Origin of the sequence: Hydrogenophaga sp., assembly GCF_030656115.1 — a bacterium.
Classification (GTDB): Bacteria; Pseudomonadota; Gammaproteobacteria; order Burkholderiales; family Burkholderiaceae_C; genus Hydrogenophaga.
Window position 1 is genome coordinate 1 of record NZ_JAUSOO010000131.1, and the last position, 54,842, is coordinate 54,842.

General features: G+C 64.5%; 52 protein-coding genes and 1 pseudogene. 23 read left to right on the top strand and 30 right to left on the bottom strand.

The window, feature by feature from the left end:
- Nucleotides 1-199: 199 nt before the first annotated feature.
- The 5 genes from Q7J58_RS16785 to Q7J58_RS16805 all read right to left on the bottom strand — a co-directional run bounded on the left by Q7J58_RS16785 (nucleotide 200) and on the right by Q7J58_RS16805 (nucleotide 7,674).
- Nucleotides 200-1,213, bottom strand: coding sequence for a cytochrome-c peroxidase (locus Q7J58_RS16785; protein ID WP_304830511.1), 1,014 nt, complete (start codon nucleotides 1,211-1,213; stop codon nucleotides 200-202).
- A 223-nt stretch (nucleotides 1,214-1,436) separates the two neighbouring features.
- Nucleotides 1,437-1,928 carry a hypothetical protein gene (locus tag Q7J58_RS16790; RefSeq protein ID WP_304830513.1) on the bottom strand — a complete coding sequence of 164 codons (492 nt, stop codon included), beginning with the start codon at nucleotides 1,926-1,928 and terminating at the stop codon, nucleotides 1,437-1,439.
- Nucleotides 1,925-4,009 (bottom strand): UvrD-helicase domain-containing protein, encoded by a 2,085-nt coding sequence (locus tag Q7J58_RS16795; protein WP_304830514.1) that lies wholly within the window; start codon nucleotides 4,007-4,009, stop codon nucleotides 1,925-1,927. The genes Q7J58_RS16790 and Q7J58_RS16795 overlap by 4 nt, the downstream gene beginning before the upstream one ends.
- A gap of 302 nt (nucleotides 4,010-4,311) precedes the next feature.
- A complete protein-coding gene (locus Q7J58_RS16800) occupies nucleotides 4,312-6,234 on the bottom strand; it encodes a hypothetical protein (RefSeq protein ID WP_304830516.1) in 1,923 nt (640 codons plus the stop codon).
- A gap of 36 nt (nucleotides 6,235-6,270) precedes the next feature.
- Complete coding sequence (locus Q7J58_RS16805) at nucleotides 6,271-7,674, bottom strand: hypothetical protein (RefSeq protein ID WP_304830518.1); 1,404 nt, start codon at nucleotides 7,672-7,674, stop codon at nucleotides 6,271-6,273.
- A 150-nt stretch (nucleotides 7,675-7,824) separates the two neighbouring features.
- Between Q7J58_RS16805 and Q7J58_RS16810 the strand changes: the two genes are divergently transcribed.
- Both Q7J58_RS16810 and katG read left to right on the top strand, forming a co-directional pair.
- Nucleotides 7,825-8,787 (top strand): AEC family transporter, encoded by a 963-nt coding sequence (locus Q7J58_RS16810; protein ID WP_304830520.1) that lies wholly within the window; start codon nucleotides 7,825-7,827, stop codon nucleotides 8,785-8,787.
- A 208-nt stretch (nucleotides 8,788-8,995) separates the two neighbouring features.
- The gene (gene katG, locus Q7J58_RS16815; RefSeq protein WP_304830522.1) at nucleotides 8,996-11,209 is read left to right on the top strand and encodes a catalase/peroxidase HPI; all 2,214 of its coding nucleotides are present in this window, start codon (nucleotides 8,996-8,998) and stop codon (nucleotides 11,207-11,209) included.
- Nucleotides 11,210-11,436: 227 nt separating this feature from the next.
- Here katG and priA read toward each other — a convergent pair whose 3' ends face one another.
- The 4 genes from priA to Q7J58_RS16835 form a co-directional block, all read right to left on the bottom strand.
- Nucleotides 11,437-13,668, bottom strand: a complete 2,232-nt coding sequence (priA, locus tag Q7J58_RS16820; protein ID WP_304830524.1) for a primosomal protein N' — start codon at nucleotides 13,666-13,668, stop codon at nucleotides 11,437-11,439.
- 869 nt (nucleotides 13,669-14,537) lie between these two features.
- The gene (gene hemE / locus Q7J58_RS16825) at nucleotides 14,538-15,641 is read right to left on the bottom strand and encodes a uroporphyrinogen decarboxylase (protein ID WP_304830526.1); all 1,104 of its coding nucleotides are present in this window, start codon (nucleotides 15,639-15,641) and stop codon (nucleotides 14,538-14,540) included.
- Nucleotides 15,642-15,815: 174 nt separating this feature from the next.
- Nucleotides 15,816-17,099, bottom strand: coding sequence for a GGDEF domain-containing protein (locus Q7J58_RS16830; protein ID WP_304830528.1), 1,284 nt, complete (start codon nucleotides 17,097-17,099; stop codon nucleotides 15,816-15,818).
- 40 nt (nucleotides 17,100-17,139) lie between these two features.
- On the bottom strand, nucleotides 17,140-18,042 hold the full coding sequence (locus Q7J58_RS16835) for an ABC transporter substrate-binding protein (protein ID WP_304830529.1): 903 nt from the start codon (nucleotides 18,040-18,042) through the stop codon (nucleotides 17,140-17,142).
- A 422-nt stretch (nucleotides 18,043-18,464) separates the two neighbouring features.
- Between Q7J58_RS16835 and Q7J58_RS16840 the strand changes: the two genes are divergently transcribed.
- The 5 genes from Q7J58_RS16840 (at nucleotide 18,465) to Q7J58_RS16860 (ending at nucleotide 22,868) form a co-directional block, all read left to right on the top strand.
- Nucleotides 18,465-19,004 (top strand): hypothetical protein, encoded by a 540-nt coding sequence (locus Q7J58_RS16840; RefSeq protein ID WP_304830531.1) that lies wholly within the window; start codon nucleotides 18,465-18,467, stop codon nucleotides 19,002-19,004.
- A gap of 34 nt (nucleotides 19,005-19,038) precedes the next feature.
- Nucleotides 19,039-19,848 (top strand): DUF2145 domain-containing protein, encoded by an 810-nt coding sequence (locus tag Q7J58_RS16845; RefSeq protein ID WP_304830533.1) that lies wholly within the window; start codon nucleotides 19,039-19,041, stop codon nucleotides 19,846-19,848.
- Between the two features lie 47 nt (nucleotides 19,849-19,895).
- A complete protein-coding gene (locus Q7J58_RS16850) occupies nucleotides 19,896-20,957 on the top strand; it encodes a serine endopeptidase (RefSeq protein ID WP_304830535.1) in 1,062 nt (353 codons plus the stop codon).
- 184 nt (nucleotides 20,958-21,141) lie between these two features.
- Nucleotides 21,142-22,359 carry a toxic anion resistance protein gene (locus tag Q7J58_RS16855; RefSeq protein WP_304830537.1) on the top strand — a complete coding sequence of 406 codons (1,218 nt, stop codon included), beginning with the start codon at nucleotides 21,142-21,144 and terminating at the stop codon, nucleotides 22,357-22,359.
- A gap of 47 nt (nucleotides 22,360-22,406) precedes the next feature.
- Nucleotides 22,407-22,868, top strand: coding sequence for a YiaA/YiaB family inner membrane protein (locus Q7J58_RS16860; RefSeq protein ID WP_304830539.1), 462 nt, complete (start codon nucleotides 22,407-22,409; stop codon nucleotides 22,866-22,868).
- A 3-nt stretch (nucleotides 22,869-22,871) separates the two neighbouring features.
- On the opposite strand, the gene Q7J58_RS16865 is transcribed toward Q7J58_RS16860, so the two are convergent.
- The 6 genes from Q7J58_RS16865 to queA all read right to left on the bottom strand — a co-directional run bounded on the left by Q7J58_RS16865 (nucleotide 22,872) and on the right by queA (nucleotide 28,288).
- Nucleotides 22,872-23,660, bottom strand: a complete 789-nt coding sequence (locus Q7J58_RS16865; RefSeq protein WP_304830541.1) for a hypothetical protein — start codon at nucleotides 23,658-23,660, stop codon at nucleotides 22,872-22,874.
- A gap of 163 nt (nucleotides 23,661-23,823) precedes the next feature.
- Nucleotides 23,824-25,035: an MFS transporter gene (locus Q7J58_RS16870; protein ID WP_304830542.1), complete on the bottom strand. Its 1,212-nt coding sequence runs from the start codon at nucleotides 25,033-25,035 to the stop codon at nucleotides 23,824-23,826.
- 56 nt (nucleotides 25,036-25,091) lie between these two features.
- Nucleotides 25,092-26,306 (bottom strand): tRNA guanosine(34) transglycosylase Tgt, encoded by a 1,215-nt coding sequence (tgt, locus tag Q7J58_RS16875; protein WP_304830544.1) that lies wholly within the window; start codon nucleotides 26,304-26,306, stop codon nucleotides 25,092-25,094.
- Between the two features lie 112 nt (nucleotides 26,307-26,418).
- The gene (locus Q7J58_RS16880; protein ID WP_304830546.1) at nucleotides 26,419-26,829 is read right to left on the bottom strand and encodes a c-type cytochrome; all 411 of its coding nucleotides are present in this window, start codon (nucleotides 26,827-26,829) and stop codon (nucleotides 26,419-26,421) included.
- Between the two features lie 58 nt (nucleotides 26,830-26,887).
- Nucleotides 26,888-27,070, bottom strand: a complete 183-nt coding sequence (locus Q7J58_RS16885; protein WP_304830548.1) for a hypothetical protein — start codon at nucleotides 27,068-27,070, stop codon at nucleotides 26,888-26,890.
- Nucleotides 27,071-27,148: 78 nt separating this feature from the next.
- Complete coding sequence (gene queA / locus Q7J58_RS16890; RefSeq protein ID WP_304830550.1) at nucleotides 27,149-28,288, bottom strand: tRNA preQ1(34) S-adenosylmethionine ribosyltransferase-isomerase QueA; 1,140 nt, start codon at nucleotides 28,286-28,288, stop codon at nucleotides 27,149-27,151.
- Nucleotides 28,289-28,379: 91 nt separating this feature from the next.
- Here queA and recG point away from each other — a divergent pair, with 91 nt between their 5' ends.
- Nucleotides 28,380-30,671: an ATP-dependent DNA helicase RecG gene (recG, locus tag Q7J58_RS16895; RefSeq protein WP_304830552.1), complete on the top strand. Its 2,292-nt coding sequence runs from the start codon at nucleotides 28,380-28,382 to the stop codon at nucleotides 30,669-30,671.
- Here the strand turns inward: recG and Q7J58_RS16900 are convergent.
- On the bottom strand, nucleotides 30,661-31,596 hold the full coding sequence (locus Q7J58_RS16900; protein ID WP_304830553.1) for a LysR family transcriptional regulator: 936 nt from the start codon (nucleotides 31,594-31,596) through the stop codon (nucleotides 30,661-30,663). The two genes, recG and Q7J58_RS16900, sit on opposite strands and share 11 nt — an antisense overlap.
- Before the next feature lie 91 nt (nucleotides 31,597-31,687).
- Here Q7J58_RS16900 and Q7J58_RS16905 point away from each other — a divergent pair, with 91 nt between their 5' ends.
- From Q7J58_RS16905 to Q7J58_RS16920, 4 genes are all read left to right on the top strand, one after another.
- Nucleotides 31,688-32,446, top strand: a complete 759-nt coding sequence (locus Q7J58_RS16905; RefSeq protein WP_304830555.1) for a class I SAM-dependent methyltransferase — start codon at nucleotides 31,688-31,690, stop codon at nucleotides 32,444-32,446.
- A 49-nt stretch (nucleotides 32,447-32,495) separates the two neighbouring features.
- Nucleotides 32,496-33,050, top strand: coding sequence for a hypothetical protein (locus Q7J58_RS16910; protein ID WP_304830557.1), 555 nt, complete (start codon nucleotides 32,496-32,498; stop codon nucleotides 33,048-33,050).
- A complete protein-coding gene (locus Q7J58_RS16915) occupies nucleotides 33,047-33,499 on the top strand; it encodes a hypothetical protein (protein WP_304830559.1) in 453 nt (150 codons plus the stop codon). The genes Q7J58_RS16910 and Q7J58_RS16915 overlap by 4 nt, the downstream gene beginning before the upstream one ends.
- Nucleotides 33,500-33,611: 112 nt before the next feature.
- On the top strand, nucleotides 33,612-34,259 hold the full coding sequence (locus Q7J58_RS16920) for a DUF2306 domain-containing protein (protein WP_304830561.1): 648 nt from the start codon (nucleotides 33,612-33,614) through the stop codon (nucleotides 34,257-34,259).
- A gap of 37 nt (nucleotides 34,260-34,296) precedes the next feature.
- Here the strand turns inward: Q7J58_RS16920 and Q7J58_RS16925 are convergent, their stop codons facing one another.
- Complete coding sequence (locus Q7J58_RS16925; protein ID WP_304830563.1) at nucleotides 34,297-34,809, bottom strand: LysR family transcriptional regulator; 513 nt, start codon at nucleotides 34,807-34,809, stop codon at nucleotides 34,297-34,299.
- A 96-nt stretch (nucleotides 34,810-34,905) separates the two neighbouring features.
- Between Q7J58_RS16925 and Q7J58_RS16930 the strand changes: the two genes are divergently transcribed.
- Nucleotides 34,906-35,877, top strand: a complete 972-nt coding sequence (locus tag Q7J58_RS16930; protein WP_304830565.1) for a MipA/OmpV family protein — start codon at nucleotides 34,906-34,908, stop codon at nucleotides 35,875-35,877.
- 97 nt (nucleotides 35,878-35,974) lie between these two features.
- Nucleotides 35,975-36,658 carry a CPBP family intramembrane glutamic endopeptidase gene (locus Q7J58_RS16935; RefSeq protein WP_304830567.1) on the top strand — a complete coding sequence of 228 codons (684 nt, stop codon included), beginning with the start codon at nucleotides 35,975-35,977 and terminating at the stop codon, nucleotides 36,656-36,658.
- 316 nt (nucleotides 36,659-36,974) lie between these two features.
- On the opposite strand, the gene Q7J58_RS16940 is transcribed toward Q7J58_RS16935, so the two are convergent.
- The 11 genes from Q7J58_RS16940 to Q7J58_RS16990 all read right to left on the bottom strand — a co-directional run bounded on the left by Q7J58_RS16940 (nucleotide 36,975) and on the right by Q7J58_RS16990 (nucleotide 47,176).
- A complete protein-coding gene (locus Q7J58_RS16940; RefSeq protein WP_304830569.1) occupies nucleotides 36,975-37,877 on the bottom strand; it encodes an acyltransferase domain-containing protein in 903 nt (300 codons plus the stop codon).
- Nucleotides 37,878-37,889: 12 nt separating this feature from the next.
- Nucleotides 37,890-38,753 carry a triphosphoribosyl-dephospho-CoA synthase gene (locus Q7J58_RS16945; RefSeq protein WP_304830570.1) on the bottom strand — a complete coding sequence of 288 codons (864 nt, stop codon included), beginning with the start codon at nucleotides 38,751-38,753 and terminating at the stop codon, nucleotides 37,890-37,892.
- Nucleotides 38,750-39,436 carry a malonate decarboxylase holo-[acyl-carrier-protein] synthase gene (gene mdcG, locus Q7J58_RS16950; RefSeq protein ID WP_304830572.1) on the bottom strand — a complete coding sequence of 229 codons (687 nt, stop codon included), beginning with the start codon at nucleotides 39,434-39,436 and terminating at the stop codon, nucleotides 38,750-38,752. The genes Q7J58_RS16945 and mdcG overlap by 4 nt, the downstream gene beginning before the upstream one ends.
- An 11-nt stretch (nucleotides 39,437-39,447) precedes the next feature.
- Nucleotides 39,448-40,158: a biotin-independent malonate decarboxylase subunit gamma gene (locus Q7J58_RS16955; RefSeq protein ID WP_304830574.1), complete on the bottom strand. Its 711-nt coding sequence runs from the start codon at nucleotides 40,156-40,158 to the stop codon at nucleotides 39,448-39,450.
- Between the two features lie 16 nt (nucleotides 40,159-40,174).
- On the bottom strand, nucleotides 40,175-41,056 hold the full coding sequence (locus tag Q7J58_RS16960; protein WP_304830576.1) for a biotin-independent malonate decarboxylase subunit beta: 882 nt from the start codon (nucleotides 41,054-41,056) through the stop codon (nucleotides 40,175-40,177).
- Entirely contained in the window at nucleotides 41,053-41,385 is a 333-nt protein-coding gene (mdcC, locus tag Q7J58_RS16965; RefSeq protein WP_304830578.1) for a malonate decarboxylase acyl carrier protein, read from the bottom strand. Before mdcC ends, Q7J58_RS16960 begins: the two co-directional genes overlap by 4 nt.
- A 13-nt stretch (nucleotides 41,386-41,398) precedes the next feature.
- Nucleotides 41,399-43,051, bottom strand: a complete 1,653-nt coding sequence (gene mdcA / locus Q7J58_RS16970; RefSeq protein WP_304830579.1) for a malonate decarboxylase subunit alpha — start codon at nucleotides 43,049-43,051, stop codon at nucleotides 41,399-41,401.
- Between the two features lie 17 nt (nucleotides 43,052-43,068).
- Nucleotides 43,069-44,409: a TRAP transporter large permease gene (locus Q7J58_RS16975; protein ID WP_304830581.1), complete on the bottom strand. Its 1,341-nt coding sequence runs from the start codon at nucleotides 44,407-44,409 to the stop codon at nucleotides 43,069-43,071.
- Nucleotides 44,406-44,990, bottom strand: a complete 585-nt coding sequence (locus tag Q7J58_RS16980; protein ID WP_304830583.1) for a TRAP transporter small permease — start codon at nucleotides 44,988-44,990, stop codon at nucleotides 44,406-44,408. Before Q7J58_RS16980 ends, Q7J58_RS16975 begins: the two co-directional genes overlap by 4 nt.
- A gap of 51 nt (nucleotides 44,991-45,041) precedes the next feature.
- Nucleotides 45,042-46,067: a TRAP transporter substrate-binding protein DctP gene (gene dctP / locus Q7J58_RS16985; RefSeq protein ID WP_304830585.1), complete on the bottom strand. Its 1,026-nt coding sequence runs from the start codon at nucleotides 46,065-46,067 to the stop codon at nucleotides 45,042-45,044.
- A gap of 167 nt (nucleotides 46,068-46,234) precedes the next feature.
- Nucleotides 46,235-47,176: a LysR family transcriptional regulator gene (locus tag Q7J58_RS16990; RefSeq protein ID WP_304830587.1), complete on the bottom strand. Its 942-nt coding sequence runs from the start codon at nucleotides 47,174-47,176 to the stop codon at nucleotides 46,235-46,237.
- Nucleotides 47,177-47,491: 315 nt separating this feature from the next.
- Here Q7J58_RS16990 and Q7J58_RS16995 point away from each other — a divergent pair, with 315 nt between their 5' ends.
- From Q7J58_RS16995 to Q7J58_RS17005, 3 genes are read left to right on the top strand one after another with little or no spacing between them, the layout of a single operon-like run.
- Entirely contained in the window at nucleotides 47,492-47,659 is a 168-nt protein-coding gene (locus Q7J58_RS16995) for a hypothetical protein (RefSeq protein ID WP_304830589.1), read from the top strand.
- Nucleotides 47,656-48,615, top strand: a complete 960-nt coding sequence (locus Q7J58_RS17000; protein WP_304830590.1) for a LysR substrate-binding domain-containing protein — start codon at nucleotides 47,656-47,658, stop codon at nucleotides 48,613-48,615. The genes Q7J58_RS16995 and Q7J58_RS17000 overlap by 4 nt, the downstream gene beginning before the upstream one ends.
- Nucleotides 48,616-48,632: 17 nt before the next feature.
- Nucleotides 48,633-49,553 carry a 4-hydroxybenzoate octaprenyltransferase gene (locus Q7J58_RS17005; RefSeq protein WP_304830592.1) on the top strand — a complete coding sequence of 307 codons (921 nt, stop codon included), beginning with the start codon at nucleotides 48,633-48,635 and terminating at the stop codon, nucleotides 49,551-49,553.
- Nucleotides 49,554-49,559: 6 nt separating this feature from the next.
- On the opposite strand, the gene proC is transcribed toward Q7J58_RS17005, so the two are convergent.
- Nucleotides 49,560-50,393: a pyrroline-5-carboxylate reductase gene (gene proC, locus Q7J58_RS17010; protein WP_304830593.1), complete on the bottom strand. Its 834-nt coding sequence runs from the start codon at nucleotides 50,391-50,393 to the stop codon at nucleotides 49,560-49,562.
- Between the two features lie 120 nt (nucleotides 50,394-50,513).
- Nucleotides 50,514-52,007 carry a glycerol kinase GlpK gene (gene glpK, locus Q7J58_RS17015; RefSeq protein WP_304830595.1) on the bottom strand — a complete coding sequence of 498 codons (1,494 nt, stop codon included), beginning with the start codon at nucleotides 52,005-52,007 and terminating at the stop codon, nucleotides 50,514-50,516.
- Nucleotides 52,008-52,340: 333 nt separating this feature from the next.
- Here glpK and rplN point away from each other — a divergent pair.
- The 6 genes and pseudogenes from rplN to rplF form a co-directional block, all read left to right on the top strand.
- Nucleotides 52,341-52,709 (top strand): annotated as a pseudogene (rplN, locus tag Q7J58_RS17020) (50S ribosomal protein L14).
- A 9-nt stretch (nucleotides 52,710-52,718) separates the two neighbouring features.
- On the top strand, nucleotides 52,719-53,039 hold the full coding sequence (rplX, locus tag Q7J58_RS17025; RefSeq protein ID WP_304830597.1) for a 50S ribosomal protein L24: 321 nt from the start codon (nucleotides 52,719-52,721) through the stop codon (nucleotides 53,037-53,039).
- Between the two features lie 2 nt (nucleotides 53,040-53,041).
- Nucleotides 53,042-53,581 (top strand): 50S ribosomal protein L5, encoded by a 540-nt coding sequence (rplE, locus tag Q7J58_RS17030; RefSeq protein WP_304830599.1) that lies wholly within the window; start codon nucleotides 53,042-53,044, stop codon nucleotides 53,579-53,581.
- Nucleotides 53,582-53,589: 8 nt separating this feature from the next.
- Nucleotides 53,590-53,895, top strand: coding sequence for a 30S ribosomal protein S14 (rpsN, locus tag Q7J58_RS17035; RefSeq protein WP_304830601.1), 306 nt, complete (start codon nucleotides 53,590-53,592; stop codon nucleotides 53,893-53,895).
- Between the two features lie 18 nt (nucleotides 53,896-53,913).
- Nucleotides 53,914-54,309: a 30S ribosomal protein S8 gene (gene rpsH, locus Q7J58_RS17040; protein ID WP_068174940.1), complete on the top strand. Its 396-nt coding sequence runs from the start codon at nucleotides 53,914-53,916 to the stop codon at nucleotides 54,307-54,309.
- Between the two features lie 23 nt (nucleotides 54,310-54,332).
- A partial coding sequence (gene rplF, locus Q7J58_RS17045; protein ID WP_304830604.1) for a 50S ribosomal protein L6 occupies nucleotides 54,333-54,842 on the top strand: 510 nt, incomplete at its 3' end.

Consider the following 54,842-nt stretch of genomic DNA (forward strand, 5'->3'; position numbering starts at 1 on the left):
CGGCTCATGATTTGCGCTCCACGCTTCCTTCCCACACTCGGTCGCCCTCATGCGGTTGCGCTTCGCTTCGCTCGTCTTGGTCAACTTGCGGCGGGACTTGCACCCGCAGGAGTGCGCCCATGCTGGGCGCACATGAAAAAACCGGCCGAGTGGCCGGTTGGTTGATCCCGTTGGAGCGGGATGCCGAGGGAGCGAACGCTCAGTTGAACGGACGTGGGGGTGGCGTCTTGTCGGTGGACGGTGGCAACATCGGCAGGGCGAACTGGGGTTGCTGACCGGTCAAGGTTTTCAGGAAGGCGACGATCTTGGCGTTTTCGTCTTTCGTGTACTCACGGCCCAGTTGCAGTTTGCCCATGAGGTCCACCGCCACGGTCAGGGTGGGGGCTTCACCGTCGTGGAAGTAGGGGTAGGTCAGTTCCACGTTGCGCAAGGTGGGTACCTTGAAGTTCAGGCGGTCGGCGTCTTTGCCGGTCACTTCCTGGCGGCCTTGGGCGGTGCTGGCGGTTTTGTAGGGTTGCACCAGGCCCATTTTCTGGAACGAGGTACCGCCCAGGTTGGGGCCGTTGTGGCAGGCCACGCAGCCGCTTTCTTTGAACAGCTGGTAGCCGGCCAGTTCGTCCTTGTTCAGGGCTTTGTTGTCGCCGTCGAGCCAGCGGTCGAAGCGCGAATTGGGCGTTACCAGGGTTTCTTCAAACGCGGCGATGGCGGTGGTCACCTCGTCGATGCTCAGCTTGTCGGTCTTGAAGACGGCTTTGAACTCGTTCACGTAGCCGGGAATCGACTTCAGGGTGTCGATGGCCAGCTCGTGGGTGAAGGCCATTTCGCCCGGGTTGGCGATCGGGCCGCCGGCCTGGTCTTTCAGGGTGGCGGCGCGGCCGTCCCAGAACTGCGCCAGGTTCAGACTGGAGTTGAGCACGGTGGGCGAATTGATGGGGCCCTGTGACCAGTTGTGGCCGATGGAGGTCTTGAGGTTGTCAGAACCGCCCATGCTCAGGTTGTGGCACGAGTTGCAGGAGATGAAGCCCGACTTGGAGAGGCGGGGATCAAAGAACAGTTTTTTGCCCAACTCCACCATGGCCGGGTCCATGTTGCGCGGCGCGGGGATGGTCTGCACGGGTTCGTCGCGCTTCTGGGCCATGGCGGTGCCGGCCGACATGAAGGTGGCGGCGGCCAGTGCGCACAGAGTCCAGGTGAATATTCTTGAGGTTTTCATGATCGACTCGCTGTAAATGAATGACGCGTCAGCAAGGCAAGGGGGGCGGCATGTTTTTCCGCAAATCCATACAACTGACAGGGTCAATGTATGTGGGTCGACCCTGGTGGTTCTTGATCCGCGTCAAAGTGCTGGACGATCTGGATAGCTTTTGCCTATGGTTGAAATAGCCAATGTTCGGGCCCGGTTTGCGAAATATCAATGCGCAGACCATGCGCCGAAATCAATGCCAGCCGGGACTTTTGCGCAACAGAAACTGTAGCGGGACCATTGTCTGGGCCTGGCTTTCAGCAGGGCGTCGGGTGCCGCGTATGCTTTGGCCGCAGTCTTGCGGCACGCCTGCCCACACCGCGTCGATGGCCACGCCGTCGGCAGACTCGTCGAGGTTGAATTCACCGTCGATCACGTCGCCCGAGACCAGGGCCTGCAGGGCCACGCCCGCTGCCGTGCGCTGGATGTGGCCGCGCACGCTGCCGGGGAATTCGGGGTGGCGCTCAAACCGCACGGAGCCGGTGGACGTGGGCGCCGATGCGCTGCCCTCGGACGGCCACAGGGTGAGCTGCCACGTGCCATACAGGTGGGCAGGCGCCATGGCGGAGGCTTCGGTGCAGGCCAGGGCCGGTGCCGTGGCGGTGGGCTGCTGGGCCCAGGCGCCGGGCACCAGCAGCAGGCACAGCAACGCGCTCCATCGGGTGCCGATGTTCAGGCGTTTCATGGCGTTTCAGCCGCTTTGGCGGCGGCTGTTTCGGTGGCGCGCTGGGCAAACTCGGCGCGCAGCGCACGCAGTTTCTCGCGCGGGTCTTCTTTGACCGTGTTCTGGTCCAGCCCCATTTCTTGAATGAAACGGCTGGCCTGGCCCGGAATGCTTTCGCGGCCTTTTTTGCGGCGCTTGAGCCAGCTCACGGCCAGCGTGCGCTGCGCCCGCGTGATGCCCACGTACATCAGGCGCCGCTCTTCTTGCAGGCGCTGCGCCATGCTCTCGGTGGTGGCGTCGCTCTGGCCGGGCTCTTCTTCCATCTTGAAAGGCAGCAGCCCTTCGTTCACGCCCACCAGCATCACATGCGGCCATTCCAGGCCTTTGGACGCGTGCAGGGTGGACAGCGTCACCATATTTTGTTCTTGCTCCCGCTCGCTCAGGGTGGAAATCAGTGCGATGGTCTGCACCACTTCGAGCAGGGTTTTGCGCTCGGTTTCAGTTTTTACGCCGCCGTCGTCTTCGAGCTTGCCGCCGCAGCGCCCGGCCACCCAATCGCAGAAGTCCATCACGTTGGTCCAGCGCGCAGCCGCGACCTTTTCGTTGTCTTCGCTGTCGTACAGGTGCTTTTCGTAGTCAATGTCCTTGAGCCACTCGGTGAGAAACGCGCGCCCCGCTTCGTGGCCCACCGTGTGTTTGGCGCGGTATTCCAGGTCGTTCACGGCGCGGCCGAATTCGTGCAGCGTGGCCACGGCGCGCCCGGGCAGGGTGGCGGCCAGCGAATGCGAAAACAGCGCCTCAAACAGGCTCAGCTTGTACTGCGTGGCAAAGTTGCCCAGCTGCTGCAGGGTGGTGTGGCCAATGCCTCGCTTGGGCGTGGTGGCCGAGCGCAGAAACGCCGGGTCGTCGTTGTTGTTGACCAGCAGGCGCAGCCAGGCGCACAGGTCGCGGATCTCGGCCTTGTCAAAAAAGCTCTGCCCGCCCGACACCTTGTAGGGAATTTGTGCCCGCCGCAGCGACTGCTCAAACGGCCGCGCCATGTGGTTGGCGCGGTACAGGATGGCGAAGTCGCGCCACTCTTTGTGGGGCGACGAAGCCTGCAGGCTCTGAATGCGCGCCACCGCGCGCTCGGCCTCGTGTTCCTCGTTGTCGGCGTCCACCACCCGCACCGGCTCGCCCTCGCCCAGGTCGCTCCACAGCGTCTTGGGGAACAGCTTGGGGTTGGGGCCAATCACGTTGTTGGCCGCTCGCAAAATGGCGCTGGTGGAGCGGTAGTTTTGCTCCAGCTTGATGACCTTGAGCGCGGGGAAGTCTTGCGGCAGGCGCTTCAGGTTGTCCAGCGTGGCGCCGCGCCAGCCGTAAATGCTCTGGTCGTCGTCGCCCACGGCGGTGAAGCGGGCGCGCTCGCCCACCAGCAGCTTCAGCAGCTCGTACTGGGTGGCGTTGGTGTCCTGGTATTCGTCCACCAGCACATGGCCCATCTTCTGCTGCCAGCGTTCGCGCACGTCCAGGTGCTCGGTCAGCAGCTTCAGCGGCAGGCTGATCATGTCGTCGAAGTCCACGCTTTGGTAGGCGGTCAGGCGCTCTTCGTAGCGCGCCATGATGGTCGCGGTCACGCGCTCTTCGTCGTCTTTGGCCAGCGCCAGCGCCTGGGCCGAATTCAGGCCCGCGCTCTTCCAGGCGCTGATGGCCCACTGCCACTGGCGCGCGGCGGCCGTGTCGGTGCTGCCGCCGCAGTCTTTCAGCAGGCTGGTGATGTCGTCGCTGTCCAGAATGGAGAACTGCTTTTTCAGCCCCAGCGCTGCGCCGTCTTCGCGCAGCAGGCGCACGCCCAGCGCATGAAAGGTGCAAATGAGCACCTTGCGGGCTTCGCGCCCCACCAGCTGCTTGGCGCGCTCGCGCATTTCGCTGGCGGCCTTGTTGGTGAAGGTGATGGCGGCAATGCGGTCGGCCGCCAGGCCCGCCTGGATGAGGCGGCCGATCTTGTGCGTGATCACCCGCGTTTTCCCGGAACCGGCCCCGGCCAGCACCAGACACGGCCCGCCCAGGTGGTTCACGGCATCAAGCTGGGCAAGGTTCAGGCCGGAGGCGTTGGCAGACATGGAAATAAGAGGGCAGTGCGCAGAAACGGAGGGGTTGGGTGGTGCGCAATGACAGTGAAATACGCCCGAGGAGCGTGAATGATACCGGCGTGCCTCGCGCGGCGTGCGGGCTGCTGGGCGCGCGGTTGACCCACCGTTGGGGCTGTCGACGTGCCTTTGCCCTGAGCAACTTTTTGAAGCGCACAAGCGTCGTTGAACGCCTGGAGCCGGACTTGCAAGCGAAGCGCTGGGGCGGGGTTTTGGCGGCCTTGCACAGGCCCTTTTTTGCTGACGTGGGTCCAGGTACGGCACCTGGCCCAGCTTCAGGACGGGTTTTTGCGCGTCAGGGTGCCGTTGCGGGTCTGGGCATCGTTTTCGTAGACGCCTTCCCAGTGGTCGCCGTTGGCCCAGGTCATGCGGCCCTGGCCGTGCTTTTTGCCTTGCTGCCACTGGCCGGTGTAGTGGTCGCCGTTGGGCCAGCGAAAGCTGCCTTGGCCGTGGGGCTGCCCTTGCGACATGGAGCCTTCGTAGCGTTCGCCCGAGGCAAAGCGCAAGGTGCCTTGTCCCTCGGGGGTGCCGCGCACCAACTGGCCTTCGTAGACGTTGCCGTTGGCGAAGTGCAGTTTGCCCACGCCCTGGGGTTGCTCGTTCACCCACGGGCCTTCGTAGTGCTGGCCGTTGGCCCAATGGTAGTGGCCTTGGCCGTCGGGCTTGCCTTGGTTGAAGCGGCCTTCAAAGCGGTCGCCCGAGGCGTACAGCATGCGGCCCTGGCCGTGCGGCAGGCCGCGCGCGACCTCGCCCTCGTAGCGGTTGCCATTGGCAAACACCATCTGGCCTTTGCCTTGGGGCTCGTCGTCCACCCAACTGCCGCTGTAGCGCTGGCCGCTGGCCCACACAAATTCGCCCTGACCGTGGCGGCGGCTTTTGAGCAGATCGCCTTGGTAGTGATCGCCGTTGGCCCAACGCACCTGGCCGTTGCCGCTCAGGCCGTCGCCGTCGCGGGTGAAGTGGCCGGTGAAGCGGGTGTCGCCGGCCTGGATGTCCAGCGCTTTGGCGGGTTCGGTGGGCGCTGCGGGGGTGTCGCTGGTTGCCAGCGCACGGGGTGCCGCGGCCAGGGGGGCCGCCAGTGTGGGCGCCTTGGCCGCTGTGGCTGCGGCGCTTGCGGTTGCCGTGGTCGTCGCCACGGCTGCCACCACGGTTGTTGCGGCTTGGGTGCTCAGCGCGGGGCTGGGGGCTGCGGCCACGGGGGCACCCGGCAGCGCGGTGGCCACCCAGGGTGTGCCGCGGTCGCGGGCTTGGCTTTGGGCGTTGTTGCGCGCCACGTCCAGGGCCGGGCCTTTGCACAGCGTCTGGGCTTCGCGCCACAGGGTTTCGGCGATTTGAGATTGGGTTTGCCGCTCGGCCACGCTCAGGCTGGCGCTGGTGCTGCGCAGTTTTTGGCTCTGGTCACGGGCGCGCTCGAAGACGGGGGCGCAGAACTCGGCGTTGTGGGCGTCGGTGGCGGTTTGTTCGCGCCGCTGCAGGGCGGTGGTCTGGGCTTCGCCGGTGCAGCGTTCGGCCGCCACGTCCCACATGTTTTCGGCTTTGCGGTAGAGCACAGCAGCGTCCATCCAGCGCCGCTCGCGCACGGCTTGCTGGGCCAGATCTTGCAGGCTGGTGGCGTTTTTCTGGCCGTTGGTGCAGGCCGGGCTGGCACCGAGTGTTGCGTTCAGACTGGCGCGGCTGCGCTCGCTGTCGGCCAGGTTGCGCCGGGCACGTTCCTGCGCCCGACCTTCGCAGCGCTGGGCGGCCAGCGTCCACAGCGCAATGGCTTCGTCCACCAGCCTGGCCAGCTCGGCCGTGTCTTGTTTGTTGGATTGCGCGGTGGCCGCCTGGAGGTCCACCGCCATGGCTCGGTCGCTCAGGCTGTTGCAGGTTTCGGGTGGCGCCGTGTGGGCCACCGGGGTCGGTGGCAGGGCCTGGCCCGCGCCCAGGGTCGACAGCGGCGGCTCTGGGGTGTTCGCCGCTGCGGCCGGCGCCGGGCTGGCAGGGGCGGTGTTGCTGTCGGGCCCGGTGGGTGCTGCGGGGTTTGCTGCAGCGGCGTTACCCACCACCTGCGCGGGCGGTGTGGCGGCTGGTTGGAGCGCGTCGCTTGCGTTGCTGCTTTGTGCGCCCGCCGTGGCGCTGGCCAGCCAAAGCAGGACGCCCAAAGCCTGGTGGACGGCGGTGGGTGTGGTGCGGTGGTGTGGCAACTGGCTGGGGTGCATGGGCTTCTTTGTGGAACGGTGGGCGTGGGTACCGGCTCAGCGGCTGGAGGCCGCCGCTGGCAGGCCGGTATCGGGCATTTCCAGCATGGCTTCAATCAGGCCGCGCGCATACGGGTTGGTGCTGCGGGGTTCCAGGTCTTCGTAGCTGAAGGCCTGCTGGGCCGAGGCCAGCGGCATGTCGGCCAGGTCGAAGTTCAGCGTTTCGGGCCGAATGCCCTTCAGAATGGCCACCACCTCTTCGCCACGGCCGGCCTGGTTGGTCAGGGCTTGCATCGAGGCCATGCGCTCGGGGTCGAAGGCCAGGGCGTTGGTGAGCAGGTTGCGCTCCAGCAACTTCTGGTGCAGCGTGAAGCCGGCCAGCGGGTTGGCGCCCAACTGCTCCATGCGGGTGTAGGCCCAGGCGTCGGCGTCGTCGAACACCGTGGCCGCCACGCGGGAAATACCGCCCAGCAAACCCCGGTTGGCCGCCACCTGCTGCATGCTGGCCACCACCTGTGCCTGTGTCAGGGCTTGCACCGACTTGCCAATCTCGTCCTTGAGGCGGTTGGCGGCAAAGGTTTTGGCCTGGTCGATCAGTTGCTGTTTGAGGAGTTCGGTCGCCACGGAGGCGGCAGCTTGCTGCGCGGTTTTCACCGCCGCTTCGGCTGCCATGGCCGCGCCCTTGAGGCCCGAGGCCAGTGTGGCCACGGTGTAGAGTGTGCTCAGCAACGAGGTGCCGTAGTCGTACACCTTCATCCTTGCGCCACCTTCTTCCGACACGCCCTGTGTCCACAACACGGTCCACAGTGCTTCGTCTTCGGTCAGGTCGGCTTTGGCCAGTTCCAGCGGGTGGTAGCTCATGAGCCAGTGGTAATCCTGCAGCTCCGGGGTGTTGGGCGGGGCCAGTCGGGTGTAGCCGCGACAGACTTGAAACGGGTTGAGCTGCACGGTTTTTCCGGTGCTGGTGGTCACCGGAAAAGGCCTTCCGCGCTCGCGCATGGCACCCAGTTCCACCAGCAGTTTCTGGGCCTCGTTGCTGGTGCTGCCGTCGATGTTCGCCAGGCGTTCTCCGGGCTTCAGCGGTGCGTCGTGGGTGGCGGCTACCACGGTCAGCCGCTCGTCCACCCCCAGTGCACGGACCCAGGCCACGCGGTCGTTTTCAGACCAGCCTTGGCTGGTGGCCACCGAAATGGGCAGCTCCCACTGGCGGTCGCAGTCGTTGTCTTTGAGCCGGGCCGAGCGGGCAATGGCCGGACGCAAGGCTTGTTCGCCCTGGCCGTAGAGGCCGATGTTGGCCAGCAACGTCGGGTCCACGGCACGGCCATCGTCCACCGTGAATTTCGGGGCTGCGCAGCCGCCGAGCAGGGCTGCGCTGAGCAGCGTCAGGGCCAAGGAGCGGCGGGTGCTTGCCTGGCGTGGCGCGGTGCTGGAGCTGGGAGCGGTGGGGCGCATGGAGGACATGGCTGTGGAGTGTGTAGCGGGGTATCGCTTTGTAACAGGCAAGCTTAACGCCTGCCTTGCTGCGCGCGGGCCCAATCAGACATTCGGCGCAGGGCGTGTGCTCTGCGGCGGCGCGCCGCATGGCGCGTACACACCTGAGACAATGCCCCCGTGCTCAACATCCTGCTCGTCACCTTCCCCTTCTTTGCCCTTGTGCTGGCCGGTTTTCTCGCGGCACGTCGGCGCATGTTGCCGCTCGAAGCCATCCCGGGACTGAACGGCTTCGTGCTGTTTTTCGCCTTGCCGGCCATGCTCTACCGCTTTGGCTCCACCACGCCCATTGCGCAGCTGCTCGATGCGTCGGTGGCCGGGGTGTACCTGCTGTGCGCGCTGGTCATGGTGGGTTTTGCCATCGTCATGACGATGAACAGCCGCATCCGCTGGAACGATGCCGCCATGGGCGCGCTGGTGGCGGCGTTCCCCAACACAGGTTTCATGGGCGTGCCGCTGCTGGCCGCGCTGCTGGGGCCGCAGAGCGTGGGCCCGGTGATCGTATTGATCGTGGTGGACATGGTGATCACGAGCTCGCTGTGCGTGGCGCTCTCTCGGCTGGACGAAGGCGAGGGCCACGGCGCTGCGGCCATGCTGGACGCGGGCAAAAAGGCATTGCGCGGGGTGGTCACCAACCCCATGCCCTGGGCCATTTTGTTGGGCGCTGCGGCCTCGGCGGCCAGTTTCAGCCTGCCGGGCCCGGTCGAAAAAACCGTCTGGCTGCTGGCCGACGCAGCCTCCCCGGTGGCGCTGTTCACCATTGGGGCGGTGCTGGCGCGTTCGCAAATGCAGTCCAACCACCCCATGCCTCTGAGCGACTATGTGCCGGTGGCGCTCATGAAGCTGCTGCTGCACCCGCTGCTGGTGCTGGTGGTGGGGTTGGCGGCCATTCAGGTGGGCGTGCCGCTGGACCGCTTTGCGCTCACGGTGATGGTGCTGGTGTCGGCGCTGCCCAGCGCCAGCAACGTGTCGCTGCTGGCCGAGCGCCTGGGCGCGGACAACGGGCGCATCGCCCGCATCATCCTGGTGACCACCGTGGCCGCGTTCTTCACCTTTTCGGGCGCGGTCACGCTGATGACTTGATCTATAGATATTGGCTATTGATTGCCTAGTGACAATCAGTTTGTCAAATATTGGGGTGGGGGCTACAGTGGGACCTCGATCACTTGCTGGAGCCCTGCCATGAACCCCAACGACACCCTGGCCGCTTTGTTGGCCGACTGCGTGGAACGTTTGGCTGCTCTGGCCCTCGCAAACTGAACGAGCCCGTTCAATCCACCGGAGACCCGCCATGAGCCACCCCAACACCGAAGCCCAGTGCCCGTTCCACGCCGCCGCAGGCGCACGCGCCAAGCAAGGCGCCCAGTCCAACGCCGACTGGTGGCCCAACCAGCTGAACCTGGGCATCCTGCACCAGCACGCTCCTGCATCCAACCCGATGGACCCGGACTTTGACTACGCCGAAGCCTTCAAAACGCTGGACTACCCTGCGCTCAAGGCCGACCTGGTGGCGCTGATGACCGACAGCCAGGACTGGTGGCCCGCCGACTGGGGCCACTACGGTGGCCTGTTCATCCGCATGGCCTGGCACAGCGCTGGCACCTACCGCACGGCCGACGGCCGCGGCGGCGCGGGCACCGGCAACCAGCGCTTTGCCCCCATCAACAGCTGGCCCGACAACGGCAACCTGGACAAAGCGCGCCGCCTGCTCTGGCCCATCAAGCAGAAATACGGCAACGCCATTTCGTGGGCCGACCTGTACATCCTGGCCGGCAACGTGGCCATGGAGTCCATGGGCTTCAAAACCTTTGGCTTTGCCGGCGGCCGTGCCGACATCTGGCAGCCCGAAGAAGACATTTACTGGGGCGCCGAAGCCGAATGGCTGGCCACCAGCGACAAGGCCAACAGCCGTTATTCCGGCAACCGCGACCTGGAAAACCCGCTGGCCGCCGTGCAGATGGGCCTGATCTACGTGAACCCCGAAGGCCCGGACGGCAACCCCGACCCGCTGCTCTCGGGCCACGATGTGCGCGAAACCTTTCTGCGCATGGCCATGAACGACGTCGAGACCGTGGCGCTGGTGGCCGGCGGCCACACCTTCGGCAAGGCCCACGGCGCGGGCGACCCCAAGCTGGTCGGCCCCGAGCCCGAGGCCGCCCCCATGGAAGAAATGGGTTTTGGCTGGATCAACGCCCTGGGCAAAGGCCACAGCGAACACACCACCACCAGCGGCATTGAGGGCGCCTGGAAACCCAACCCCACCACCTGGGACATGGGTTACTTCAAGGTGCTGTTCCAGTACGACTGGGAACTGGTGAAGAGCCCATCGGGCGCGCACCAGTGGCTGGCCAAAGACGTGGCCGAGGAGGACATGATTCCCGACGCGCATGTGCCCGGCGTGAAGCACCGCCCCATGATGACCACGGCCGACCTGTCGCTCAAGTTCGACCCGGCCTACGAAAAGATCTCGCGCCACTTTGCGGCCCACCCCGACGAGTTCGCCGACGCCTACGCCCGCGCCTGGTTCAAGCTGACCCACCGCGACATGGGCCCGAAGAGCCTGTACCTGGGCCCCGAAGTGCCCGCCGAAGAGCTGATCTGGCAAGACCCGGTGCCTGCCGTGGCACACCCGCTGATCGACGCGCAGGACATCGCCACCCTCAAGGCGCAGGTGTTGGCCTCAGGCCTGTCGGTGGGGGAACTCGTGTCCACCGCCTGGGCTTCGGCTTCCAGCTTCCGGGGTAGCGACAAACGCGGTGGTGCCAACGGCGCACGCATCCGTCTGGCGCCGCAGAACAACTGGGAAGCCAACCAACCGGCCCAGTTGGCCAAGGTGTTGACCGCGCTGGAATCCATCCAGCAGGCGTTCAACGCCGCGCAAACCGGTGGCAAGCAGGTGTCGCTGGCCGATCTGATCGTGCTCGCCGGTGGCGCCGCCGTAGAAGCCGCGGCCCAGGCCGCAGGCCAGACCGTGGCCGTGCCGTTCACCCCGGGCCGCACCGATGCTTCGCAAGAGCAGACCGACGTGGAGTCCTTCAGCGTGATGGAGCCGATGGCCGATGGCTTCCGCAACTACCGCAAAAAAGCCTACAGCGTGACCCCCGAAGAGATGCTGCTCGACAAAGCGCAGCTGCTGACCCTGAGCGCGCCGGAGATGACGGTGTTGGTCGGTGGCCTGCGTGTGCTGGGTGCCAACCACGGTGGATCAGCGCACGGCGTGTTCACCCAGCGGCCTGGTCAGTTGAGCAATCACTTCTTTGTCAACCTGGTGGACATGTCCACCGCCTGGAAGCCGGTGGGCGACAACGCTTACGAGGGCCGCGACCGCAAAACCGGTGCCGTGAAGTGGAGCGCCACCCGCGTGGATTTGGTGTTTGGCTCGAACTCGCAGCTGCGCGCCCTGGCCGAGGTGTATGCCCAAAACGATGGCCAAGCCAAGTTCGTGCGCGACTTTGTGGCCGCCTGGACCAAGGTGATGAACCTGGACCGCTTTGACCTGAAGTGATGTGAAGCAAACGCCCCGCGCCGTGCGCGGGGCTGGTACGCAGGCCCCCGCAGCTTCGGCAACGGGGGCTTTTTTGCGCACTGGGCGGGAGTCGCATGCCACTGCCCGCCCCTCAAAATGGAACGACCACCCTGGGGTGGCCGTGGTGTGCCGCCTGTTATTTCGCAGGCGTTGGGCACGTGCGAATTTTGTGGGGTGCCTGTGACGGCGCCGTGACACCCGCCGCGTCAAATCGCCAGCGGGTCCACATCCACCGCAAACCGGATCAGCCCGCGCGCTTCGGGCAGGCTGCGGCACTGCAGCAGCACCGGTTGCCAGGCCGACAAAAAGCGTTGCAGCGCACCGCGCGACGCGGCTTCCACCAGCAGCTGGGCGCGCTCCACATTCGCCACGCGCTGAATGGTGAGCGGCACGGCGGGGTACAGCGTGATCTGGTCGCGGTAGGGCAGGCCCTGGCTGTGCTCGGCGGCGCGGTTCAAGAACGCCTGCGCGGCGGCTTGCGTGCGGGCGTCGGCGCGCAGCAGGGCCTGGTAGCCGTAGGGCGGCATGCCGGCCTGGGCGCGCTCGGTCAGCTGCTCGGCGGCAAAGGCCGGGTAGTCGTGCTTTTTCAGGGTGGCAAACAGGGGGTGCTGCGGGTACCAGGTTTGCACCCACATTTCGCTGGCCTCGCTGTGCGCGGCGTCGCGCCCGGCGCGGCCGGCCGCCTGCATGAGCAGGGCAAACAGGCGCTCGGGGGCGCGGTAGTCGCTGGCAAACAGGGCGCTGTCGGCGTTCACGCTGGCCACCAGGGTGATGCGTCGAAAGTCGTGCCCTTTGGCAATCATCTGGGTGCCCACCAGCACATCCACCGCACCGCTGTGCATGGTGGCCAGCTGCACTTCCAGGCTGCCTTTGAGCCGGGTGGAGTCGGCGTCCATGCGCGCCACGCGGGCGGGGCCACCGTCGGGGCGGCGCACATCGGCCAGCAGCGCGCTCAGGTGTTCTTCAATTTGTTCGGTGCCACGGCCCACGGGCGCAATGTCCAGGTTGCCGCAGTCGGGGCAGGCGCGCGGCACGCGTTCGGTAAAACCGCAGTGGTGGCAGCGCAGCGTGCGGTCGAGTTTGTGGAACACGCGGTAGGCGCTGCAGTGCGCGCAGGCGCTCTTCCAGCCGCAGTCGTGGCAGGCCAGCACCGGGGCGTAACCGCGCCGGTTCAGCAGCACCATGCACTGCTCGCCGCGCGCGATGCGCTCGGCCATGGCGGCCACCAGCGGCGGCGCCAGCACGGCGCCCTTGGGCTGGTGGTTCATGTCCACCAGACGCAAACGCGGCAACGCCCCACCGCCCACCCGCCCCGGCATGGCCAGGCGCAGATAGCGGCCCTGCTCGGCCGCGTGCCAGCTTTCCAGCGATGGCGTGGCCGAGCCCAGCACCACGTGGCAACGCACATCCGGCTCCGATCCCGTTCCCGCTTCGGCCCCCTCTCCCGCTGGCGGGAGCGGGTTGGGGTGAGGGTCCCCCGCCTGCCCAGCAGACCGCAGTGCCTCGGTTTCCACCTTCGCCCGGTACACCGCCAGGTCCCGCGCCGAATACCGCGCCCCTTCCTGGCTTTTGTAGCTGGGGTCGTGTTCCTCGTCCACCACCATCAGGCGCAGCCCTGGCAGGCTGGCCAACACGGCCATGCGGGTGCCCAGCACAATGCGCGCGGTGCCGGTGTGCGCCGCCAGCCAGCTGTTCAGGCGCTGCGGCGGCGTCATGCCGCTGTGCAGGCACACCACCGAATCGGCGCCGTACAGTGGCTCAAAGCGCTCGCGAAAGCGCGCCTCCAGCTGCGGAGTCAGGTTGATCTCGGGCACCATCACCAGCACCTGGGTGGGGCTGCTGCCTTCGGGGGTGGCGGTGTCCAGCACCTCGCGGGTGGCGCGCAGGTACACCTCGGTTTTTCCACTGCCGGTGGCGCCAAACAGCAGCACCGGCGCCTGCGCGCTGTGCAGCGCGGCCAGCGCCTGGCGCTGTTCGTCGCTCAGGTCGTGGCCGTCGCTGGCGGCAGGCGCGGGCGCGGGCGCGGCGTCGGTTGGGGTGGTGGTTTTGAGGGTGTGTGCGGCTTTGGCCTGGCGTTTCAGCCGCCGCGCCAGCTGCTCGTTGCTTAACTCGCGCAGCTGCGGCGGCAGCGCGGCCAGGGCCACCTCGCCCAGGCTGCGCTGGTAATACTGGGCGGCAAATTTCACCAGCTGGCGCCAGCGAGCGTTCAACGGCGGCAGGCCGTCCAGCACGCTCGCCACGGCTTTGGTTTGCGCTTCGGTCAGGCCCTCGGGCGGTTCGGTGGCGCATTCCCACACCACGCCCAGCACCTCGCGCTGGCCCAGCGGCACGCGCACCAAGGTGCCCGGCGCAAGCAACAACTCACTTCGGTAACTGAGGCTCGCACCCACACCGCTGTGGGCCGGGGTGGCCACCACCACATTGGGCCAAAAAGTCATGTTGAGTGGGTTTTCTTCGGTCGAACGCTCGAAAAGCGATGCAAGTGGTTGATTTGACAGGATATCCAGACATATCCAAAAAATCTGTGGATAACTTTGTTGATAGATTGTGTTGGAGCCTCTGAAGGCCTTACAAATCAAGGGCTTGCTTAAACTGCCTGATTAAAGAGCAAAAAATCAAAATCTATATAAATCAATAACTTAGCAGATTTTTATCGCCAGGGTAGGCGCACATAGGGCCAGCATGCCGGTGGTCGGGATATTGAAAAAATTTGTGCATAAGTGCGTGCTCACAAGCCGGGTTGTTGTGTTGTGTGCTAGGCACCAGGCTGCACGAGAGGTTGAAAATCACCGCGGTGCCATATGTTCGCCTGGGTCTCTGCGTGAAACACCCCGCCAACGGCCCGCGCCCCGTTGGGGGCTTGGGGTGACCGGCTGTCGGTTGGTGTTTTTACCCATCGCGTGCTGCAAATTTCGTCGGTTGGGTCGCATCGTTGCAGTCCAACCGTCAAAAAGTGCCGTAAGTCCTTGATTTGACAGCGCATCCAGACATATCCAGAAAATCTGTGGATAACTTTGTTGATAGCTTGTGTTTGGGCCCCTGGAGACCTTACAAATCAAGGGCTTGCTTAAACTGCCTTTTTAAAGAGCAAAAACACAAATCCTATATAGATCAAATACTTAGAGAGTTTCTTGGTCTTTGGCTAAACAACCTGCTGAAACGGCTTGCCTGGGTGCCCCGCTGCCAAAGTTTTGTGCATAAGTGGGGCTTGTCAAGTCCGGGTTTTGCGGCATTTTGTGTTAAAGACCGCTCAGGCCCCGCTGCAAACCCGGCCCCGCCTGCTGCGGCAGGGGCCCGGCGGGCCGTTTCAAGCCTGCGCGCGCAGGCGCCTGGAGTGGCTGTGCACCGCGTCCACCAGGGCCGACACATGCTCGGGCGGCGTGAACTGGCTGATGCCGTGGCCCAGGTTGAAGATGTGCGTGGCGCCAACGCCGGGGCCTTGGTGCGGCGGGCCAAAGCTTTCCAGCACGGCGGCCACTTCGGCGTCAATCTGCGCCGGCTGGGCAAACAACACGTTCGGGTCGATGTTGCCCTGCAGCGCCTTGCCGTGGGCGCCTTCGCCCACCTGGGCGCGGGCTTTGGTCAGGTTCACCGTCCAGTCCAGACCCAGCGCGTTGCAGTCCAGGTCTTTCATGTCGTCCAGCCACAGGCCGCCGCCCTTGGTGAACACAATGCGCGGAATGGTCACGCCGTCTTTTTCGCGCTTCAGTTGCGCCAACACCCGCTTGGTGTAGGCCAGGCTGAACTGTTGAAACTTGCCGTCTGCCAGCACACCGCCCCAGCTGTCAAACACCATCACGGCCTGCGCGCCGGCGTCAATTTGTGCGTTCAAGTAAGCCGCCACGGCGTCTGCGTTGATGGCCAGAATGCGGTGCATCAGGTCCGGGCGGCTGTACATCAGCGTCTTCACGGCGCGGTAATCGTCCGAGCCACCGCCCTCCACCATGTAGCAGGCCAGCGTCCAGGGGCTGCCCGAAAAACCAATCAGCGGCACCCGGCCGTTGAGTGCCTTGCGGATGCTGGTCACCGCGTCAAACACGTAGCGCAGCTTGTCCATGTCGGGCACGGCCAGCGCGTCCACGTCGGCTTCGGTGCGCACCGTTTTCTGAAACTTCGGGCCTTCGCCCAGCGCAAACGACAGGCCCAGACCCATCGCATCGGGCACGGTCAAGATGTCCGAAAACAAAATGGCTGCGTCCAGCGCATACCGCTCCAGCGGCTGCAGCGTCACTTCGGTGGCGTAGTCCACGTTGGTCGCCAACCCCATGAAACTGCCCGCCTGCGCGCGCGTGGCCCGGTATTCAGGCAAGTAGCGCCCCGCCTGGCGCATCAGCCACACGGGCGTGTAGTCGGTGGCCTGGCGCAGGCAGGCGCGCAAAAAGGTGTCGTTCTGCAGGGGGGCGAAGCTCATGGGGGTATCCGGTTGCGGTCGTCGATGGGAAGCGGCGATTATCCCGCCTGCGCCTGGACCGCACGTTGAGCCAGCGCAGAAAGGCGCTCAGCCGGTGTGCCACCCGCTTCCCACGGCGGTTTTAAGGGCCATGGAACCTGGGCAGGTACCGGTCGGGTCACAGGCCCGCAACGGCTACGCGCTGGCTGTGGTGGTGCCGGGATCGGTTGGGGCCTTGGGTTTGAGCGTCAGGTCACTGCTGGCATGTCTGCTGAACAGCACCGCCTGGTTGCGTCCCTGATGCTTGGCCTGGTACAGGGCTGCATCGGCCGCTTGCACCAGGCTGTTGCGTTCGTCCTGGCTTGTTGGAATTTTGACCGCCACGCCCAGGCTGACCGTGACCACCCCAGCCACCGGTGAATAGTGGTGTTCCATGCCGGTGGCCTCGATGTTGGCCCGGATGGCCTCGGCCATGGCCATGGCATGGGCCACGCTGGCGCCAGGCATGACCACCACAAATTCTTCGCCGCCGTAGCGGGCCGCCAGCTCTCCGGCCCGGCGCACCGTGGCCAGCAGCACTTCGCCAACCCGGCGCAGGCACGCGTCGCCTTGCTGGTGTCCGTAATGGTCGTTGTAGGCCTTGAAATGGTCCACGTCGAGCATGATGATGGCCAACGGTGTGCCCAGGCGCAGGGCGCGCTGCCATTCGTCGGTCCACACGGCATCGAAGCGGCGGCGGTTGGCCAGTTGGGTCAGGCCATCGGTGACGCTCAGGATTTCGAGTTGGTGGTTGACAGCCTTCAGTGCCTGGGTGCGCTGCTGTACCTTGTTCTCCAGATCGGCGTTGGACAGGGCCAAGGCCGCGCGCAGGCGCGACTGTTCGGTCAACTCAACTTGCAGGCGCGTGGAGTAACGCCAGCCTGTCCACAGCAACAAGAGCACCGCGGCCAACCTCAGCGCCAGGGTGAGCAGGCGCATCTGGTTGTGTTCCCGGATGGTGTTGGTCAATTCGATGGTCAGCGCACCCACCGCCGCTTCGCTGTTGATTTCGTAGAGCTTGAGTGCCATACCGTAGTCGCTGGCCAACAGCGCTCCGAAGGCCTCGGGCCAGCGGTCTTGGCGCATGAGTTCAAACACCTCGGTTTCCACCGCCCGCAGGGCTTTCTGCTCTTCGTTGAGGGCTTGTACATCGCTGGCCAGCATCATCGCCCGGGTCTGATTCAGGACGTCTCGCATGGTGGCCTCCAGTTCGATCAGCAGCGAGGGGTAGCTGGCCGCGCGCAAGCTGTTTTTTTCCAGCACGGCCATGGCAATGGCACTGGTGAGCCCTTGGTTGAGTCGGAGCATGCGCTCCAGTCCCAACTGGATGCGCACCGATTGGTCGTGCCGTTGTTCGGCCTTGAAGTCGGTGTAGAAGCCGCCCGCAAAAGCCACCAGCAACAAGCCAATGGCCACATGGATACTGCTGATAAAGCGCATGACGTGCGGATCCTCAATGGAACAGAGGAGGGCTGGGGCGTTATTCGATGATTTTGTCGGCCTTGGCCAGCAGCTCGGGGGCCAGGTTCACGCCCTGGGCCCGTGCGGCCCGAAGATTGATCACCAGACTGAACTTTTCGACCGGGCCCCAGGGCACGTCGCCGGGTGGAATGCCTTTGAGCACCAGCGCGGCCTTGCGGCCGGCCGAGTAGCCCACCAGAAAGTAGTCGAGTCCGTAGGCCATGACCGCACCGCGCACCACGCTGTCGATGTCGCCGGCAAACAGGGCAATTTTGCGTTCGTCGCACACGCGGGCGATGGCTTCCAGCGCGGCCACGGTGGTGTTGTCGGATGTGATGGTGAAGGCCTGTACCTTGTCGGCCAGTTGGGTGGCCACCCGTCCGACCTCGGCGCTGCTGCTCACCGTGGCTTCAATCAGGGTCAGACCCAGCCGAGCGGCCGTCACTCGCATGACCCCGACATGGGTGAGTGAGTTGATTTCCTGCGGGTTGTAGATGGTTCCCCACACTTTGGCCTGTGGCACGACCTTGGCGTAGGTCTCCAATTGCAGCTGGACCGGCCACAGGTCGCTGAGGCCGGTGACGTGGGTACCGGTTTTTTGACCGGGTGCACTGTTTCGTGGCACCAGCCCGGCGCGCACCGGATCGGTGACCGCAGAGAACACCATGGGTATGCGGCTGCCCGTGCGCATCACGGCCTGTGAGGTGGGCGTGGCAATGGTGTGGATCAAATCGACTTTGGCCTGCACCAGTTCGCGGGCAATGGCCTCGGCGCGGGCCATATCGCCATGGGCGTTGCGGCGCAGGAAGGTGACGTTCACACCTTCTTTGAAGCCAGCACCGGCCAAACCGGCCTCGAAACCCCGCTCGTCTGCATCCAGGGCAGCGTGCGAGACGATTTTGGTCACACCGATGCGCCGCATGGGGGTGCTCTGCGCCTGCACGGTCGGCAACCCAACCCAACCGAGGCCGGCGGCCAGACCCCGTTCGCACCAGCGGCGGCGAGATACCCGGACTGGCGCTGGCGTGTGTGGCGAATGTCGTGGCATCTGATCCCCTGAAACAATGTGTAAGCCTCATGTTGACACAACAAGGTGCGGTGTAGCGAGCCGTTTTTGATGCCGAAGGGTTTCGATACGGGTTCCCGATCGCGCGCTGATGCGCGCGCGGCGCAGCTGCCGGTGGCGGCTGTCGGTGAGCCGGACACGCGCACAGGTCGCTCGGCTGCTGTGCGGGCGTGGCGTGTGGCGATGGGTATTGAAAATCGATACCTGAAGTCTTGATTTGCACATCTGGATTCATTATTTGACGTCCATCGGTGGCGGTGGCCCTGAAGATTGCGTCCATGTTCAACAAATTTTCGAGGTTCCAGATGGTCCACAGCACCCGTTTATCTGTGTCGCAGGCTTGGCCTGCCTGCCATGCCCTGACGCGGACTTTTTGGACCCTCACCCTGCTCACGGCCAGTCTGGCGCTGGCCTTGGCCGCGAGCCCGGCGCGGGCGCAGAGCGAGGCTTCGCTGGTGCTGTCGGCCTTGCCGGTGGCGTCGGTGGTGGGGGTGGCGGGCAGCGCGGCGGCGGGGGCTGTGGCGGTGAGCGCGCTGCCGGTGGCGCTGTCGGTGGGTGGGGCGGTGCTGGTGGTGAAGGCGGTGGAGGTGACGGCGCGCGGCACGGTGCTGGTGCTGGAGCGGGCGTCTGACGGTGCGCGGGCCAGTGTGGCGCTGAGCGGGCGCGCGGCTTCGGAGGTGGCGGCGGGGGTGGGCACGGTGGTGGCGTTGAGCGTGATCGGTACCGGCGTGCTGCTCTCGGCGGCGGGCGAGGTGCTGTGCTTCATTCCGAACGAACTGGGCCGCGCGCTGCTGCACAACGAGCGGATCACCGATTGAGTCAATTTGGACTTGCCCAAAAAAGGAAATCACCATGAACCCCATTTTTTTAACCCGACCCGCCGTTGTGGCCCTGGCCGCAGCCCTGTTGATGACCTCCGCCGCGCACGCCGGGCGTTCCTGCGAGCAGCGGCCCCTGACGCCGCAGACACTGACCCAAGGCATGGCGCTGGCACAGCAGACGGCGCAGGCGCTGGACGCCGAATTTGCCCGCAGCGGTGCGCGTGTGGTGGTGCTGGGCCGGGCAGGGCAAGACCTGAGCAAATACCAGTTGCGCTATTCGCACCTGGGCTGGGCCTACAAGACAGACGCCGGCCCGTGGCGGGTGTTGCACAAGCTCAACGCCTGCGGCACCGGTGTGGGCGCCCTTTACCGCCAGGGCCTGGGCGAGTTTTTTCTGGACGACCTGTGGCGCCATGAAGCGGTGTGGTCGGTGCCGGCACCGCCGTTGCAGGCGCCGCTGCTGGCGCTGTTGACCGACCCGGTGCGCAGCCTGCGCCTGCACGAGCGCGCCTACAACATGGTGTCTTACGCCTGGAGCACGCGCTACCAGCAGTCCAACCAGTGGGCGCTGGAGACGATGGCCATGGCGGCCGAGCCCGGCGTGACGACCCGCGCGCAGGCGCAGGCCTGGCTGGGTTTCAAGGGCTACCAGCCGAGCACGTTGCGCCTGGGGGCGATGACGCGGTTGGGGGCAAGCGCCAGTTCCGCGCACATCCGCTTTGACGACCACCCGAGCGCCAAGCGCTTCTCGGACCGCATCGAAACCGTGACGGTGGACTCGGTGCTGGACTGGCTGGAGCGCACCGGCCTGGGCGGGCCGGCGCAACGGCTGGCGCCTTGAGCGGGTTCACAATCGCTTCGATAACGTTCTCTTGGAAGGGAAACAACATGAGCAAAACCCTGCGCCTGTCTGAAAAGTGGTTCCACCGCGGCCTGTGGCTGGTGGCGTTTCTGTTTGCCTGGTTCCTGACCGGGCTGGGCAGCACCCTCGTGGGCGATCTGCCGAAGGTGGAGCAGACCCGTTCGCTGGAAGATTTCATGGACCCGCAGCGCACGCCCGTGCTCAAGGCGTCCATCCAGGCCGCCGAGCGCAGTGCCGAAGAGGCCCAGTCCGAGCTGGATCAGGCGCAGCTCAAGCTGCAGACGGCACGCGCCGACAACCGTGCCGCGCGCGAAACCTTCGACAACTGGCTGGCCACACGCAGCGTGACACAGCGTTCGGAGCAGGACGGCGAGGTGCTCCAGCGCACCCGCGAACTTGATGGGCTGCGCCAGGCCGAACGCGCAGCATTCTCAATGGTGGAACGGCAGCAACAGGCCGCACTGAACGCACGGCAGGCGCAGGAGCGCGCGCAGTCCGAACTACAAGGACTGCAGAACGAAGCACGTGGTGCCTTTGTGCAGGCGCAGCGCGCCCAGGAATTGCGCGTGTTCGGCTACCGGCTGGCGCTCACGCTGCCCTTGCTGGTGCTGGCGGGTTACCTGTTCAAGAAGCACCGCAACGGCGCGTCGTGGCCCTTCGTCTGGGGCTTCATCTTCTTCGCGCTGTTTGCCTTCTTTGTGGAGCTGGTGCCGTACCTGCCCAGCTACGGCGGCTATGTGCGCTACACCGTCGGCATCGTGCTCACGGTGGTGGCCGGGCGCTACGCCATCCAGGCGTTGCAGCGTTACCTGGAGCGGCAAAAGCTCGCCGAGGCCCAGCCCGTGCAGACGCGCCAGCGCGAGCTGGACTACGACCAGGCACAGGCCCGCATGGCCAAGAACATCTGCCCCGGCTGCGAGCGCACGGTGGAGATGAAAGACGGCAAAACCGACTTTTGCCCGCACTGCGGCCTGTGCCTGTTTGACCGCTGCGGCCACTGCAGCACGCGCAAAAATGCGTTTGCGCGTTACTGCTTTGCGTGCGGCACGTCGGCCAAGGCGCCGGCTGTTGACGCGTCGGCAAACTGACGGGGTGGGGCGGTATCTCTATGGGCTACCGGCCGTCTTTTGTGGCGCGACCTCACCGCCCGTGGGTGCCGTCCCTGCGGTTTCTGCTGCAATAATTCTTCACGTCTAAGCGCCGTGGCCCAAGCCGTGGCCCCGATGGCTGAACCCGGTATTTTTAACGCTTCCCTATTGAGAGGATGGCCACATGGCGATGGGTACAACACATTCAGCTTCGGGAGCCACGAAAACGGTGGGCTTTCAATTGACGCCACCGGAGGTTATTGAGCCGGTGGGGCAAGAGGTGGCCAAAACGGCGGTACCTTTGCCACCCGCCGTCTCTGCGGCTGTCGAGGACCAGGTCGACCGATTTTTGGCGGGTCTTTTGACCGAAGACCTGCAAAGCGAAAGTTTTCGAGCCAAGCTTGACAGCGCCTTTGCTTTGGGCCGCGAAGAGGTTTCGGTGGCCGCCAGCCTGATGCAGGGCCGGTTCATGGAACGCAACTTCATGGGCATGGAGAGCAGCCCTGCGTTCAAGGCGATCCAGGAGATGCGCGACCATCTGGATGCCCTGAACCCTGGCAACGAGGGCGATCTGTTTCAGCCCCAAAAGCTGTTGGGTTTCATTCCGTTTGGCAACCGGCTGCAGTCCTATTTCCGCAAGTACCAAAGCGCCGGTGGGCAGCTGCAAAAGAGCATGGAGCAGTTGTATTCGGCACGCGACGACATGCAGCGCGACGTGGTCGAGATTGAAGCGACGCGCACCAAATTGTGGGACGCCATGCAAAAGCTGGCAGGGGCCATCCAGTTTGCCGAGTCGCTCGACACCCAGCTGTATTCCAAGGTGGAAGCGCTCAAGGCCACCGATCCACAACGGGCCAAGTCGCTGGAGCAGGAAGTGCTGTTTTATGCCCGGCAAAACCTGCAGGACATGCTGACCCAGCAGGCGGTGTGCACCAACGGTTATCTGGCGCTGGACGTGCTGAAAAAGACGGGCCGCGAAATGATGAACGGTTGCAGCCGCGTGGCCACCACCGGCATGAGCGCGCTGGCCGTGGCGCAGACGGTGGCACGCGCCACCGGCAACCAGATCCAGGTGATGGAGATGCTCTCGGGCGTCAACAGCACGATTGAAAACCTGATTGCTGAAACCGGCCGCCAGCTCAACACCCACGTGGACAAAACCACGCAGTTTGCGCAGGACCCGATGATCGGGATCGAAAAGCTCAAGGAAATGTTTGACCAGACCTTCAAGGCCATGGACGCCATGGACGACTTCCGTTCCAAGTCCATTGCGGTGATGGGGCAGAACAACCAGATGATGGCCGCTGAAATCAAACGGTCTGAGCAATACATCGACAAGGTGCGCATGCAGCAGGCCCGCGCGGCCACCAGTGCTCAATTCAGCGGGCCTGTCAAGCTCTGAGGCTTGGTGCGGCCCTTATCCATCCCGCTTTTTAATAGGAGTTTCAAATGGCAACCCGTTATGTGATGCAGCGAGACACCCGCGCCTGGCGCCTTCAGGTTCGTATTTCTTTTGGTTTGGCGGTGCTGTGCGCTGCGGTGGGTGTGATCCAGATGCCCGGACAAGATCTGGACCGCGCATTTCTGGCCATTGGCATGTTGTTTTGTCTGTTTGCCACGTTTGCTGTGGCCAAAACCCAGCGGGACAACCGCGATGGCCAGGTGGACACGTCGCAATGGGTGATGACGGTGTGGATCGCTTTTGCCGCTGCTGTGCTGCTGACCGGCTGGGGTCTGTGGCGCATGCAAATCGATGTCTGGCAAAAATATTACATGCTCGTCAGTTGGTTGTTCCTCGTGAGTTCCACCTTCACGTTGTCGAAAACCGTGCGAGATGCCCAGGAAGCCGACTTGATGGCGCGTCGCATGGCGGCGGTGCGTGAAGCGGACGGCGGCAAAGACGCGGCATAACGTTCAGCGGGACCGCTTGGACGCCAGGAATCGGTCTTGTTGCATCAAACCTTCGGCCGCACTGCGGCCGATTTTCTTTTCGCGCTGCGCAATCTCTTCGCGCAATGTCAACAGCTGTCGCAGCAGGGTGGCTTCTGCGGTGGTCTGGCTATCGAGCAACGCGGTGTTTCGTTGCCCCGCCGGGACGCGCAGAAAAGCCTCCAGCGTATCGGGGATGTAACGCCGCAGGCATTCACGCAGGAACAGCCGGTCTTCGGTGGTGAAGTGCTCGTCCACGCCCCGGGCATGCCGGGCGATGCTGGCGATGGATTGCTTGATGTCCATGAGCTGGTGCATGGCAGCGTCGCCGAGTTCGGCGCATGCGCTGTCCAGCACACGGTCAAAGGCGTCGAGCGTTTCAGGGTCAAAGAGCGGCTGCACGGGCAAGGTCGCATGGCTTCCGTTTCCGGAACGGCGCCGGGCCCAAAACAACCCCATCAGGCCCACCATGCCTGTCGCAACGCCGCCCCCAACGGTGGTGCCGGAGGACTGGATGACGCCCAGAAGGCCAATGACTGCGCCACACGCCACCAGCACGCCGGAACCGATGAACAACCCCGTGGGAGCCTGCTGCGCCCCGGGCCTCTCGACAGCAGCCAGTTGCTGCGCCAGTGGTGCGCCGAGCGCGTTGCGCAGGTGCGCCCTCAGGGCACGTTCAAGCGCCTCGGGGTTGACTGGGGTTGGCGTTTCTTCTCGCTGGCGCTGTTCCAACAAGGCGGTTCGGCGGTTGATCGGTCCATCGGAGCTGATCAAGTAAGGCTCTTTGTCTGGCGGATGCATCGTATGAAGGGGGCGTTGGGCGGAGCGTGCGGGTTGATCGCGTCCATTGTGCCCTCGGGTCAAGGCATTCGGGTGGTGGTCAACCCGTGCTATCACCTGTGGTGGGCACATGCCAGCGCCAACGAAATGCCGGTTTCTACGGCGTCCGTGAGGCGGTTCGCAGCTCCTCGCGCACCAGCCCCCGCATGGCCCACAGCCCCAGCGCCGGGCCCAGGGCCAGCCAGGGCAGCAGCGCACCCAGGCTCACCGTTTGGGAGAGCGACACAAACAGCAAAATGCTCACGATGGACAGCGCAAAGCCCAGGCTGTTGGTGAGGGTCAGCACACTGCCCACGGCCTGCGGCGGCGCGTTGCGTGCGGTCAGGGTAGAGAACTGCGGTGAATCGCCCGAGACGGTGATGCCCCACAGCACCAGCCAGCCATAAAACACCGGCGTGGGCGCCCCGATGGCGAACGGCGTGGCCAGACAGCACAGCCCGCTGAGACCCAGTTGTGTGCAGGCCACGCGTGCGCTGCCCCAGCGCAGCGCCACCCAGCCCCCACCAGCGCAGCCCAGTGCACCCGCGCTCAGCACCCAGAAAGCCGCCCACGACAACTCGGCGCCTTGCAGCCGCGTGGCCAGCACCAGCGGCACCATCACCCACATCGTGTACAGCTCCCACATGTGACCAAAGTAGCCCAGCACCGAGGCGCGCACACGGGTGTCGGTCCACAGCGTGCCCAGCGCCTGCCACTGCAGCGTGGTGACGCGGGCGTGGGCGTGTGGCGGGTCGCTGGTGCCGAAAAACAGCAACAAACCGCCCGCCGCTGCCAGCGCAGCCACACCCAGCATCAGCGTGGGCCAGGGCAGGCTGCCACTCAGGGCGCGCAATGCGTGCGCGCTGGCCGAACCCAGCACCAGCGCACCAATCAGCAAACCCAGCGCCGCACCCAGGCCGCTGCCGCCGGGCCGGTTGTACCACTGGGCGGCGATCTTCATGCCCACCGGGTAGATGCCCGCCAGGAAAACGCCGGTGAAAAAGCGCCAGGCCAGCAGGGCTTCATAGTGCGTCACCGTGGCCCAGGCGCCCACGGTGCAGGCCGCGCCCGCCAATGCGCAAAACAAAAACACGCGGCGCGGGGCAAAGCGGTCGGCAATGGCGAGCAGGGCAAACACCAGCGTGCCCACAATAAAGCCCAACTGCAGCGCCGACGTGAGCGGTCCCACGGCGGTAGCGGGCCAGCCCAGTTCGCGCTGCAGGTCGGGCATGACCGCATTCACCGCAAACCACAGCGAGGTGCCCGCAAACTGCGCCAGCACCAGCACGGGCAAGATGTGGCGGGGAACGGTGGGGGCGGTGGCTTTCATGGCGCGCAGCTTAAACGGGCGCCGTGGCAACCGCCTGCCGCGCAGGTGTCAACGCCTCACACGCCACGCGCCCGGTCGGCCTTGAATTGCGCCCGGAACGCGCCGAAGCGCCCCGCGTCCAGCGCTTCGCGCACCTCGCGCATGAGGTTCAGGTAGTAGTGCAGGTTGTGGATGGTGGCCAGCATGGGACCGAGCATTTCGCCGCAGCGGTCCAGGTGGTGCAGGTAGGCGCGGCTGAAACCGTCGCGTCCGCCCGCGTCCCAGCTCACGCCGGTGCGCCCGGCGGGTGTGTCCACCGGGCGGCCCGCGCAGGCGTAGCAGGTGCAGGTGGTGTCCAGCGGCTGGTGGTCGGTCTTGTGGCGGGCGTTGCGAATCTTCAGGTCGCCGTAGCGGGTGAACAGCGTGCCGTTGCGGGCGTTGCGGGTGGGCATGACGCAGTCGAACATGTCCACGCCGTCGGCCACGCCTTGCACCAGGTCTTCGGGTGTGCCCACGCCCATGAGGTAGCGCGGCTTGTGCGCGGGCAGGCGGTGTGGCGTGTGCGCCATGATCTGCAGCATTTCGGCCTTGGGCTCGCCCACGCTCACGCCGCCGATGGCATAGCCGGGGAAGTCCATTTCCACCAGCGCTTCCAGCGACTCCTGGCGCAGGTGTTCAAACATGCCGCCCTGCACGATGCCGAACAGCGCGTTGGGGTTCTCCAGCCGCGCGAATTCGTCCTGGGAGCGCACCGCCCAGCGGCGGCTCATTTCCATGCTCTTGCGGGCTTCGGCCTCGGTGGTGAGGTGGCCGTTGGTCTCGTACGGCGTGCACTCGTCGAGCTGCATCACGATGTCGGAGTTGAGCCCGGTCTGGATCTGCATGCTCACCTCGGGCGACATGAAGAGCTTGTCGCCGTTGACGGGGCTGGCAAAGGTCACGCCGTCTTCGGTGATCTTGCGCATGGCGCCCAGGCTCCAGACCTGGAAGCCGCCCGAGTCGGTGAGGATGGGCTTGTTCCACTGCTCGAAGCCGTGCAGGCCGCCGAAGCTTTTCATGACTTCTTGGCCGGGGCGCATCCAGAGGTGAAAGGTGTTGCCCAGGATGATTTGCGCGCCCATGTCTTCCAGGCTCGACGGTGCCACGCCTTTGACCGTGCCGTAGGTGCCCACGGGCATGAAGATGGGGGTTTCGACCACGCCGTGGTTGAGTGTGAGACGGCCACGGCGGGCATGGCTGCCCAGATAGTCGCCCTCGGGGGCGTCTGTTTTCAGCAGGTCAAATTTCAGCATTGGGGGCTCCAGGCAACGCGGCATTGTACGGACGGCCTGTGCGCTCGGGCTGTGGGGCGGCGCCAGCCGCCTTCTGGCGCGCTGATGCTTCGCTGCACCGTGGGTGCGCCGGTTACTGCGGGACGTCCAGCGCCAGAATCCAGGCCACCAGCCGGGCCGCATCGGCTTCGGCAATGGCTGAGCGGTGAGACGGCATGTAGGGGCCGCTCACCTTGCCTTCCCAGTGGTTTTTGTAGGGGCTGGCGCCCGCGCTGGTGGGGCTGGAGCCGGTCATGACGGTGGCGGTGAGCTGCTGTTGCGCGCCTTTCACGCTTTTGTAGCGCGCAGCCACATCGCGCCAGGCCGGACCGCTGGCGGCGGCGCTGTTCAGGCCTGTGGCGCCTGGCTCCACGTGGTGGCAGACCATGCAGCCGTGCGCGTTGGCGATGCGCAGCGCGTCGTCGTCACCGGGTGCTGCCCAGGCCGCGGGTGCCACACCGGCGACGCTCAGGGCGGTGATGGCCGTTAACAAAAATGGTTTCATGGGGCGGTGGTGTCAGGTTTGTAAAAAGCCACGTGGCCGCCAGCTTGGAGGCGCCGCTTCAGTGGGGCTGCTCCGTGTGGGTGCTGGCTTCAACCAGCATGCGTTCGGTGGATGGCAGCGGGTCGGACTGGTCCCACCCCCAGGCCAGCAGGAGGGCCAGGCTCAGCGAAAGCAGCAGGGCCAAGCCCAGACGGACACATATTTCAATCACATGGGCACCCAATTTCTGGCGGAAGGACATGGGTAGGCATTGTGAGCACCGAATGACTGAGCATCGTTGCCGATGCCGTAAGAAACGTTACGAAATGCCAGATCATTGTCAAATTGTTGGCTCGGCTGTGGTGAAACCGATGCCGTTGCATCCGTTCTTTCGCAGCAGCATGGCATCGCCATAGCTGAAAAAGCGGTAACCCTGCGCCACGGCGTGGCGGTACAGGTCCATCACCCGTTCATAGCCTGCGAAGGCGCTCACCAGCATCATCAGCGTGGACTTGGGCAGGTGGAAGTTGGTCACCAGCAGGGCCACCACACGGAACTCAAAACCCGGCGTGATGAAAATGTTGGTGTCGCCTTGTGTGTGCCCGGTGTGCGCCCAGCTCTCCAGCGTGCGCACGGTGGTGGTGCCCACCGCCACCACGCGGCCACCGCGCGCGCGGCAGTCGGCGATGGCTTGCAGGGTTTCAGGCGGAATGGCGTAGCGCTCGTGGTGCATCACGTGTTCGCTGATCTGCTCGGTTTTCATGGGCGCAAAGGTGCCCGCACCCACGTGCAGCGTCACGCTGGCGCGCTGCACGCCACGCGCCTGCAGGGCGGCCAGCACGCCTTCGTCAAAGTGCAGCGCGGCGGTGGGTGCGGCCACGGCGCCGGGCACGCGGGCAAACACGGTCTGGTAGCGGCGCTCGTCGTCGGCATCGTCGCTGTGCGTGATGTAGGGCGGCAGCGGCACATGGCCGTGGCGCGCCATCAGCTCGTAGGGCGTTTCTCCGGCGGGGCCTTGGAGGCGCAGGCGAAACAGCTGGCCGTTGTCGTCAGGCCAGCGGCCCAGAAAGGTGGCATCAAAACCGCCGCCGTGCAGCCCGCCGGCCAGGTGCAGCAGACCTCCGGGCTGCGGTTTTTTGCTCACGCGAATGTGCGCCACCGCCTCCTGGCCCGAGCCGTTCAGCGCCTCGTGCGGCAGCAGCACGCGCTCAATCAAGATTTCAAACTTGCCGCCGCTGGCTTTTTCGCCGAACAGCCGGGCCTTGACCACTTGCGTGTCGTTGAACACCAGCAGGTCGCCGGGTTGCAGCAGGCTGGGCAGGTCGCGAAAGATGCGGTCCACGGCGTGCGGTCCGGTGGCGTCGAGCAGGCGCGAGGCGCTGCGCTCAGGCGCGGGGTGCTGGGCAATCAGGTGTTCGGGCAGAGAGAAGTCGAAGTCGGCGACGACGAAGGCGCGGGCCGGGGCGGCTGTGGTGTGCATGGGGCTTGAGGGCCGAACAAGGCCCGTTCCAAGAAAAAAAGGTGAAAAAAAGGTGAAAAAACGGGAGCCCAAAGGCGGGCAGAATTGTCCCATGCCCCTTGACACCCCCAAGTCCGCCCCTCGCAAAGCGCTTTCTGCCCCGCAAAAAGCCCTGCGCAAGCTGGGGCTGGTGCGCCCCATCGACCTGGCCTTGCACCTGCCGCTGCGCTACGAGGACGAAACCCGCATCGTGCGGCTGGCCGACGCGCGCGAGGGCCAGACGGTGCAGGTGGAGGGCACGGTGACCCACAGCGAGATCAGCCTGGGCCCGCGCCGCCAGTTGCTGGTCACGCTGGACGACGGATCGGACACCTGCACGCTGCGCTTTTTCAGTTTTTACCCTTCGCACCAGAAGGCGCTGGCGGTGGGCGCATGGGTGCTGGTGCGGGGTGAGATTCGGGGCGGCTTCATGGGGCGCAGCATGATGCACCCCGCGTTTCACGCCGGCGGCGGCGAGCTGCCCAACGCGCTCACGCCGGTCTACCCCACCAGCGCGCAGCTGCCCCAGGTGTATTTGCGCAAGGTGGTGGCCAGCGGGCTGGCGCGGGCCGACCTGAGCGAAACCCTGCCGCCCGAGCTGCTGGCCAGTCTGCAAACCGTGGTGCGTGCGCCGTGGACGCTGCGCGATGCCTTGCGCTACCTGCACCAGCCGGGGCCGGATGTGTCGCTGGACGCACTGGAAGACCGCAGCCACCCGGCCTGGCAGCGCCTGAAGGCCGAAGAACTGCTGGCGCAGCAGCTGTCTCAGCTCACCGCCAAGCGCGAGCGCGATGCCCTGCGAGCGCCGGCCCTGCGTCCGCGCCCGGGTGGCCTGCACGAACAGCTGCTGGCGGTGTTGCCCTTTGCCCTCACCGAAGCCCAGCGCCGCGTGGGTGCAGAAATTGCCCACGACCTGGCCCGCCCGGTGCCCATGCACCGCCTGTTGCAGGGCGATGTGGGGTCGGGCAAAACCGTGGTGGCGGCGCTGGCGGCGGCCATTGCCATGGATTCGGGCTGGCAGTGCGCGCTGATGGCGCCCACCGAAATCCTGGCCGAACAGCACTTCGCCAAACTCATTGGCTGGCTGGAGCCGCTGCTGACCCCGCTGGGCAAACGCGTGGCCTGGCTCACCGGCAGCCAGAAGAAAAAACAGCGCACCGAGATGCTGGCGCTCATTGCCAGCGGCGAAGCGGCGCTGGTGGTGGGCACGCACGCCGTGATTCAAGACCAGGTGGTGTTCCAGAACCTGGCGCTGGCCCTCATCGACGAGCAGCACCGCTTTGGCGTGGCGCAGCGGCTGGCACTGCGCTCGAAGATGACTGCGACCCTCAAGGAGGGGGAGCCCAGTCCAGAATGCCGCGGAACCGACTTTGCCGGGCTGCAGGCGTTGCCCCCTGAGGGGCGGGGCGGCGACGCGAAGCGCGCAAGCGGCGGGTGGGAGCCCGAGCCTGACGCCGCAAGTGGGGCAGAGCCGCACCTGCTCATGATGACCGCCACGCCCATTCCGCGCACGCTGGCCATGAGCTACTACGCCGACCTGGATGTGTCCACCATCGACGAGTTGCCGCCAGGGCGCACGCCCATCGTCACCAAGGTGGTGTCGGACCAGCGCCGCCACGAGGTGATCGAGCGCATCCGCGCCCAGGTGGCGCAGGGGCGGCAGGTGTACTGGGTGTGCCCGTTGATTGAAGAGAGCGAGGCGCTGGACCTGTCCAACGCCACCGCCACCCACGCCGAGCTGAGCGAAGCGCTGAACCGCCCGCGCGCCGCCGTGGCCGCTGACCTGCTGAACGCCGAGGAACCCGTGCCCGCTGAAGACGGTGTGCTGGTCGGCCTGCTGCATTCGCGCATGCCGGTGGCCGAGAAAAAAGCCGTCATGGCCTTGTTCACGGCGGGCCACATGGGCGTGCTGGTGTCCACCACCGTGATCGAGGTGGGCGTGGACGTGCCCAACGCGTCGCTGATGGTGATCGAGCACGCCGAGCGCTTTGGCCTGAGCCAGCTGCACCAGCTGCGCGGGCGCGTGGGGCGGGGCGCGGCGGCGTCGGCCTGTGTGCTGCTGTATTCGCCACCCGACGGCGGGCGCCTGAGCGAAACGGCGCGCGAGCGCCTCAAAGCCATGGCCGAGACCAACGACGGTTTTGAAATCGCCCGGCGCGATCTGGAGATTCGCGGGCCGGGCGAATTTCTGGGCGCGCGGCAGTCCGGCGCGGCCATGCTGCGCTTCGCCGACCTGGCCACCGACGGCCACCTGCTGGACTGGGCGCGCAGCGCCGCCGCGCAGATGTTGGCGCAGCACCCGCCAGCGGCTGAACGGCACATTGCCCGTTGGTTGGGCACCAAGGCCGAATACCTCAAGGCTTGATGGGCTGCAGCGATTCGTCCGCTGGTTTGCACAGGGGATGTTCCATCAGCCCCTGCGCCAGCGCATCGAACACCACCCGAATGCGCCGAGACGTGCGCAGCTCTCGGTGGGTGACCAGCCAGATGGGGAAGCGCACCGGCGGCACATCGTCGAGCACGCGCACGATGCCGGGCGTGTCATGGGCGATCTCGTCCATCATGACGCCAATGCCCAGGCCCTCGCGCACCAGCGCCCAGTGCGCGACCGAGTGGTCGGCGTAGCAGCTGAAGTTCGCCACGGTGAGCGGCAGGCCGTGCTGGCGCAGATAGCCCAGAAACTGGCCTGAGCGATCCGACCCCACAAAGGGCAGGTGGGCCGCTTCTTCGGCGCTGCGTGGATGGCCGTGCAGCTTGACCCAGTCTTCGGACGCATAAAAGTGGGCCGTGGCCTCGCGGATCAGCCGGGCGATCAGGTCCGGCTGCTCGGGCTTGACATGGCGGATCGCAATATCGGCCTCGCGGCGCTGCAGGTCGCTCAACGCGTTGGTCGCTACGATTTCAATCGCGATACCCGGTTCTTGTTCGCGCAGCTTGCGCACCAGTGGTGGCAGCAAGACGGCAGCCACCAGGTCGCTGGCTGAGACAGAGACCACGCCGCCCACGGCCTGCGAACGGCCGGTGGCTGCCAGGCCCAGGGCCTCGGCGGCGGCACCCATGTGGCGCGCATGTTCCAGCAGGTCCAGCCCGGTGGGGGTGAGTGCCATGGTTTTGCCCACGCGCTCGAACAGCGTCACCCCCATGCTTTGCTCGATGGATGCCACTTGTCGGCTCAAGGTGGGTTGGGTCAGGCCCAGTTTTCGGGCAGCCGCCGAAAGCGACCCTGTTTCGGCGGTTTCCAAAAATGCCCTGAGCTGGTTCCAGTCGATTTTTTCCATACGTAAATGCATGAGTTGTCTGCAATTTACCGCTATTTCATGCGGTGCTGTGCATGGATAGTATCCAAGGCTGATTCCTTGTACCACTCTTGACACAACCCTTATGCCGTTCTCTTCCATTGTTACGGGACCCAAAGCTTCTTTCTTGACCGCAGCGAGCGGCACAGACATGCGCAAGGCCATGTTCTGGGATCGCATAGCCAACAAGTACGCTGCGGACCCGATTGAAGACATCGCTGGTTATGAAGCCACGTTGAAGCGTGTACAAGACTTTCTGTCTGACGACCAAGACGTGTTGGAGATCGGCTGCGGTACCGGTACAACAGCGCTGCGACTGGCGCCGTTAACCCATCGTTGGCTGGCAACCGACCTTTCGACCAAGATGATTGCCATTGCCCGCGAGAAGCTGGCCGCTCAGCCCACACCACAATTGAGTTTCGAGGTGGCTGACGCCGACGCACCGGTTTTTGGATCGGGCGTCTTTGATGCCTTGATGGCATTCAATCTGTTGCATCTGGTGAGCGATCTCGATCATGCGCTGCAATTGGCGGTGCAGGCCTTGCGGCCGGGTGGCTTGTTGATTTCCAAAACCCCCTGCATTGCTGAGCTGAATCCACTCATTCCTCGCCTTGCGCTGCCGCTGATGCGCGCCATCGGAAAAGCACCCCATGTGTTGAGCTTCCATGCCGATCGACTGCAGTCGGCCATTTCTGAACAGGGCATGGAGATCTTGTCGGTCGAGCGCCATGGCACCCGGGGCAAGGACATGCGGGTTTTCATTGTTGCGCGCAAGTTGGGCAAGGTTCACGTGCAGCAGAAAGGCGTGTTGCTTCCTTTCAAGACAGGACGTTCGCCCCTTTGAAACGGGTTGGATGGTTCCTTTTTCCTTCCCATTCGATACAGGAGATTCCATGCTGATTTTTTCGGCTTTGTCAGGCCGTGTCCGTTTACCTGCAGGGGCGATGCTCGTTTTTGCAGGGCTGGTCTTGAGTGCCTGTGGTGGTGGCGGTGGCGACGACCCGCCGGACGGCGGCAATGTTCCGGCGCCGTCCCTGACCGCCATGGCCGGAGATTGGGTTCAAAAGGGGTGCGTAAAAATGGGCACCCAATCGTTTAAAAAATTTCTTCGCGCTCGCATCACGGGCCAAAACACGCTGGATCACGATGAAGGCGTGTTGAGCTTCAGTGGGGGTGATTGCGCGGGTGCTTCGGTATTGGTGGGCCCAACCAAGTTGGGGACCGTGACTTTCGCTCGGTCGGAGGCGACCCAAAGTTTGGCCGCCCACTGGGGTGTTTTCCTCGCCGTGACGGGTACCCGTTCTGGTGCCATTTGGACCTTGCGTTCAGGCAGCCAACTGTGCTTGCTGGGCGACGAAATTCCGTCTATTCAACCATCGCTCTCGGCGGTTTCCAGAAGCCTTGCCACTGTGCCTGCAGACAACTGCTTTGCCCGAAACATCCCATGAATCCCCTGAAGAACCTCCAACCGAACCAACAAAAACAACCTATGCGGCCATGGATACACCTGCGACGCATCGCCCCCATGGTTGCTGCAATGATGTTTCTGACCGGATGTGCCGCCACCATAGACCCGAGTGGTCTTGAGCAACGGACCGGGCAGGCCATCGGTCGGTCGGCAGGGCAGTTCACCATCGGTGATCGCACCGAGGAAACCGGTGGCCGAATCAACTACACCGTCAAAACGCGCGACGGGGCCCATTACCGCTGTTACCTGTACGGGGCCACTGGCTTTCAAAAGGCAATGAGTTTTGGTCAGATACCCCACTCCGACGCTGTCTGTACCGCCATGGTGGGTGGCCAGGGCCGCGCAAGTCCGCAAGCGCCTGCTGCTTCCGGCCAGGCTGGCAGCAACGGTGCATGCCATGTGCTGTTGCGGGCCGCAGGCCGGTGTTGAGGTTCAAGCCTTGCGTTGATCGGGACCGTTCGGGGTGTTCTTTGACATGCCGTGCGTCGATGGAGCGCGCAACTCAAGCTGGCGGCAGAAAGCCACCCGAAAGAATTTTTACATGCTGAGAATTTTCACGCGGCCCGTGCCGCTGGCCTGGCTCTTGGCGCTGTGCACCTTCATTCCAGTGGTGACGGCGGCCGTTCTGGTCGTGCAGATTCCCCTGGGTGCTTTGCCTGCCGACGCGCTGAGGCTGACAGCCGCGCCGGTCATGTATTTCCTGCACGCGCTGGGCGGGGTTGTGTTTGGTGTGCTCGGACCGGTGCAACTGGTCTCTGCGCTTCGCCATCGGTTCGGGTTTTTGCATCGCCTGTCAGGACGGGTTTTCGTCTTGGCTGGATGGACGATGGCGCTGGCAGGTCTGGGGCTGCTGTGGCAGGTTGAAAGTGTCGCAACTGCGCTGCTGGATGTCGCGCGAGGGGTCTTCAGCCTGGCTTTGATGGCGTTACTGGCGCTGGGCGTCATGGCTGCACGGAAGAGAAACATGGGCCAGCACCGAGCTTGGATGGTCCGTGCATACGTCACGGGCATGGGGACTGGACCTGTCGCGCTGGTGATGTTTCCGATTTACCTGATGACCGGTAAACCCTTGCAAGGGCTGCTGTCTGACACCGTCGTTGTCGGCATGTGGCTGATCACCATTGCGACGGGCGAGTGGGTGATTCGGCGGCGTGCAGTGCAAAAACCCTTGCAGCCGATCGTCGCATGAACCATCTTGAATGACACAAGGGACATGACAAGCTGCATCAGTTCCCCGTTGCGCTGACCTTCGCTCCAGTTCGCCGCTGGATTGGAACTGCGGACCCACTGCGGGCGTAGCGCTCGCAGAACTTGACGGGAAGCGTACGGGCGGCAGGTCGTCGAGCACGCGGACCATGTTCGGCGTGGCGAGGGCGATCTTGTTCATCATCGCGCCGATGCCCATGCCTTGTTGCACCAGCGCTCAGTGGGCCACCGTGTGGTCGGCGTAGCACCACGCCACTCACGGCCTGCGAGCGGCCGGTGGCGGTCAGGCTCAGCGCCGCGGCGGCGGCGCCCATGGCGCGTGCGTGTTCCAGCAGGTCCAGCCCCGTGGGGGTGAGTGCCATCGACTTGCCGACCCGCTCGAACAGGGTCACGCCCATGCGCTGCTCAATGGCGGCGACCTGACGGCTCAAGGTCGGCTGGGTCAGGCCCAGCTTGCGCGCAGCGGCCGACAGTGAGCCGGTTTCGGCGGTCTCCAGAAAGGCCTTGAGCTGGTTCCAGTCCAGGTTGTCCATGCTTTTATGTATATGTTCACTGCAATTTACCGCAATTCCTATCGGAGTTACGCATGAATAACATCCAGTCTTCTCAAACAACGCGCGCCTCTGCCCATGCTGTCTCCCACTCTCGCACCTCTCTTCGAGGTCTCGCCTCTCGCCCACGCGGTTGCGTCGGCCGCGCGCAACGTCCGTTTCCAAAACCGTTCTGCGGTCACGTATCACGGCCCACGAAACCCCAACCGCCATTCCCACAACCCCTTGCGCGCGGGCATTGCCATGCGAACCGTCGCGCAGGGGGCGGTGTTGGTCGGCCTGCTTCTCTTCGCCTTTGACAGCGCGACGGCCCAGACACCGCCCAACGAGGCAAAGCTGGGCCTCAGTGGCAGCATCGGTCTGGGTGTCGCATCCATGCCGTCGTACGAAGGCAGCCCGAACCGCCGTACCTTGGCTGTCCCTTATTTCACCTTGAACTACCGCACACGGGATTGGGGCGAGGTGAGCTTTGGCCAGTACGGCCTCGTCTGGCAAGCCGTCGAAGCCGGCGACTTGCGGCTGGGCCTCGTTGCCAACCCCGATGCAGGGCGCAAGGACAGCAAGCCGTCGAAGATGAATCCCTCGCCCGGGGACAAGCGTCTGGCAGGCATGGGCGCGGTCCGATCAAGTACCGAGGGCGGTGTGCTCGTCGGATATGGACCCTTCAGTCTGCAGGCACGAAAGTCGCTGGGCGATCGCGGCCACAAGGGCACGCAGGTGGACGCGAGTGTCGAGTGGCCGTTGGTGGTGACAGACAAGGTTGCCGTGAGCTTTGGGGCGGGTCTGACGTGGGCCGACAAAGACTACATGCAGACCTACTTCGGCGTGACATCTGCGCAGGCCCAGGCCTCCGGTTTCCGGGCTTACACCCCCAATTCTGGTGTTCGCAAATTCGACCTCAGCGTGAACGCTGAGTACGCGCTCGTTAAAGACTGGACGTTACAAGGAGCGGCGGTGCTGACCCGATTGACCGGCGACGCCGCTGACAGTCCCCTGGTCGCGCGCAAGTCGAACCCATCCGGGTACCTGGGCGTTGCCTATGTATTCTGAAGCTGACATGGCCCCGAGGGCATGGGTGAGCGGCTAACCCATGCCGCAGTACTCACGGTGGCAGGTGTTGGCGGTTTGGGCTGCTGCGGCGTTGCCAATGGCGCTGATGGCCTGGGTGGTGGTGCCATTGTGTGCAACGCCCGAAGAGGGCAACGTTGCATGGGTGAAATGGTTGATCGGGGGACTCACGCTTGGGTTGGTCTGGCAGGGGCTGTTGGTGGCTGCGTTGGTATGGGGCGAGCGCGGCAACCTGCGGTGGAGAACGCTCAAGGACGCACTGTGGTTGCATGCACCCACCCATCCGCGTACCGGCCGCAGGGGTGGCCTGCTGTGGCTGGTGTGTCTCCCGTTGATGGCCGGCCTTTGGCTGTCTGGGGCATTGCCCGAGCCAGACCACAGCCCCTGGCGCGACTTCGGGGTCTTTCTCCAGTCCGATGCTGGGCGTGCATTCTTTGCCGGCAACTGGATCTGGTACGGGGTGGTGGCGGTGATGTTGGTGTTCAACACGGTGCTGGGTGAAGAATTGCTCTTCCGTGGCTTTCTTCTTCCGCGCATGAATCACGCCTTCGGGCGAGTGGATTGGCTTGTCAACGGGGTGTTGTTTGCCCTGTACCACTTGCATACCCCATGGGTGATTCCTGCCGCCGTGCTGGACGCGTTCTGGTTCGCTGGGCCCTCCAAGTACTACCGCAGCGCGTGGATCGGCATCGTCGTGCACAGCACCGCCAGCGTGGCGGTACTGGTGTTGCTGTGGCCTGTCGTCTGGGCGCAGCGTGGCTGAAAATGGGGTTGCGTAAGCCGCTGGAACATGGCTTCGATACGCCAGCGCTTGCGATACCGGCGCTCAATGGTGGCTGCCCCAATGTCCTGGGGGCGATGGCGCCACAGAGCGATGTGTGTGCCTCCCGACGCTGTGGGCGATGACAGTTCGATGTCGGTGCATTCGCCCCATGGGCCGCGCTCGTTCTGGTGCGCATCCTCACCCGCCACGGTGTCGCAGACCAACGCACTGGGCCAGAACCGCCACGGACATCCCGTGCGCAGCACGGCACCGAGCGCCTCGTGTTCTTCGTCTGGTGGGGCGCTGGCAAGGCCGCTCACGGAAGGCGCGCTGTCAGCCAGTCCACCAGCGCAGGAAGGCTGCGGAATTCGTCGACCGATCGCGCGGGTATGTCGGGAAAACGTTCGCTCCACATTCTGGCCAACGCCTGTCCCGGTCCCAGTTCCAGAACGGCGTCGACACGGCGGGACTCGATGTGATCGAGGCACTCATCCCACCGCACGGTGGCGCTGAGCTGGCTTGCCAGCGCATCCAGCGCCTGCGCCGCGTCACGAATCTGGCCCATCGCGTTGCTGATGACGGGTATTCGGGGGTTCGTCAGGGAGTGGGTTGCCAGTACCGATCGAAAGTCGACCGAGGCCTGCTGCATCCATCTCGTGTGCGAAGCCAGTGCCACATTCAGTCGCGTCACACGCATACCCTGCACCTCAGCACAGGCCGCCGCTTCCACGAGCGCACCGTTTGGACCGCCGACCACGCCGCTCTCGGGTCCCAGGCGAATCGCCAGATCAAGATCAAACGCTTCGCACAGGCCACGAAGGCCTCCCAGCCTGGCGCTGCTGACCCCCATCAGGCCCGTGTCCAGATGGGCATGGGCCGCGTCCATGCAGGCCGCGCGCTGCACAGCCAGCGCCAGGACCGTATCGGGGTCCAGCACACCGGCGGCGCAGAACGCGGCCAGCTCTCCGACGCTGTAGCCTGCCACGACGGCAGGCGGTCCAGCCTCTGCAACGAGTTGCTCAAAGGCGGCCATCGCCAGGCCGGTTATCAGCACCTGGGCGTGGCGGTTGTTTCCTGCCCACACCGGATCGTCAAGACGGTCGCGCCAATCGGCGCCGAGCAGATGCTCGACCTGCTCAACCTGGCGATCACGGCGGACCCAGGACAGCATGTGGCGATGCTGTGCCCCTTGTCCGGAGAACAACAATGCGTAGCCCATGCCACCCAGCGGTCAGGGCAGCGCCCCGACCCGCTCCAGAAAACAGGTCGCCGCCAGCGTATCGGCGCACCCCCCCGGGGAGAGTCGGCGGGCGACAAAGTCGCGATGAATGGCCTGCGCATCGTCAACGGCGCCTGCGTGCGAAGCGCCCCCGTTGGCCAGAAAGGCACGCGCCAGCGAGCGTGCGTGGTGCAGACCGGCCAGCCCCCCTCGGCGGGCCAGATTGGCGTCGTCGAGCACCGCCATGATGTCAAAAAACACTTGCAGCTTGAGCTGCGCGCCGAGCAGCCCGGCCCGCCGGGCCTGGACCCAGCTGGGCACGGCCACCTCAAAAACCGCAGGAAACCCGAGGGCGGCCTCTTCAGAGGCGCTGCGCAATCCGAACCGCCGCGCGGCGATCCCTCCGGGCAGGTTGGATGTGCGCGTCCGGCGGCCATCCAGTGGCTTGCCCCAGTGCCGCATCAACGCAGCGCGGACCGCGCCAGGCGTCAAGGGCGCGCCCTCTGACTGTGCGGCGGCGACCGCAGCACACAGCAAACCCAGCATGAATATGGCGCCGCGGTGCGTGTTGACGCCGCCCGTGGCGGCGAGCATGCGCGACTCCGCCTCCAGCCCGCATTGCTCCAACGCAGAAAACGGTGCCCGGGCATGTCCCAGTTCGGCAATGCGGGTGAAGTAATGGCGCAGGGCGAACAGGCTGCGCATGAAGGTGTTCCCGTCCATGTCGTCGTGGCTGCCGCTGTCGACCAGGGACACCAGACCGGGCTTGGGCGCCAGACACAGCTCGTCATGGAGCGCCAGTGTGGCGGCACGCCCAATGCCCGTTGCACTCCAGGCCCGGTCGTGTCGGGTTGGCGCTGGCTGTATGGATCTCATGTGGCCATCTCCCATTGAAGCTGGCGTTTGTCACACACCATTGCGTCTCTCAGTTCTTGACCGAGCAGGTGCTTGACCAGCAGCCGCTGGCACCGGCCCTGCCGCCAGGCGGCCCATTCCCGCCACGCCACGGCAGAGCCATCCGGGAACACCAGTTCGCCATCGACACGCCGCTTGAGGCCCTCCACCTGCTGAAGGAAGTGGACGGCGGTATCGGCCGCGTGTGCGTCTTTCACGGCCAGCCACAGATCGATGTCGCTGTGATCGTGCAGGTAGGGCAATCCGGTGACGGTCTGCCACCCGACGCTGCCGTACACCCGCGCCTGCAGGTGGTTGGCGGCCAGCGAGGCCGCGAGATGGCGCATCGCCTTGCGTTCGAGGGCTGACAGCGCCCCAAGCGACGCGGTCAGGGGTGGGAACTCGGTGAACATGCTCAGCTGCTTGGGCATCAGTTGAAGCGCGACCCGCTGGCGCTCCCAGGTCTCGGGAAGGCACACGCCCAGAGCGATCCGCCCAGCTGTGTTCGCCCGGGCCGGCAACTGCCGGGTGACCACCACGGGCAGACCCTGCGCGGCCCAGTGAGTGAGGCCGGCCTTGATGGGCTCGCCCCATGTTCGTGCCAGCACATTCTTCCAGCCGTCGGCTGTCACGAACGCCAGTTGGTGCCGACGCAGTGGCGGCATCACCCGCTCCCTCAAGCCGCGTCCAGCACACGCTGAACGACGGACGCGGCCATGCGGCGACCGCCACGCAAAGCGCCATCGGTGGCCCGCTGGTCGTCACGCGACGCGTCACCCAGTGCCTGACGCAAGGCAGCCGCCAGATCGCCCGTCCAGATATCGCGCACGCCGCCCATCGCCCAGTAGTTCTCGACACCCGGCGCGAACACCGGGTTGTGGTGCGACAGCTCCTCCAGCAGTTCGGGAGCCAGCTTGGTGATGCGGGCCATGGCGGGCAGGCGCATGACACGAATCTCGGCCTGTGGCAGCGCATAGCAGGCATCGGCGATCAGACCCGAGGTGATGAATCCACCGGACAGCGCCTGGTCGTACACCAGCCCGATGACCCGGTGTCCACGGCGCCTGGCGAGATCGATGCACATGCCCAGGTGGGCCATCGCACGGTTGATGCCCAGCAGCTCATCGCGGCGGCGAAGTTGTTGCCCCTGGGTATCGATCAACAGCAGAATCGGCCGCCCCGGGTGCTGAACGATCGTGTCGAGCACCGCCCGCGCTTGCCGCAGTGCCAGGTTCACCCCAATGGGCGCATGCCCTGTTGTGCCGATCACGGTGAGCGTCATGCCGTCGAACACGACGGTGCCGTGAAGGAAATCGCCGTCCTGGTCGATGCCGTGCAAGCCGTGATCGCCACCAAACAGGGACACGGTCAGATGTTTCCAGTTCATTTTCCGGTCTCCTGCCTCATGGAGTGCGCAGCGCCCGCACGGCCTGCACATCCATGTCATTCACACGCGCCGCCTGGGCAACGCCCAGCCGGCCCCACAGGGTGATCGCGTCATCGGCACCCTCGGGAACCGCTTCATCCAGCAGATGCAGCCGGTTGACCAGCAAGGCATGTTCGGCCTGCAGCGCGTCCAGCGTGACCGGACGGCGCATGCCGATCAGGGCGATCGCGGCCTCGCGAAAAGCCTCGACATCGTCTTCGACCAGGGCGTCGCAGTCGCCGCTGAGCCAGCGGTGTTTGCCGCCCGTGGTGCGCCACACCAGTGCCCGGTCGCGGGCGTCGAATTCGTCCACGCCATGGGAGGCTTCAATGACCTCCGGACCCGACATGGCCAGTCGGCCGATGTCGCTCATCACCACGTGGTCACAGCAACGCGCGACGATGCCCATGCCGCCAAAACAGCCGTTGGCGCTGCCGATCAGCACGATCACCGGAACGCCGGATGCCCGCACGTCGAGCACGGCGCGCATGACCTCGGAGACTGCGATCAGCCCGGCGTTGGCCTCGTGAAGCCGCACGCCACCGGAGTCGGCCAGCAGCAGCACCGCATCCGGGCGCTCTTTGATGGCGCGTTGCAGCAGCCCGACCAGTTTGGCGCCATGGACCTCGCCCACGCCGCCTCCCATGAAGGCCCCCTCCTGCGCGGCGACGAACACGGTGCACCCGTTCAACTGCGCGCGTCCGATGGCCACGCCGTCATCGAATGCACAAGGCACGCCCAGCTGGGCCAGGTGCGGACTGGTCACACGTTCTGCCGGCGCAAGCCACTCGTGAAAGCTGCCCGCATCGAGCAGTCTGGCCAGGCGCTCACGCGCCGAACACTCGGCGTAGCTGATCATGATGCCCTCCGTGAAGACAGCTCGGCCATCGCCTGTTCGAGCCTCAGGCTGACCACGGCAGGTGTCGCGCCCATGTCGTGGATCGACAGCCTCACGCCGGCCAGTCCGTGCCGGCGGTGAAAGTCCATCAGCACGGCGGACCAGATCGACTCGAACCCGCGAGCGGATGTTTCGACATGGATCTGGCACTGCGAGGAGGTGTCGGACTCCAGCAGCACCTCCAGGTTGCCTGAGCCCACCACCCCCACCAGCACGGGGGGGAATGCGGGCACAGGGTGAAGGCCGTTGTAGGAAAAATCCAGGGCTTCTATGCCCACAGGCTGACTCATGTGATTCTCCCGTTCACCAGTTGCGAAACCGCTTGGGCGGTTGGTAGAGGCCGCCCGAAGCACGCACCAGGTCGCGCATGCTGCGGGCGGCCAGCAGGTTGCGCGTGGCCTGGCGCGGGTCGATGCCCAGGTCCTGCGGGCGACGGACCACCCCGCGGTCCCGCAGGTTCTCGACCATGCGGTGATCACGCGCCAGCCCGACAGCGGTGTAGCCGGCAACGCCGCGGATCGCCTGTTCGCGCTCCTCCGGCGAGCGGCAGAGCAGCAGGTTGGCGATGCCTTCCTCGGTGACGATGTGGCTGACGTCGTCGCCGTAGATCATGATCGGCGGCAGTTCGGCGCCCATCATTTTCTGCAGCTTCCACGCGTCGAGTTCTTCGACGAAGACCGGCGCCATGTGTTCGCGGAAGGTTTCGACCATCTGCACCACCAGCTTGCGGCCACGGATGGCGTTGGGCCCGTAGGCCTCGCGCCCGGCTTTCAGCCAGGCCGGGCTGGCGTGGCGCCGGCCGTGCGGGTCGGAACCCATGTTCGGCGCGCCGCCGAAGCCGGTGATGCGGCCCAGCGTGGCCGTCGAGCTGTTGCCGGCCAGGTCCATCTGCAGCGTCGAACCGATGAACATGTCGCAGGCGTAGAGGCCGGCGGTCTGGCAGAAGGCGCGGTTGGAACGCATGCTGCCGTCGGCGCCGGTGAAGAACACGTCGGAGCGGGCCGAGATGTAGGCGTCCATGCCGACTTCCGAACCGAAGCAGTGCACCGATTCGACGAAGCCGGCTTCGATCGCCGGAATCAGCGTCGGGTGCGGGTTGAGCGCCCAGTGCGTGCAGATCTTGCCCTTCAGGCCGAGGTCGGCGGCGTAGGTCGGCAGGAGCAGTTCGATGGCTGCCGTGTCGAAGCCGATGCCATGGTTCAGGCGCTTCACGCCGTACTCGGCGTAGATGCCCTTGATCGCCATCATCGCCATCAGCACCTGAATCTCGGTGATCTGCGCCGGGTCGCGGGTGAACAAGGGCTCGATGTGGTTCGGACGCGGCGCCAGCACCGTGAAATCCACCCAGTCGGCCGGCACATCAACGCGCGGCAGCTGGTCGAGGCGTTCATTGACCTGGGCGATGACGATGCCGCCCTTGAAGGCGGTGGCCTCCATGATCGCCGGCGTGTCCTCGGTGTTCGGCCCGAGGTAGAGGTTGCCCTGGGCATCGGCCGCCTGGGCCGCGATCAGCGCGACGTTGGGCGTCAGGTCGAGGAAGTAGCGACCGAACAGTTCGAGATAGGTGTGAATCGCCCCGATCTCGATGCGCTGCTCCTGCACCAGGCTGGCCAGCCGGGCGCCCTGCGGGCCACTGAAGGAAAAATCGAGACGGCTGGCCAGGCCGCGCTCGAACAGGTCCATGTGGCTCGGGAGCGCCAGGACCGACTGGACCATGTGGAGGTCGTGAAGGCGGGCCGGATCGCAGTCGGCCAGCGCCTGGGCCAGGAAATCGGCCTGCTTCTGGTTGTTGCCTTCCAGACAGACGCGGTCGCCGGGCTGGATGACGGCTTCCAGCAGCTCGCTGATGCGCTCGGCCGGAACCACCTGGCCGAGGCCGATGGCAGCCACTCGTTCCAGGCGATGGCTGCGGCTCTGGCGCAGGCTGTCCCACTCGCGGGATTGGGGTGCGTTCATGATGGTCTTTCCGTCACTCAAGCGCCGGCGTATTGCGATGGCAGCCAGGTGGCAATCTCCGGGAAAACACAGAGCAGCACGATGCCCAGCGCCATCAACCCGAGGAAAGGCAGGGTGCCCCACATGATCTGCTTGAGCTTGACGTCGGGCGCGATGCCGCTGATCACGAAAAGATTGAGACCAACCGGTGGCGTCACCAGGCCCATTTCCATGTTGATGGTCATGATCACGCCGAACCAGATCAGGTCGATGTCGAGGGCGACCAGCGCCGGCAGCAGCACCGGGGTGACCATCAGGATGATGGCCACCGGCGGCAGGAAGAAGCCGAGCACCAGCAGCATCACGTTCACCCAGAGCAGGAACTCCCACTTGCCCATGCCCAGCGCGACCAGCCAGGTGGCGGCCGACTGGGTGATGTGCAGGTAGCTCATCACATAGGTGTAGAGGAAGGACATGGCGATGATCAGCATGATCATGGACGACTCGCGGGCGGTGCCGGAGAGGATCACCTTCATGTCGGCCCAGCGCCAGCAACCGTAAATGGCCATGACCATCAGCATGGCGCCGAAGGCGCCGATGCCGGCGACTTCCGAGGGCGTCGCCCAGCCGTCGTAGAGGGCGATCATGACAACCAGAATCAAACCGAGGAAGGGCAGCAGGCGCGGCAGGATTTCGAGCTTTTCTTTCCAGCTGTAGAACTCCAAGGGCTCGGCGACCCTGCCGCTCGCCTTGTGGCTGGCCAGGCGTTCCGTCTTTTCCGCCCAGGCCTTGTACACCACCCACAGCGAGAACAACGCGGTCAGCAGCAGGCCGGGCCCGACACCGGCCATGAACAGCTTGCCGATCGATTGCTCGGTCGCCAGGCCATACAGGATCAGCGTCAGCGACGGCGGGATCAGGATGCCCAGCGTGCCGCCGGCGGCGATCAGGCCGGTGGCCAGGCGCTCGGAATAGCCGCGCTTGCGCATTTCCGGGATGCCGGCCGAACCGATGGCGGCACAGGTGGCCGGCGACGAACCGCACATGGCGGAAAACACCGAACAGGCCAGCGTATTGGCCAGCCCAAGACCGCCCGGCACCTTGTACAGCCAACGGTTCAGCGAGTTGTAGAGGTCAGCGCCGGCGCGCGACTTGCCGATCGCCGCGCCCATCAGGATGAACAGCGGAATGGTCAGCAGCGTGAAGCTGTTGAGTTCGGAAAAGATGGTTTCCGCAATGATCGACAACTGCGGGGCCGGCATGAAGAAATACATGAAGAGCACCGCCACCGAGCCCAGGGCGAAGGCGATCGGCATGCCGGAGAAGAGGAAGACGAAGGTGGCCAGCCCGTACATCAGGCCCATTTGTGCGACGCTCATTTGGTGGCTCCTTGTTCGTCATGCTGGATGCGTTCAATGGCCACTTGGACGGCGGCGTTGTGCTGCGCCGGCGGTTGGTGCGAGCGCATGGCTTGCGGCAACGAGTCCTCGATGAACTGGACAAAAATCTGCAGTGTCAGCGAGGTCATGCCGACGGCCATGGTGGCGAACACCGGCCACATCTTCGGCGCCCAGGAGGTGTCGCTCATGCGCCCCTCGTCCCAGGCTTCGTAGAAGAGATGCCAGCAGTTCCAGGTGATGAAGGCGCAGAACAGGAAAGACAGCAGATCGGTCAGCGCCAGACGCCACTGGGTCCAGCTTTTCGGCATGACCTCGTCGAGGATTTCGATGGTCACATGGCCACGGTTGAGCTGGGTGTGTGCGGCAGCCAGGAAGCTGGAAGCGATCAGCAACATCACACAGAACTCGATTTCCCAGTCGGTCGGCCAGGCGAAGAAATAGCGGACGGCCACCTCGAAGACGAGGACGCCACTGGAAACGACGATCAGAAAGGCCGACAGGTAGCCCGTCGCGATGTTGAAGGCCTTGACCGCGCGGCTGATGAAAACTCCGGGGCTCATGATTCACCTCGAGAAAAAGAAGGAGGGGCCGGGCCTTGCCCGGCCCTGGGGTTACTTGACCGACAGCGCCATGTCGAGCAGGGCGCGGCCATCCTTGATGTTCTCGGCGAAATCCTTGAAGGCGGTCTGTTCGGCGACGGTGCGCCAGGCGGCGAACGCTTTGTCATCCATGTCGGCCACCTTGGCCCCGGCCTTCGCATAGACCTCGGCCATGCGCAGATCGTCCTTCTTCGACTCATCGACACCGAACGGCTCCAGGCTGGCGCCAACTTCGCTGACGATCTTCTGCTGCTCCGGCGTCAGGGAGTCATAGAGGCTCTTGGAAATCAGCAACGGCTCGAACATGAACCAGAAGCTTTTTTGCCGCGCCGTCGTCACGAACTTGGTGAATTCGTGCAGACGGAAGCTGATCAGCGAAGTGCTGGAAGTCAGTGCCGCATCGAGCACGCCGGACTGCATGGCGCTGTAGATTTCCGAGGACGGCATACCGGTCACCGCGGCGCCGGTCCCCTTCAGCATCTGGTCCATTTCCTTGCTGCCGCCGCGGAACTTCAGGCCCTTGGCATCGTCAGGCAACACCACCGGCTTCTTGGTCGAGGCGATCCCACCGGCCTGCCAGACCCAGGTGAGGATCTTGATGTTCTTGTCGGCCAGGATGCGGTCCAGCTCCTTGCCGATCGGCGCGTTTTTCCAGCGCATGCCCTGCTCGTAGCTGGTCACCAGGGTCGGCATCAGGGTCAGGTTGACCGCCGGAATTTCGCCGCCACCGTAGGCCAACGGCACCAGGCTCATGTCCAGCGCGCTCTTGCGCAGGGCGCCGATCTGGCTGTTCGTTTTCATCAGCGAACTGCCCGGGTAGATCTCGAACTTCAGGCTGCCCTTGGACTGCTTCTCGACTTCGGCGGCGAAGCGGCGGACCAGGCGGTCGCGGAAGTCGCCGTCCTCACTGGTCGCCGCCGGGAACTGGTGCGAAATTTTGATGACTCTTTGCGTTTGCGCCTGGGCTGTTGGCAGGGCGCAGGCCAGTGCCGCGCTGGCGAGCGCCACGGTGAAATAGCGTTTGGTCTTGCTGATCATGGTTGTCTCCTACTCGTGAATTTCGATTCCGACCCGGAACGGGTTCCGACGTTTGCCATGCCAGGACAAGGCAGGAAACGTCTGGACGATCGAATGGTAGGAAGACCCTGATCACGCTTCAATCAACGAGAACAGCGAATGGTTTCGCTGCGTGAAAGGATCGAGGGTTAACCCGGGTGCGCGCTTCGCGGCGGTCGATCGACCTCAGCGGTGTACTGACGGCAAGCAGCGAGCAAAGACAGCAGGTTGGGATCGCGCTCGCGCGAACGCAGGAAGTTCAGCGAAATCGGCTGTTCAAGGCGGTAGTCCGTCGCCAGCGGGATGAGCCTCACCTGGGCCGGCAACACCGCGCGAATCCGCCCGGGCAACAAGGTGCAGCCGATCCCGCCGCCGACCAGGTTCATCAGCGAGAAGATGTCGCCGGTCTGCATGACGACGTTGGGCGCATACCCGGCAATTCGAAAGGCCTCGGCAAAGCGCATGGACGTGACGAACCCTTCGGTCAGGCTCACGAAAGACTCATCGCGGCAGGTCATCAGATCCACCTCTTCGAGCTTGTCGTAGGGCGTTCCGCGCGGCGCCGCAAAGAAAATCTCGTCGTTGAACAGCAGCTGGCTCTCCACGTCCTGGGCTTTGTCGGGGGTTCCCATGAGTGCGCAGTCGATCGATCCGTCGAACAGTCGCTGAAGAAGATCTGAATTGGAACCGAGGACGAGTTCCGTGTGCAGATCGGGCTTGCGCAGCTTGAGCCCCATGATGAGCGAGGGGACCACGCCGCTCGTCAGGGAATACAGCGATCCGATCCGGATGTGGTTGGCCGCGTAGCCTGCAACCTCCCGTGTGGTGCGGATGCCGTCATGCATCTTGCGCAACACCTCCCGACCCACGTCGGCCAGGTGGTGCGCTGCATCCGTGGGAATCAGGTTTCTTCCTTCGTGTCGAAACAGGCGGCATCGCACGCCCGACTCCAGCGAATGCAGCGCGCGGTGGACGGTGACCGTGCTGAAGCCAAGCCGCTCGGCTGTCCGGCTCAGATTGCCCTCTTCAAGGAAGGCCAGCAACACTTCCAGGCGTCGGAACGTGACGTCTTCGTCGAGCGAGTTGTTCATGGCGTGTGACATGTTGAACTGTTCCGGGAATGTGGGGAACTGGGTGGTTGAGGTGGAGGCCGTAGGGGCGATCTTGCGCGCGATGTGTCGGCGGTAGTGTGCCTCAGCCCCTGACCCGAGTTCATGTCGCAGATGGTGGATGGGGCGGTGAACCACCACAAGGCACCGGGGTTTCTGTCTGGGAGGGACGGCACGTCCAAGGACTTGTGGCTGCAGGTCAAGAGCGAAACGAGCGCAATTCCCTGCGGTGCTGGGCATGGGCAGCATCAAGTCCTGCCGATGGTGTCCCTCGTGCTTCCGTTCCCAACACCCCATATGCCGCCTTCTCTCCTCGCTTCAGCCTCTGATGCCGCCGGTTGCGAGGCCATGTTGCGCCGCTTGCAAGACTTTCTGTCGGACGATCAAGCGGTGTTGGCGATTGGCTGTGGCACCGGTACAACCGCGCTGCGCCTGGCGCCTCTCTGGCGCAAAATACCCCCATGACGCTCACCGAACTCAAATACATCGTGGCCGTGGCGCGCGAAAAGCACTTTGGCAAGGCGGCGGAAGCCTGTTTTGTCTCGCAGCCCACCCTGTCTGTGGCCATCAAAAAGCTGGAAGAAGAGCTGGAGGTGAAGATCTTCGAACGCAACGCCAGCGAAATTGCCGTCACGCCGCTGGGCGAAGAGATCGTCCGCCAGGCACAAACGGTGCTGGAGCAGGCGGCGAGCATCAAGGAGATCGCCAAGCGTGGCAAAGACCCGCTGACCGGCCCGCTGCGTCTGGGGGTGATCTACACCATTGGCCCGTATTTGCTGCCCGACCTGGTGCGCCACGTGATCGACCGCACGCCGCAAATGCCGCTGATGTTGCTGGAAAACTTCACCGTCAAGTTGCTGGAGCAGCTGCGCCTGGGTGAGATTGATTGCGCCATTCTGGCCGAGCCGTTTCCCGACACCAACCTGGCCATTGCCCCGCTGTACGACGAGCCTTTTCTGGCAGCGGTGCCGGTGACGCATCCGTTGTCGAAAAACAAAAATATCACCAACGAAGAGCTCAAGCGCGAGACCATGCTGCTGCTGGGCACCGGCCACTGTTTTCGCGACCACGTGCTGGAGGTGTGCCCCGAGTTTGCGCGCTTCTCCAGCGACACCGAAGGTATCCGCAAGAGCTTTGAAGGGTCGTCGCTGGAAACCATCAAACACATGGTGGCCGCTGGCATGGGCGTGACGCTGGTGCCGCGCCTGTCGGTGCCTTCTTCTGCGCTGGAAGGCTCACCCACGCCAGGACAAGACTTTGGCGATTCGTCGTATGTGCGCTACCTGCCGTTCAAAGGCGAGGCGCCCACCCGCCGCGTGGTGCTGGCCTGGCGCCGCAGCTTCACCCGCTACGAAGCCATAGCCGAACTGCGCAACGCCATTTATGCGTGCGAACTGCCGGGCGTCCAAAGACTGTCATGACTGCGATTTTTGTCTCCATGCCTTCTCGTTTCTCGCTCTACCTGGACCTGATCCGCTGGAACCGGCCCGCCGGCTGGCTGCTGCTGCTGTGGCCCTCGCTTTCGGCGCTGTGGCTGGCGGCGGGCGGCTTTCCCGGGTGGCACTTGCTGGTCGTGTTTGTGGCGGGCACCATCCTCATGCGCAGCGCGGGCTGCTGCGTCAACGACGTGGCCGACCGCGAGTTTGACAAACACGTCAAACGCACCGCCCAACGCCCGGTCACCAGTGGGCGCCTGGGTGCGCGCGAAGCACTGGGCGTGGGCGCAGCGCTGGCTGTTGCGGCCTTTGCCCTCACGCTCACCACCAATGTGGCCACGGTGGTGTGGTCGGGCCTGGGGCTGGTGCTGGCGCTGCTCTACCCCTACGCCAAGCGGGTCGTGTCCATGCCACAGGCGGTGTTGGGTGTGGCTTTCAGCTTCGGCATTCCCATGGCGTTTGCAGCTGTGCGCGGTGGCCCGGCGCTGGAGTTGTTCAGCGGCGCAGCGCCCTGGAGCGCGCCCGGCTTCTGGGCGGGCGTGTGGCACAGCGTGCCGCCGCTGGCTTGGCTGTTGATGGTGGGCAACCTGTTTTGGGTGCTGGCCTACGACACCGAATACGCCATGGTTGACCGCGACGACGACCTCAAGATCGGCATGAAGACGTCGGCCATCACCCTGGGCGACCGCGATGTGCCGCTGGTGATGACCTTCTACCTCGTCTTTCTGGCCATCTGGACCGCAGCGCTGTGGCCCAGCGTGGACCCCTGGGTGTGGAGCGCCACGCTGGTGGTGGCGTTCGCCCAGGTGGTCGCTCACCACCGCCTCATCAAGGACCGCACCCGCGAAGGCTGCTTCAAGGCCTTTCGCCTCAACCACTGGCTGGGCTTTACGGTGTTTGTGGGCGTGGTGCTGGGTGTTTGATGGGGGTTACTTGCCGAATTCGCGGCCCAGTTCGTCGGCGCGTTTCTGGGCCGCAAACAGCGCGTCTTCAAATTTCGCCTTGACCCCGGCTGCGTCCATCGACGTGATGGCCGCGTAGGTGGTGCCGCCCTTGGACGTGACGCGTTCGCGCAGGGTCTGCAGCGGTTCGCTGGAGCGCTGCGCCAGGGTGGCCGCACCAATGAAAGTGCCCACGGCCAGCCGCTGGGCCACCTCGGGCGGCAAGCCCATCTGGGCCCCTGCGTCGCGCATGGCTTCCAGGAAATAAAACACATAGGCCGGGCCTGAACCCGAGAGTGCGGTCACAGCGTCCAGCTGCGCTTCGGCCTCCACCCACACCAGGTCGCCGGTGGTTTTCACCACGGTTTCCACCAGCGCGCGCTCGGCGTCGCTCACACCCGGGCGCGCAAACAGACCGGTCATGCCCAGCCCCACCAAGGCGGGCGTGTTGGGCATGGCGCGCACGGTGCGCGACGTGCCCAGCCAGGCAGAAATGCTGTCGCTGGTGATGCCCGCTGCCACGCTGAGGTGCAGTGTGTCGCCCAGAAATGGCTGAGCCTGCGCTGCAGCTTCCTTGAAGGTTTGGGGCTTGACCGCCCACACCACCAGACTTGAGCCCTGTAGCGCCGCGCTGGCAGCCTTCAGCACGGTCATGCCGGGAAACTGCTCGGCGAGGCGGGTGCGTTGTTCGTCCCAGGGCTCGACCACTTGCAGCGCAGTGGCCGGGTGGCCCTGGCGAATCAGGCCGCCAATGATGGCGCTGGCCATGTTGCCGCCGCCGATGAAGGTGACGATGGGATGGGATGTGTTGGCAGTGCTCATGCGGTGATCCAAGGTGTGTGGTGCTGAGGCGCCGCGTGACGGCGCGCGGCTCAGACTCTCAGGTGTGCAGGCCACCATTGTCGCCCGTTGCAGAGCTGGTTGTGTCCGGACACCGCGGCTTCAGACCGCGACGGTTTGCCTCATCGCGCGTTCCCACTGCGCCATTTGCGTGGCCGCCCATTCCCGTGAGCGTTGTGGCTGAAAAACGCGTTCGGCGCGCCACTGTTGGGCCAGTTCGTCCCGTCCGGCATACAGCCCGGCGTGCAGGCCCGCCAGGTAAGCGGCGCCCAAGGCGGTGGTTTCGATCACAGCGGGCCGCACCACGGGTATGCCCAGCAGGTCGGCCTGTATCTGCATCAGCAAATCGTTGACGCAGGCACCACCGTCCACCCGGAGTTCGCTCACCGCCACGCCGCCGGCAGCCACCGCGTCGCGGCTCATGGCGTGGAGCAGGGCGGTGCTTTGAAATGCGATGCTCTCCAGCGCGGCGCGAGCGATGTGCGCCAGGGTCGTGCCGCGCGTCAGGCCGGTGATGCTGCCGCGGCTGTCGGGCTGCCAGTAGGGCGCGCCCAGCCCTGTGAAGGCGGGCACCAGCACCACGCCGCCGGCGTCGGGCACGCTCTCGGCCAGTGCTTGCACCTCGCTGCTGGACTGGATGGCCCGCAGGCCATCGCGCAGCCATTGCACCACAGCGCCGCCCATGAACACGCTGCCTTCCAGCGCGTACTGCGGCGCGCCGGCAGGCTGGGCTGCTGCGGTGGTGATGAGCCCGTTCTGGCTGATCTGGAAGCGCTCGCCGGTGTGCATCAGCATGAAGCAGCCGGTGCCGTAGGTGTTTTTCGCCATGCCGGCGCTGAAACAGGCCTGGCCAAACAGGGCGCTTTGCTGGTCGCCCGCCACGCCGCCAATTTCCAGCGCTGCGCCCAGCCACTGGGGCTGAACATGGCCAAAGTGCGCCGCCGACGGCAGCGCCTGCGGCATCAGGCTGGCGGGTATATCCAGCGCGGCCATCAGTTCGTCGTCCCAGGTGTTGGTGTGGATGTTGAACAGCATCGTGCGCGCGGCGTTGCTGAAATCGGTCACATGCCGCTGGCCACCGGTGAGCTGCCAGATCAGCCAGCTGTCCACCGTGCCAAAGGCCAGCTCGCCGCGTTCGGCCTGCGCACGCACACCGGGCACATGGTCCAGGATCCACTTGAGCTTGGTACCCGAAAAATAGGCATCGATGCGCAAGCCGGTTTTCTGCAGCACGGTGTCGGTCAATCCCTGTGCACGCAGCCCGGCGCAGGTGGCTTCGGTGCGGCGATCCTGCCAGACGATGGCGTTGTGCACCGGCTCACCGGTCTGTCGGCTCCACACCACGGTGGTCTCGCGCTGGTTGGTGATGCCCACCGCCTGAACAGCACGGGCGGCCAGACCTGCCTTCTTCAGGACTTCCCGGGCCGTTTCCAGTTGCGTGGTCCAGAGGTCGCGCGGGTCGTGCTCCACCCAACCGGGCTGCGGATATATCTGGGGAACCTCGCGTTGTGCGATGGCCACCACGCGACCATCGCAGTCAAACACCACGCTGCGCGAACTTGAGGTGCCCTGGTCCAGGGCCAGCAGGTAAGTCATGCCTGTTCCTTCTTGGTTGGTCTGCACGGGGGGCTCTCTTGGAACGCAGTGTAGAAGGTGTGATCGGCTGTTGACCCTGAAATCTGTGGCGCCTGTCAGCACCTTTCAGGTCCAAAGCCGCAAATAAGTGGTTGGAGCCTGTTGACACGCAAGGTGCTGGGTGCAATAATCCGCAGCTTCGCCCTAAAAAGGCGAAGTAATCCGCCCACCGACGCGGGTTGTGCTCAGGCCTCAGGTTCTCTGAAGCCAGGGGTGCAGCCGGCAACGACGGGCCCAAGACTGATCACTTTCTGCCGTGGTGGCTGAGAGGATTCAAGTTGGGACTTAAATCAAATGATTCAAACGCAAACTCGACTCGATGTTGCTGACAACACGGGCGCCAAGTCCGTGATGTGCATCAAGGTGCTCGGTGGCTCGAAACGTCGTTACGCCAGTGTGGGCGACGTCATCAAGGTCACTGTCAAAGAAGCAGCGCCCCGTGGCCGCGTCAAAAAAGGCGAGGTTTAGAACGCTGTGGTGGTTCGCACCGCCAAAGGTATTCGTCGTCAAGACGGTGCTCTGATCAAATTCGACGGCAATGCAGCCGTGTTGCTTAACGCCAAGCTGGAGCCTATCGGCACCCGCATCTTCGGACCGGTGACGCGCGAGCTGCGCACCGAAAAGTTCATGAAGATCGTGTCGCTGGCACCCGAGGTTCTCTGAGGAATCATCATGAACAAGATTCGTAGTGGCGATGAAGTCATCGTGATTGCCGGCCGTGACAAGGGCAAGCGCGGCAAGGTTGTTCTGCGTGCAGACGACAGCAAGCTGGTTGTTGAGGGTGTGAATACCGTCAAGAAACATGCCAAGCCCAACCCGATGAAGGGTATTACGGGCGGCATCATCGAAAAAACCATGCCCATCCACCAGTCCAATGTTGCCATCTTCAATGGCGCCACGGGCAAGGCAGATCGCGTGGGCATCAAGCTCCTGGCTGACGGCAAGAAAGTGCGCGTCTTCAAGTCCAGTGGCGAAGAAATTAAGGCGGCATAAACATGACACGCTTGCAAGAAATTTACCGCGACAAAATCACGCCTGCTTTGGTCGAGAAATTCGGCTACAAGTCGTCGATGGAAGTCCCGCGCATCACCAAGATCACGCTCAACATGGGTGTGAGCGAAGCGGTTGCTGACAAGAAGGTCATGGACAACGCTGTGGGTGATCTGACCAAGATTGCTGGCCAAAAGCCGGTGGTGACCAAGGCCAAAAAAGCTATCGCGGGCTTCAAGATCCGTGAGCAGCAACCCATTGGCTGTATGGTGACACTGCGCGGTGCCCGCATGTACGAATTCCTGGACCGTTTCGTGACCGTGGCTCTGCCTCGCGTTCGTGACTTCCGGGGCATCTCGGGCAAGGCATTTGACGGCCGTGGCAACTACAACATCGGTGTCAAAGAGCAGATCATTTTCCCTGAGATTGAGTACGACAAGGTGGATGCCTTGCGCGGCCTCAATATCAGCATCACGACGACCGCCAAGAACGATGCCGAGTGCAAAGCTCTGCTGGCTGGTTTCCGTTTTCCGTTCAAGAACTGAGGTGGCGCGTGGCTAAACAAGCACTACTGCAACGTGAACTCAAGCGCGAGAAACTCGCCGCCAAGTTTGCCAAGAAATACACCGAGTTGAAGGCTACGGCCAACGACGCGAAGCGTACCGACGAAGAGCGCGACGCAGCCCGACTGGGTCTGCAAAAGCTGCCTCGCAACGCGAACCCGACCCGCCAGCGCAACCGCTGCGAGATCACCGGTCGTCCGCGCGGTACCTTCGCCCACTTCGGCCTGGCTCGTGCCAAGGTTCGTGAAATGGCGTTTGCCGGTGAAATTCCCGGCATCACCAAAGCCAGCTGGTAAGCACTAGGAGAACCACAAATGAGCATGAGTGATCCTATTGCCGACATGTTGACCCGCATCCGCAACGCACAAATGGTTGAAAAAGCCAGCGTCACGATGCCAGCGTCCAAAGTCAAAACCGCGATTGCCCAAGTCCTGAAGGACGAGGGTTACATTGATGGGTTCCAGGTCAAAAGCAACGACGGCAAAAATGAACTTGAGATCGCTCTCAAGTACTATGCCGGTCGTCCTGTGATCGAGCGCATTGAGCGTGTCAGCCGCCCTGGTCTGCGCGTCTACCGTGGCCGCAACGCCATTCCCCAGGTTCAGAACGGTCTGGGTGTGGCCATTGTTACCACGCCCCAGGGCGTGATGACCGACCGCAAGGCCCGCGCTACCGGTGTCGGTGGTGAAGTCCTGTGTTACGTCGCCTGATGCGGGCATTGAGGAGCTACTGAATGTCACGTATTGGAAAACAACCGGTTACCGTCCCCGCAGGGGTTGAAGTGGCCGTCAACGACGGTTTGATCAACGTCAAGGGCACCTTGGGTGTCCTGGCTCTGGCGCAAAACGCCTTGGTCACCATTGAGAACAACGCCGGCTCGCTGACGTTTGTGCCTGTCAACGACTCCCGCGAAGCCAGCGCCATGTCGGGCACCATGCGTCAGCTGGTGAACAACATGGTCAACGGCGTCAGCAAGGGTTTTGAGAAAAAGTTGACGCTGATTGGTGTGGGCTACAAAGCCCAGGCGCAAGGCGCCAAGCTCAACCTGACCGTGGGCTATTCGCACCCTGTGGTGATGGACATGCCTGCTGGTATCAAGGTGGAAACCCCGACGCCGACCGAAATCCTGATCAAGGGTTCCGATCGCCAGCGCGTGGGCCAGATCGCTTCCGAGGTGCGCGCTGTGCGCCCCCCCGAGCCTTACAAGGGCAAGGGCATCCGTTATTCGGATGAAAAGGTCGTG

Bases quoted from the DNA above. Each gene is read 5' to 3' on its own strand.
- Q7J58_RS16785 (WP_304830511.1), bottom strand. From the start codon at position 1,213: ATGAAAACCTCAAGAATATTCACCTGGACTCTGTGCGCACTGGCCGCC.
- Q7J58_RS16790 (WP_304830513.1), bottom strand. From the start codon at position 1,928: ATGAAACGCCTGAACATCGGCACCCGATGGAGCGCGTTGCTGTGCCTG.
- Q7J58_RS16795 (WP_304830514.1), bottom strand. From the start codon at position 4,009: ATGTCTGCCAACGCCTCCGGCCTGAACCTTGCCCAGCTTGATGCCGTG.
- Q7J58_RS16800 (WP_304830516.1), bottom strand. From the start codon at position 6,234: ATGCACCCCAGCCAGTTGCCACACCACCGCACCACACCCACCGCCGTC.
- Q7J58_RS16805 (WP_304830518.1), bottom strand. From the start codon at position 7,674: ATGTCCTCCATGCGCCCCACCGCTCCCAGCTCCAGCACCGCGCCACGC.
- katG (WP_304830522.1), top strand. From the start codon at position 8,996: ATGAGCCACCCCAACACCGAAGCCCAGTGCCCGTTCCACGCCGCCGCA.
- priA (WP_304830524.1), bottom strand. From the start codon at position 13,668: ATGACTTTTTGGCCCAATGTGGTGGTGGCCACCCCGGCCCACAGCGGT.
- hemE (WP_304830526.1), bottom strand. From the start codon at position 15,641: ATGAGCTTCGCCCCCCTGCAGAACGACACCTTTTTGCGCGCCTGCCTG.
- Q7J58_RS16830 (WP_304830528.1), bottom strand. From the start codon at position 17,099: ATGCGCTTTATCAGCAGTATCCATGTGGCCATTGGCTTGTTGCTGGTG.
- Q7J58_RS16835 (WP_304830529.1), bottom strand. From the start codon at position 18,042: ATGCGGCGCATCGGTGTGACCAAAATCGTCTCGCACGCTGCCCTGGAT.
- Q7J58_RS16840 (WP_304830531.1), top strand. From the start codon at position 18,465: ATGTTCAACAAATTTTCGAGGTTCCAGATGGTCCACAGCACCCGTTTA.
- Q7J58_RS16845 (WP_304830533.1), top strand. From the start codon at position 19,039: ATGAACCCCATTTTTTTAACCCGACCCGCCGTTGTGGCCCTGGCCGCA.
- Q7J58_RS16850 (WP_304830535.1), top strand. From the start codon at position 19,896: ATGAGCAAAACCCTGCGCCTGTCTGAAAAGTGGTTCCACCGCGGCCTG.
- Q7J58_RS16855 (WP_304830537.1), top strand. From the start codon at position 21,142: ATGGCGATGGGTACAACACATTCAGCTTCGGGAGCCACGAAAACGGTG.
- Q7J58_RS16860 (WP_304830539.1), top strand. From the start codon at position 22,407: ATGGCAACCCGTTATGTGATGCAGCGAGACACCCGCGCCTGGCGCCTT.
- Q7J58_RS16870 (WP_304830542.1), bottom strand. From the start codon at position 25,035: ATGAAAGCCACCGCCCCCACCGTTCCCCGCCACATCTTGCCCGTGCTG.
- tgt (WP_304830544.1), bottom strand. From the start codon at position 26,306: ATGCTGAAATTTGACCTGCTGAAAACAGACGCCCCCGAGGGCGACTAT.
- Q7J58_RS16880 (WP_304830546.1), bottom strand. From the start codon at position 26,829: ATGAAACCATTTTTGTTAACGGCCATCACCGCCCTGAGCGTCGCCGGT.
- Q7J58_RS16885 (WP_304830548.1), bottom strand. From the start codon at position 27,070: ATGTCCTTCCGCCAGAAATTGGGTGCCCATGTGATTGAAATATGTGTC.
- queA (WP_304830550.1), bottom strand. From the start codon at position 28,288: ATGCACACCACAGCCGCCCCGGCCCGCGCCTTCGTCGTCGCCGACTTC.
- recG (WP_304830552.1), top strand. From the start codon at position 28,380: ATGCCCCTTGACACCCCCAAGTCCGCCCCTCGCAAAGCGCTTTCTGCC.
- Q7J58_RS16900 (WP_304830553.1), bottom strand. From the start codon at position 31,596: ATGCATTTACGTATGGAAAAAATCGACTGGAACCAGCTCAGGGCATTT.
- Q7J58_RS16905 (WP_304830555.1), top strand. From the start codon at position 31,688: ATGCCGTTCTCTTCCATTGTTACGGGACCCAAAGCTTCTTTCTTGACC.
- Q7J58_RS16910 (WP_304830557.1), top strand. From the start codon at position 32,496: ATGCTGATTTTTTCGGCTTTGTCAGGCCGTGTCCGTTTACCTGCAGGG.
- Q7J58_RS16915 (WP_304830559.1), top strand. From the start codon at position 33,047: ATGAATCCCCTGAAGAACCTCCAACCGAACCAACAAAAACAACCTATG.
- Q7J58_RS16920 (WP_304830561.1), top strand. From the start codon at position 33,612: ATGCTGAGAATTTTCACGCGGCCCGTGCCGCTGGCCTGGCTCTTGGCG.
- Q7J58_RS16925 (WP_304830563.1), bottom strand. From the start codon at position 34,809: ATGGACAACCTGGACTGGAACCAGCTCAAGGCCTTTCTGGAGACCGCC.
- Q7J58_RS16930 (WP_304830565.1), top strand. From the start codon at position 34,906: ATGCTGTCTCCCACTCTCGCACCTCTCTTCGAGGTCTCGCCTCTCGCC.
- Q7J58_RS16935 (WP_304830567.1), top strand. From the start codon at position 35,975: ATGGCGCTGATGGCCTGGGTGGTGGTGCCATTGTGTGCAACGCCCGAA.
- Q7J58_RS16940 (WP_304830569.1), bottom strand. From the start codon at position 37,877: ATGGGCTACGCATTGTTGTTCTCCGGACAAGGGGCACAGCATCGCCAC.
- Q7J58_RS16945 (WP_304830570.1), bottom strand. From the start codon at position 38,753: ATGAGATCCATACAGCCAGCGCCAACCCGACACGACCGGGCCTGGAGT.
- mdcG (WP_304830572.1), bottom strand. From the start codon at position 39,436: ATGCCGCCACTGCGTCGGCACCAACTGGCGTTCGTGACAGCCGACGGC.
- Q7J58_RS16955 (WP_304830574.1), bottom strand. From the start codon at position 40,158: ATGAACTGGAAACATCTGACCGTGTCCCTGTTTGGTGGCGATCACGGC.
- Q7J58_RS16960 (WP_304830576.1), bottom strand. From the start codon at position 41,056: ATGATCAGCTACGCCGAGTGTTCGGCGCGTGAGCGCCTGGCCAGACTG.
- mdcC (WP_304830578.1), bottom strand. From the start codon at position 41,385: ATGAGTCAGCCTGTGGGCATAGAAGCCCTGGATTTTTCCTACAACGGC.
- mdcA (WP_304830579.1), bottom strand. From the start codon at position 43,051: ATGAACGCACCCCAATCCCGCGAGTGGGACAGCCTGCGCCAGAGCCGC.
- Q7J58_RS16975 (WP_304830581.1), bottom strand. From the start codon at position 44,409: ATGAGCGTCGCACAAATGGGCCTGATGTACGGGCTGGCCACCTTCGTC.
- Q7J58_RS16980 (WP_304830583.1), bottom strand. From the start codon at position 44,990: ATGAGCCCCGGAGTTTTCATCAGCCGCGCGGTCAAGGCCTTCAACATC.
- dctP (WP_304830585.1), bottom strand. From the start codon at position 46,067: ATGATCAGCAAGACCAAACGCTATTTCACCGTGGCGCTCGCCAGCGCG.
- Q7J58_RS16990 (WP_304830587.1), bottom strand. From the start codon at position 47,176: ATGAACAACTCGCTCGACGAAGACGTCACGTTCCGACGCCTGGAAGTG.
- Q7J58_RS16995 (WP_304830589.1), top strand. From the start codon at position 47,492: ATGCCGCCTTCTCTCCTCGCTTCAGCCTCTGATGCCGCCGGTTGCGAG.
- Q7J58_RS17000 (WP_304830590.1), top strand. From the start codon at position 47,656: ATGACGCTCACCGAACTCAAATACATCGTGGCCGTGGCGCGCGAAAAG.
- Q7J58_RS17005 (WP_304830592.1), top strand. From the start codon at position 48,633: ATGCCTTCTCGTTTCTCGCTCTACCTGGACCTGATCCGCTGGAACCGG.
- proC (WP_304830593.1), bottom strand. From the start codon at position 50,393: ATGAGCACTGCCAACACATCCCATCCCATCGTCACCTTCATCGGCGGC.
- glpK (WP_304830595.1), bottom strand. From the start codon at position 52,007: ATGACTTACCTGCTGGCCCTGGACCAGGGCACCTCAAGTTCGCGCAGC.
- rplX (WP_304830597.1), top strand. From the start codon at position 52,719: ATGAACAAGATTCGTAGTGGCGATGAAGTCATCGTGATTGCCGGCCGT.
- rplE (WP_304830599.1), top strand. From the start codon at position 53,042: ATGACACGCTTGCAAGAAATTTACCGCGACAAAATCACGCCTGCTTTG.
- rpsH (WP_068174940.1), top strand. From the start codon at position 53,914: ATGAGCATGAGTGATCCTATTGCCGACATGTTGACCCGCATCCGCAAC.